Genomic DNA, 56,937 nt, shown 5'->3' with positions numbered 1-56,937 from the left:
AACGCCGGGCTCAACCGCTGGGAGACCATCAAGAAGTGGGAGATCCTGGAGCACGACCTGACCGTCGAGAGCGGTGAGCTGACCCCGTCGCTGAAGGTGAAGCGGAAGGTCGTGGAGGAGAAGGAGCAGGCGCGCATCGACGCCTTCTACGCTTCCTGATCCCAGCCTCGACGCTCGATCAGCCAGTCCAGACACACCTCGCCCTGCCACCGCTGCATCCTGCGGAGGTGGGGCGAGGTCGTCTTCACCGGCTGCTCGGCAGCGGCCAGGAAGTAGCCGGCGAAGAGGGCCAGGACCGAGTCGATCGCCTCCGGCGCGGCCGTCGACAGCAACGGATGGTCGGACAGGAACGACTCGGCGTCGAGACCGTCGCCGCGCGGCCCGATGAGCAGCAGGAGCGAGTCGATCCAGTCCGCGCCGAGGACCGGCCAGGTCCACTCGACCAGCAGCACCCCACCGTCGGGGCGGATGAGGATGGTGTCGTCGCGTACGTCCAGGTGGACCAGCGTCTCACCGGCCGTGTGCTCCGCGAAGCCGGCTGCGAGCTCGGCCGCCCGGTCGGTGTGCGGGTAGCCGGCCACCCGACTCCACAACTCGGGATACGAGGCGTGCTCCTCGGCGAAGGTCGGCCAGCCGATGCCCGGAGCAGGGGTGAGCGCGGCAGCGGTCTCGACCAGCGCCTGCGAGACGACCTCGAGGTCCGCGGACGTCCAGGGCCGCGACGGCAGTCGACCCTCGACGTGCTCGAAGGCCAGGACCACCCACTCGCCGTCGTCGAACCACTTCAGCTTCGGGGCGGGGACCCAGCCGGCGAGCTTCTTCAGCTTCGCGGCCTCCTCACGATGGAGCGCCGCGGAGTCGCGCTGAGCCTTGGCCGAGGCCGCCTTCACGAAGTGCTTGGAGCCGTCCTCGCAGGTCAGCACAGAGGCGAACCCGGGGGTGTAGCCGGCGCCGTGCGACTCCGCAGACACCACCGGCCCGCCGAGCCGCTTCTCGATCGCGGACCTCAGAAAGGGGGGAAGGTGGGGCCACTCCAGGCGACGGGCAGTCTGTCCGTGCGGGATGTTCGTCGGGATCGCCGGTATCACGGGTACATCTTGGCCGGGAGTCTCCGGATCCGCTAGATGATCGATGCAAGGGCTGGGCGAGCCGATTCGCGCTCGGCGCTGCGCTCGCAAGGCGCCGCCTCGAAGGAATACCGGGTGCCTTTCGAGGGGCGGCAACGCCGCGAGCGTGGATGCCGAGTGTGAAGCGGCCGGTCAGACCGCGCATCGATCATCTAGATGCGGCAGGATCTCCCTACGACGTCGGAGGCAGGGTGAACCTGGTGCCGGGCTTGTCGCCCGAGAGGTCCCAGGCGGTGATCCCCGTGTCGCCTGTCGCCGCGTAGAGCTTCGCGCCGTCGGGGCTGAAGGCGGTCATCACCGGACCCTCGACGGTCCGCCCGGAGTCGACGAGCCCGGCCAGCGTACGTCGCTCGCCGTCGCCGCCGAGGGCCCTCGGGCTCCACACGACCGCGGTGTCGTCCGCGGCGAAGCCCACCGAGCTGTCGGCGAAGGAGAATCCGGCCGAACCGGTGCTGGGCAGGGTTTCCGCGACCTCGAGATCCTCCACGCTCCAGATGGTCGGTGCGCCGCCCGCGCCCGGACCCGCCAACCAACGGCCGTCCGGGCTCCACGCGGGGAGGCCCTCGGCGCCGGTCACCTGACCGGTCGACTCACCGTTGTCCGTGTCGAGGATCTCGACGCCCGCGTCGCTGGTGACGGCCAGCTGTGCACCGTCCGGGCTGAAGGCGAGGGCGCCAGCGCCCTCGACCTCGGCGTCGACGACCTCCTCGCCGTCGACGGTCCAGATCATGAGCGTGTCTTCGGTGCCGGTGCCTGCGACGAGCTTCCCATCGGGGCTGATCGCGGCGTCCTGGATCCAGCTCATGTCGGTGACGTCGTCCTCGTAGGGCAACCCGGTGAGGGTGCGTACGCGCTTGCCGCTGTCCAGGTCGACGAGCGCGATGTCGCCGCAGCCGCCGCCGGTGGCGACCAGCGACCAGTCACTGGCCAGAGTGATCGGGTTGCCTTCGAAGGCGACCTCGTACGTCCCGTCCGCGGTGTCCCACCGGCACAGCCCCGGCCAGCAGCCGGCCGCGACCGCGTCGCCGCTCGGGCTCACGCTCAAGCTGTCGGGGAACACCGCACCGGGGGCGACAGCAGCCGGGCGGAGCATCGCGGACGACGAGCAGGACGCGCCCTCGCTGGCGGAACAACCGGTGAGCAGCGCGGCAAGCAGGATTCCGGATAAGGGCAGTACGGGTCTCATTCAGGGGCCTTCCGCGACCGGTTCAGTGGGCGACGAGCTGGGTGGCGTCGAAATGGTAGACGCCGCCGTCGGTCGTTTCGTGGCGCTGATCAGATCGGTACGTGGTCACTTCGACTCCTCCAGGAGGCGGTTGAACTCCTCCTCGGAGAGGTCGTTCAGGTAGTCACGGCCCGATCTGCGGGCGTCGACCTCGACCGGCTGGTTGTAGTACTCGTCGAACGAGTCACCCTTGCCGGTGCTCTTGTAGTCGTCGAAGTTCTCCTCCCACTCCTCGGCCTGGTCCTCGGTGATGCCGTCTTCCTTGTGCTCGTCGAAGGGGTCGTCCTCCCACCAGAACTGCCAGTCGTTCTCGTCGCGGATCGCCTCGTGCTGGCGACCGTGCCGGACCTCGTGGGCGACGGTGTTGATCAGCAGGCCGGGGTCGTCGAGCATGTTGGGGTTGAGCGCCATCTTGGGGCCACCGTCGCTCCAGTAGCCGTAGGTGATGCTGCCGTCGTCCCAAGTGTCGTTGGCCAGGTCGTCCCAGTCGATGTCAGGCATCTCGACGCCGCTCTCCTCGGCGATCTTCCTGGTCATCTCCTCCAGCACGGCTTTGCGCTCCTCGGTGCTGAGCGTCGCCCACTTCTCCGCGATCGCCGGGTCGATGTTGCCGTACTCGTCGCCGTCCTTGTTGACACCAGTCGGCAGCGCACGGGCGAGGAGGGCGTCGACGCCGGCGGCTTTGGCGAGGGCGTTGGTGATGTCTTCGGCGATCTCTTGGGCGGTGGTGTTGCGGCTGGCGCCCCATTCCTCGGCCTCGTAGCGGCTACGGAAGGTGGGCGGGGTGGCGGTGCTGGTGACGGTGCCGTCGTCGCTGACGTTGAATTCGCTGGTCTTGGCGCGGTCGAGGATGCCTTGGACGAGGCGTTCGATGGCTTCGACCTCGGTCTCGGCGTTGTAGAGCGCTTTCTGCATCTGTTGTTTGCCGGTGATGTGGCTGGAGAGGTCGGCGACCAGGGTGTTGCGGTGGCTGCGGGCGGAGTCGGCGGCGATGCCTGTCCAGGACTTGGCTACGCCGCCTGCTTCGAGTTCGTCGTGGCTGGTCTCGAGGTTGCGGAGGTCGGCTTTGAGTCCGTCGCCGGCGTCACCGAGGGGTGCTGCTTTCCAGGTCTTGACCTGGCCGAACGTGATCGCCATCAGACCAGCGCGGTGGCGTCGAAGTGGACGAGGGTCCCGTCGGCGCAGGTGTGGCGGTCGATGCGCCGTCCGTCGGACTCGAGAAGCTCCTGCTGGCCCGGCTCCTTCTCGAGGGCTCGGAGCAGGTCGTACTCGTCGTTGATCCGCAGCACCGTCCACGGGTGCTCCTCGGAGCCGTCACCGGTCGCCCGGATGCTCCGCAGGGCAGCGCTGGCGACCTGACGCTCGCGGGCCGCGGAGCGTTCCTCGCCGGAGCGCTCCAGGGCCGTCGCCAGGCGCAGGTGGGCCGACGGGCTGAAGATCGCCCCGGGCATGAGCGCCCGCAGCGCGGTCGCGGCCTCGGCGTAGGCGCCCTCGGCGAGCAGCTTGTCGACCCCGCCCAGGTCGAGATCGATGGTGAAGTTGGCGGAGTTGCGGACCGCGCGGCGAAGCGGCGCGAGCGTCTCGGCGCCAGGGTCGTCCAGGTAGGCGGTGACCAGGTCGGCGTACGTCGTCATTTCGACTCCTCCAGGAGACGGTCGAGCTCTTCGGGCGTCACATTGTCGAGATATTCGCGGCCGGTCTTGCGGGCGTCGGCCTCGACGGGCTGGTTGTAGTAGGCGTCATAGTCGGGGGAGGGGCTCTTGTAGTCGTCGAAGTTCTCCTCCCACTCCTCGGCCTGGTCCTCGGTGATGCCGTCTTCCCGGTGCTCGTCGAAGGGGTCGTCCTCCCACCAGAACTGCCAGTCGTTGTTGTCGTCGATCGCCTCGTGCTGGCGGGCGTGGCGCATCTCGTGGGCCACGGTGTGCAGCAGGTCGGGGTCGTCGAGCCGGTCGGGATTGAGGCGTACGGCTTTCTCGCTCTCGCTCCACGATCCGTTGCCGCTCATCGAGTCGTCCCAGATGATGTCCTCGACCTCGACGCCGTACTCCTCGGCGAGCTCCTCGATCTTCTGGTCGATGATCGCCTTGCGCTCGGCGTCGGTGAGCTGTGCCCACCGTTCGGCGACCTCGGGAGACGCCATCCCGCGCTCCTTGCGGGTGTTGTCGAGGTCACTGTCGGTGCCGGTCGGGATGCCGTCGGTGAGGATGGCGTCGACGCCGGCGGCTTTGGCGAGGGCGTTGGTGATGTCTTCGGCGATCTCTTGGGCGGTGGTGTTGCGGCTGGCGCCCCATTCCTCGGCCTCGTAGCGGCTACGGAAGGTGGGCGGGGTGGCGGTGCTGGTGACGGTGCCGTCGTCGCTGACGTTGAATTCGCTGGTCTTGGCGCGGTCGAGGATGCCTTGGACGAGGCGTTCGATGGCTTCGACCTCGGTCTCGGCGTTGTAGAGCGCTTTCTGCATCTGTTGTTTGCCGGTGATGTGGCTGGAGAGGTCGGCGACCAGGGTGTTGCGGTGGCTGCGGGCGGAGTCGGCGGCGATGCCTGTCCAGGACTTGGCTACGCCGCCTGCTTCGAGTTCGTCGTGGCTGGTCTCGAGGTTGCGGAGGTCGGCTTTGAGTCCGTCGCCGGCGTCACCGAGGGGTGCTGCTTTCCAGGTCTTGACCTGGCCGAACGTGATCGCCATCAGTTGCCGCCCATGACGCCGCCGGCGTTCGCTCCTGCGGTGGCGTCGGCGGCCTCGACCTCGTCGAGAGCCTTCTGCATCTGGGTGGCGAGCCGCTGCGAGCTGTCCGCAGCGGCTTTGGTCTCGTCGGTCCAGCGGTTGCCGAGATCGGACATGTAGCCGACTGCCTCAGCGCCGGGGATCGCGGCGCCCGCCTTGCTCAGATGGCCCGCCGAGTCGGACTTGCGGACGTTGCTCTCGGCTTCTGTGGCGACCGTGATGGCTGCCTTCATGTCCTTGGGGACGACATGGATCTCGCTCATGGTCTGGCTGGTCCTCCTGGGCCCGAACTGGAGACGGCTAGGCCGGACAGTAACGCAAGTCCGGGCCGCAGGAAGACGCTATTTAGCGGCCGGGTCGAGCGTCTTCGTGAACAGCGCTCCGCCGTCGATGTCGCGCAGCGTGACGGTGAGCTGCTGCGTACGTCCGTCGATCTCGACCTCGCCGAAGAACTGGAATCCGTCGGCGGGTGAGGTGTTCGCGGCCGGAGGAGCGGCCACGAACTCGGCGGCCGGGCCGAAGGTGGCGTCCAGCGTGTTGGGGCCGAAGGCGCCGGCGTTGAGCGGGCCGGAGACGAACTCCCAGAACGGGTCGAAGTCCTGGTAGCTGGCGCGGGCGGGGTCGTAGGAGTGCGCCGCCGTGTAGTGGACGTCGGCGGTCAGCCAGACGTGGTTGCGGATCCCGAGCCGCTTGAGCCCGGTGAGCACCTTCGCGATGTCGATCTCGCGGCCGAGCGGTGCGCCGCCGTCGCCCTGGGAGATGCCTTCCTGCAGGGTGCCGTCGGGGACGACCAGGCCGATCGGCAGGTCCGCGGCGATCACCTTCCAGGTGGCGTGGGAGGCGGCCAGCTCGCGCAGCAGCCACCTCGTCTGACGCTCGCCGAGCACGCCACCGTCGGCGCTGGTCTCCGCGTTGGTCGTGTTGGTGTTCTTGTGGGTGCGCATGTCGAGGACGAACAGGTCCATCAGCGGGCCGTAGGAGAGCTTGCGGTAGATCCGGCCGTCGGGGTCGGGGGAGGCGTTGCCGACCGGGATGTACTCGTGGAAGGCCTGCTTGGCGCGGGCCGCGAGGACGTCGACGCGGCGCTCGGTGTAGCGGCCGTCGTCGGGCAGGATCTCGCCCGGGTACCAGTTGTTGGTGACCTCGTGGTCGTCCCACTGCGCCACGATCGGCGTCTGGGCGAGGAAGGCGCGCCAGTTGTCGGCGAGCATGTTGTAGGCGTACTGCCCACGGAACTCGGACAGCGTCTCGGCGACCTTGTGCTTCTCCTCGGTGACGATGTTGTTCCAGACCCGCCCGTCGGGGAGGGTCACGGTGGAGGTGAGCGGGCCGTCGGCGTAGACGTTGTCGCCTGAGCTCAGGAAGAAGTCGGCCTCGCGCGCCGCCATCGCGGGCGCGATCCGGAAGCCACCGAAGTCCGGGTTGGCGCCCCAGCCCTGGCCGGCGATGTCGCCGGACCACAGGAACCGGATGTCCTGACGGCGTGCCGGGGCGGTACGCAGCCGGCCCAGCTCCCAGGCGCTGCCACGTCGCGGGTCGTCGGGGTCGACGGCACGGATCCGGTAGAAGTACTCGCGGCCGGGCTCGAGGCCGTGGACCCGCAGCTCGCCGGTGAAGTCGCTGCGCGTGGTCACCACCGGTCCGTTGACCGGGCGGGCCCGGCGGAACGACTCGTCGGCCGAGATCTCCGCGACCAGTCGGGAGGTCTTGTCGGCGCGGCTCCACAGGACGCCGCCCCGGGCGCCGACATCGCCGGACTGGACGCCATGGGTGAGGTTCGGGCGGTTGCCCCTTACGAAATTGGCAGGGCCGAAGTTGGCAGGGCCGAATGCGGTCGAGGCGGCGGTGGCGGGGGCAACGGTGGCGGGGATGACGAGTCCGGCACCGGCGGCGGCACCGAGGCCGAGGACGGAGCGGCGGTTGAGTGGGGTCATGTGCACAACCTGCCGATGCCGGCGGAACTACCGGTTAGTTCCGCGGGTCGTGTCGGTGAACACGTACGCGGTGGGGTGTCTGCCGCGGGTGAAAGAAATATTTCTTTCACCGGGATGTCGAGATCGTCGAGCGGGCTCCGAGAGAAGGGGTGAAGGCCGGAGACGCCGGCCGCAGCAGAGGAGCGACACGATGAACGACGACTACGCCATGCCCGCAGCGCCCGCACCGAGCCCGGGCATCCGTGCCCTGGACCGGCTCATCGGCACCTGGAAGGTGACCGGTGGCGCGGAGGGCGAGGTGACCTACCGCTGGATGGAGGGCGGCTACTTCCTGCTCCAAGACGTCCGTCTCGAGCAGTTCGGGCAGGTCACGACGGGGATCGAGGTGATCGGCAACTTGCGCCCATTCGGTGAGGAGCCGAGCGCCGACGTGCACTCGCGCTACTACGACAACACCGGCGCCACCCTCGACTACGTCTATGAGCTCGACGGCGACACCCTGACGATCTGGGGTGGGGAGAAGGGCTCGCCGGTGAAGTTCGTCGGCGCCTTCGACGCGACCGGCGACGTCATGACCGGGGAGTGGGACTACGCCGGCCAGGGCGGCTACGAGTCGACGATGACCCGCGTCTGACCCGCGCGCCGCAGCAGGTAGTCACGTTCGGCCTCGTTGGCGGTCATCTCCGCAGCCGCCCGGAACTGGGCGGCTGCGGAGGGGTCGTGCCGCTGGTCCAGCAGGTGCGCCCGCACCGCCAGGACCCGCTGCGCGGTCAGGGGGTCGCCGGCGAGGCCGTGCTCGGCGTCGAGCCCGTCCAGCAGCTGCAGGCCGACCACCGGGCCGAACGCGTGGGCCGCGGCGACCACCCGTCCCAGGCGGACGGGAGCGGTGGGCAGCGTACGTTCCAGCAGCAGGTAGAGGCCGAGGATCTCGCGCCAGTCGGTCTCCGCCGCGGACTCCGCGCGGGCGTGGACGGCCGCGATCGCGGCCTGGAGCCGGAACGGGCCGGGATCCCCGGACCGCCACACCTCCGCCAGCACTGCCAGCCCGTCGTCGACCAGAGCGCGATCCCACTGCGTACGGTCCTGCTTGGCCAGCGGCACCAGCCCGAGGTCCGGGGAGGTGCGCGCGGGCCGGCGCGCCTCGGTGAGCAGCATCAGCGCCAACAGGCCGGCGACCTCCGGCTCGCCGGGAGCGATCCGGGTGAGCATCCGGGTCAGCCGGATGGACTCGTGCGCCAGGTCGACCCGTCCCAGGTCGGCTCCGGCGGTGGCGGTGTACCCCTCGTTGAAGGCCAGATAGAGCACGTCGAGAACGGCGCCGACCCGCTCGGCGAGCTCGACCCCCTCGGGTGGCGTGAAGCGGGCGCCGGCCTTGCGCAGCGTCTGCTTCGCGCGGCTGATCCGGGTGCCCATCGTGGTCTCCGGAACCCCGTACGCATGGGCGATCTCGGCCGTCGTCAGCCCGCCCACCGCGCGCAGGGTCAGTGCCACCTGCCCGGTCCGCGACAGGGCCGGATGGCAGCACAGCAGCAACAGGGTCAGGCTGTCGTCGGTCTCCGCCGCCGGGCCGGCCGGAGTGACCACCTCGGCGATCCCGACCTGGAGCTCGCGGCGGTGGGCGGCCTGCTCTGAGCGGAGCAGGTCGACCATCCGCCGGTAGCCGATCCGGGTCAGCCAGGAGCGCGGGTTCTCCGGGACGCCGTCGCGCGTCCACTGCTCGCTGGCGTCCAGCAGCGCCTCCTGGACCGCGTCCTCAGCGGCTTCGAACCGTCCGAAGCGGCGGACCAGGGCGCTCAGGACGTACGGTGCCTCGGTTCGGAGGATCTCCTCGAGCGGTGCACGTCCGGTCATGTCGATAGAGACTAGTTTCGGGGGCTAGTTTCGGGACATGAAATACCTGCTGCTGGGATACACCCCCGCCGATGCGTGGGACGCCTCCGACACGGCCTCCGAGGAGGCCCTCGCCGCGTTCGCGGAGTACCAGAGGTTCGAGGAGGAGCTGGTCGCCAACGGCGAGCTGATCAGCACCGAAGGACTGGGGCATCCGGCGGTCTCGGTCACGGTGAGGCCCGGAACGAAAGGTCCGGTCGCCACCGACGGGCCGTTCGCCGAGCTGAAGGAGGTGCTGGCGAGCTTCGCGGTCATCGACGTGGCCAGCCAGGAGCGCGCGATCGACATCGTGTCGCGGATGGTCGCTGTCCTCGGGGAGCCGATCGAGATCCGGCCGGTGATGGGAGACGACTTCGCTCAGGCGTGACCCGCTGGGGTCGGGTGGCAGTATCTGCGGTGATGTGGCCGAGAAAGAACGCCTACCCCGCTGTGCTGCTGCTCCTGCTGGCACCCGTGCTCTTCGGGTGTGCCGGCGAGCCGGAGACGGGGGCGGAGACGGGGACGGGGACGGAGACCGCCTCGCCGTCGGCGCCTGCCGAGCTGGTGCCCGAGACGGTGCCCGAGGATGAGGCCCCGACGAGCGCCGCGCCGCGAGCACAGGAGTCGATCGAGGTGCCGACGCTGCCGCCGGCGAACGATCGCGGGATCGTCGAGGGCGGCGACGTGAGCTGGCCGCAGTGCCCCAAGGGGATGGGCATCAAGGAGCGCCGGACGCTGGGGCTGCCGATGCCGCTCGAGACGGCGGAGTACGTGGTCATCGGGCTCACCAACGGCCCCGCGTTCCATCCCAACCCGTGCCTGGCCTCGCAGGTCGAGTGGGCCAAGAAGAACAAGGTGATGACCTCGGCGTACGCGGTCACCTCGTTCCCCGACGAGGCCACGACCCGCAGGTACGGCGACGAGGGGCCTGGCGACCCGGAGACGAGGATCGGCCGGCTGACCAACGTCGGCTACCAGCAGGCGCTGTGGAACCTCGAGACGATGAAGCGCGCCGGGCTCGAGTCGCCCGCGGTATGGGTCGATGTCGAGCCGGTCGCGGTGTGGGAGTGGTCCGACGACATCGCCGCGAACCAGGCGGTGGTCACCGGTGTCGTGGCGGGCTATCGGGATGCCGGGAAACGGGTCGGGGTCTACTCGATCGAGGGGCTGTGGACGCCGATCGTCGGTGACCTGCAGCTGCAGCTGCCCGAATGGCGCCCGGCGGGCGAGAGCTCGCGGTCCGCGGCTCTGGAGCGCTGCGGCGGTGACTGGATGTTCCAAGGCGGTGCCGCGGTGATGGTGCAGTGGCTCGAGGACAACCGCGACCGCAATGTGACCTGTCCCGGCGAGTCGGTTCAGCTGCCGCTTTGGTTCCATCAGTACTGAGCGTGGGACAATCGAAAGAAGACGTACGTTCCCCCCAAGAGACCCCAAGAGACACAGAGCGAAAGCAGCCCGTGCCCACGAACTCCGCGCCGAAGCCTGGGTCCACCGACCCGGCGATCATCCGCAACTTCTGCATCATCGCCCACATCGACCACGGCAAGTCGACACTGGCTGACCGGATGCTGCAGCTGACGGGTGTCGTCGGCGAGCGTGAGGCCAAGGCGCAGTACCTCGACCGCATGGACATCGAGCGCGAGCGCGGGATCACGATCAAGTCTCAGGCCGTGCGGATGCCGTGGACGGTGGCGGAGGGCAACGAGGCCGGCGCCGAGCCGGGCACGTACATCCTCAACATGATCGACACCCCCGGCCACGTCGACTTCACCTACGAGGTCTCCCGGTCGCTCGAAGCGTGTGAGGCCGCGATCCTGCTGGTCGACGCCGCGCAGGGCATCGAGGCGCAGACGCTGGCGAATCTCTACCTCGCCATGGGTGCGGACCTGCAGATCATCCCGGTGCTCAACAAGATCGACCTGCCGTCGGCCAACGTCGAGAAGTACGCCGAGGAGCTGGCCAACCTCGTCGGCTGCGACGTCTCGGACGTCCTGCTCACCTCCGCCAAGACCGGTCTCGGCGTCGAGAATCTCCTCAACGAGATCGTGAAGCAGGTCCCGGCGCCCGTCGGTGACCCGGATGCGCCGGCGCGGGCACTGATCTTCGACTCCGTCTACGACACCTACCGCGGCGTGGTCACCTACGTCCGGGTCTTCGACGGCAAGCTGACCCACCGCGACAAGATCAAGATGATGTCGACCAGTGCGGTCCACGAGATGCTCGAGCTGGGGGTGATCAGCCCGGAGCCGATCAAGGCCGACCACATCGGCGTCGGGGAGACCGGCTACCTGATCACCGGCGTGAAGGACGTCCGCCAGTCGCGCGTGGGTGACACCGTCACCGGCAACAACCGTCCTGCCCAGGAGATGCTCGGGGGGTACTCGCACCCCAACCCGATGGTCTTCGCGGGGCTCTACCCGATCGACGGTGATCAGTACCCGGTCCTGCGCGAGGCGCTCGACAAGCTGCAGCTCAACGACGCGGCGCTGACCTACGAGCCGGAGACCTCGGGCGCGCTCGGCTTCGGCTTCCGGGTCGGGTTCCTCGGCCTGCTGCACATGGAGATCACCCGCGACCGTCTCGAGCGCGAGTTCAACCTCGACCTCATCTCGACGGCCCCCAACGTGGTCTACGACGTGATCATGGAGGACGGCTCCGAGCACGTCGTCACCAACCCGTCGGAGTTCCCCGAGGGCAAGATCCGCGAGGTGCGCGAGCCGGTCGTCAAGGCCACGATCCTCTCGCCGTCCGACTACATCGGCACGATCATGGAGCTGTGCCAGAAGAAGCGCGGCACCCTCGGCGGCATGGACTACCTCTCCGCGGACCGCGTCGAGATGCGCTACGTCCTGCCCATGGGCGAGATCGCCTTCGACTTCTTCGACCAGCTCAAGTCCTCGACCAAGGGGTACGCCTCGCTGAACTACGAGTTCACCGGCGACCAGGCCTCCGACCTGGTCAAGGTCGACATCCTGCTCCAGGGTGAGCCGGTCGACGCGTTCTCGGCGATCGTGCATCGCGAGGCCGCGTACGCCTATGGGGTCATGATGGTCGGCAAGCTGCGCGAGCTGATCCCCAGGCAGCAGTTCGAGGTGCCGATCCAGGCTGCGATCGGCGCCCGGGTGATCGCCCGCGAGACCATCCGAGCCATCCGCAAGGACGTCCTCGCCAAGTGCTACGGCGGTGACATCTCGCGTAAGCGCAAGCTGCTCGAGAAGCAGAAGGAGGGCAAGAAGCGGATGAAGATGGTCGGCCGCGTCGAGGTCCCGCAGGAAGCCTTCGTCGCCGCGCTCTCCACCACCCAGCCCTCCACCGACAAGTCCGCCGGGAAGAAGTGACCCGGCCGGTGCTCGAGATCCGGCCGGTCTCCGGAGAGGCCGAATGGGAGACCGTCGCCTGGTTGTGGCAGGACTTCCGCCATGACCTCGCGCCGATCGTCAACGGCTTCCCGCTCGCGGACGGCCGCTACCGACACGAATGGCTCGACGAGTATCCGGCCGACGACCGCTGCGGCTACCTCGCCTGGGCGCCCCACCCGAACACCGGAGAGCCTGCGCCGGTCGGGTTCGCGCTGGTTCGCGGCCTGGGCTTCGTCGAGCGCGTCATGCAGGCCTTCTTCGTCGTCCCTGCTGCGCGTCGTGGTGGCCTGGGGCAGACTCTCGCGCTCGACGTCATCGCCCGGCACGCTGGGCCTTGGGCTGTTCCGTTCCAGAACGACAACGTCCGGGCTATGGCTTTCTGGCGTCGGGTTGCTGAGCGGGCTTGGGGTGAACAATGGGCTGAGACTGTTGAGCCTGTTGCTGGGCGGGCTGATGTTCCTCCGGATCATTGGATTCGGAGTCTCTGACCTTCGCTGGTCTCGTTCGCTGGTCGAGCCGCCGCCGCTGGTCGAGCCGCCGGAGCCGCTAGGCGGAGGCGTGTCGAGACCAACACGGTTCGTCGGGGAAACCTCGCTTGGCGACCGTTTCTTCGTTTCAGGGTTCGCCGCCGACCCTTCCTTGAGTGTTTCTCGATCATGCGCCGCGTCAAGGACGGGCTTCGCCCGCCGGCTTCGCCGGCCGCTTCGCGGTCCTTGACTCGGCACCTGATCGAGAAAGATTTCGCCTATATCGGGGCGGCGGCGAGGGTGTGGCGCGGGGTTCAGGTTGCTTGTTCGCGGACTGCGTAAATTGGGCCTGACCAGCAGAAACAGGTAGCGCCTTCGTGCTCTTTGACATATAATGAGGCGTATGAACGAGACCGTTGACCAGCTCCTTGCCGGGCCGCCCTTGGGCGCGTCCGAGGCAGAGCTGGTCGACTGGATCAGTCGTCTCGAAGAGGTCAAATGTGTCGCTGAGGCCGTGCAGGCAGAAGCGGCGGTACGCCTCGAGGAAGCCACCCGGGCACGGCAGGCCGAGGCTGGGGTTCCGGCCCGGAAGCTGGGTGAAGGCGTCGCGTCCCAGGTGGCGTTGGCGCGACGGGTCTCACCCGCCAAGGGTGCCAAGCTGCTCGGTCTGGCGAAGATCCTTGTTGCGGAGATGCCGCACACGTTCGGGTTGATGAAGGCCGGCCTGTTCTCGCAGTGGCAGGCCACCATCCTTGCCCGCGAGACCGCGTGTCTCTCATTGGAGGATCGGCGCGTCATCGACTACCAGCTCTGCGCCCTCGGCCCCGATGGTGAACAGCCGGCTGTGGTGGCGATGGGGCTGCGGCAGCTCGAGAACGCAGCCAAGAAGCTCGCGGTCACCCTGGATCAGGAATCTGTCGTCGCGCGGGCAGCGAACGCGGAGAAAGACCGTCGGGTCAGCGTCCGTCCGGCACCGGACACGATGACCTGGCTCGGTGCCTTGCTGCCGGTCAAGGATGGTGTCGCGGTGTTCGCGGCACTGGACCAGGCAGCCAAGGCTGCGCAGGCGGCTGGAGACGAGCGAACCCGTGGCCAGGTCATGGCCGACACCCTCGTCGACCGCGTCACCGGACGCACCGCAGACGGCACGACGCCTCGGGTCGAGGTGAAGATCGTGATGACCGCCGACGCTTTCGCCAACGACGCCGATCAGCCCGCGATGGTCGAGGGCTACGGACCCGTCCCCGCTATCTGGGCGCGCGAGGCACTCGCCGACGCCGAGGTCTTCGTCCGCAGGCTGTACACCGACCCCGCCGGGCAGCTCGTCGCGATGGAGTCCCGCTCCCGCAAAGCCCCCGACGGACTCGCCGAGTTCATCAACACGCGCGATGGCGGCATCTGCCGCACCAACGGCTGCGATGCGCCGATCAGGAACGTCGACCACGCCGAGCGTTACGCCGACGGCGGCAAGACCAGCGCCGCGAACCTCCAAGGGCTCTGCGAAAGATGCAACCAAGCAAAAGAGGCCCTCGGCTGGCAGGCCAGACCAGGACCCGACGGCAGCATCATCACCATCACACCCACCGGCCACACCTACCTCAGCCCACCACCCGACACCTGGCGACCAGACCCACCGCCACTGTCCCAAGCCGAGTTCGTGCTGCGCGATCTGCTCCTCGACCACGACCTCGCGGCCTGAGAGTCGCTCTCCCAGAACGTTCTTCGGATCGGTGCTTGACCTTGACCCTGCGTCAGGGCTGCACGCTTCTTTCACGGCCCCGAACCGGAAGCCGAACGAGAACACCGATCAAAGGAGCGCACGACATGAACAACCTGCTGACCCGCATCATCGGCGACAAGAAGGACTGGAAGCGCATGGAGGCCCGCGCCGCCCAGCTCCCCGCGGACTACCGGACTGTCTACGGCGAGATGAAGAGCTACATGTGGCGCTTCACCGCCGGCGACGGGATGGACATCGTCGACATCCTCCGCGACGTCCTCGACCTCTTCGAGACCGAAGCCGCTGCCGGACGGCCGGTCGTCGAGGTCACCGGGACCGACCTGGCGGCCTTCTGCGACGCCCGGCTGCCCGAGCAGCCTGACACCTACCGCAACAAGCTTCGCGCCAACCTCAACGAGGTCGCACGGAAGCTGTCGTGACTCAGGAGAGGTCGAAGAAGGCGTACTGGGCGACCTTGTGCGGGAGCTGGACGACTGGTCCGAGGGTGAAGCCGTAGCCGACGAGCCGGACGATGGATGCTTCGTTCGAGGCGTCTGGCTCGACGACTACCCGGCGAGCACCGTGCTTGGCGACGACGGTCTCGAAGAAGAAGTCGATGACGGTCTTCGTCTGGCCCTTCCGGGCCGGGGAGTCGGCCAGGAAGAGGTGCATACCCAGGTCGCCGGGGCGGCGGTCGTAGAAGGTGCCGAGCTCGTCTACCTCGGGGTCCCAGGTCTGGAACAGGGCGACCGGATCGCCGTCGATCTCGACGATGTACGCGGCGAGGTGCGGCTGCTCCTGCAGCCAGGTGTAGATCTCCTCGATCTCCTCACGCGGCTTCTCGGCCATGCCCCAGAACCGGGCCCGATCGTCTTGCAGCCAGCCGCACAGCAGGTCGATGTCGGCCGACGGCGCCAGGTCGCGGATGGTCAAAGCTGGGGTTGTCAGAGCCATGTCTTCTCCTCGGTGAGCAGGGACCAGTCGGTGACGACGCGGACAGCGCCTCCGTGGGCCCAGGCATCGTGCTGGTCGGTGTGGTGGGGGCTGTCGGGGGATCCGCTGGCACCGAGAGGTACGACCCATCGGCTGTTGTCGCGGTCGGCCAGGTCCCAGGCGTAGCGGGCCACCGAGCCCCGGACGGTCACGGCGGCGCCTGGGATCCAGGCGTTGCAACGGACGGTGTCGGTGTCTCCGGGAAGTGGCGTTGCGGGCGCAGTCCGGGTGTGCGGGAGCTCGAACTGCTCCAGCGCGTGCAGCGGCCAGAACCGGTGGCTCTCGGGCCAGGATGCCGCCTCGCGACCGGCCCCGAGCACGGCCTTCGCCGCCTCCGCGACCAGCTCGCGCGGATCGAGCCCGAACGGGTTCTCAGCGGCCAGGATGACGTGCAGCGCGCCGGCCACCCGCGCCGGCAGGCTGAACCAGGGCTCGTAGAGAGGTCCGTGCTCCGACGGCTCCCGCAGCGGCGCGAGGACCGGCGCCGCACAGATCCGGTCGACGACCTCGGCACGCAGTGCGGCGTACCAGGCGGCGCCCGCCGAGCCGTCCATCGCACCGTCCCACTCGGCCAGCGCCGGCGGCCGGAGGTCGGCCGGGACCAGCGCCAGCAGCTGCTCCCCTGCGGTCTGGGTGGTGTCGGCGAGCACCGCCACCGCCTGCTCCGCGTCGAGCGGGCCGGCGTCGTCGAGCAGCTGTCCGATCCGGTGTGCCCGGAAGGGCGGCGCGAAGCCGGTCGCGAGCACGTCGAACTCCGGCATGCACCGGTCGTTGGCCGTCACCACGGCACCGGCGGCCGACGCCGTACGACGCGGCAGCGGGTCGACCCAGCCGGCCCACTCCCCTGCCGCGTCACGCCGCGGCACCCGGCCGCCGACCGTGTGGACGACGGCGCCGGTCACGTCCGCGATCACCCAGTTGTTGACCGGCTCGACCCAGTGGGCGACCGCGGCCTCCACGTCGGCGACCGAGCGGGACCGCAGCAGCGGCAGCAGCGCCCCGAAGCCGAGGTCGCCGAGCTCGTGGCCCGGCGAACGCAGCACCTGGCCCCAGCCCTCGTCAGGTCCGCCGAGGACGACCGGCCCGCGGTCGGTCTCCAGCACCTCGACCTCGACGGGCTCCTGGGCGCGGACGAGCACCGTCTCGACGGTACGCCGCACCACGCCACGGTCCGAGGGCAGATCGACATGGACGAGATCCTGGTAGTCGGCCATCGCGTTGGTGATCCCCCACGCGACCTGGCCGGCGTGCGCGAAGTGCTGGACACCGGGCACACCGGGGAAGGTCATCCCGACCACGTCGAAGGTGTCGTCGGGATCGGTGCACGCCAACCGAACCTGGAGGTAGACGTTGGGGGCCTCGAAGACCCGGTGCGGATCACCGGCGACGAGCGGAAGCCCGGACCGCGTGCGGCCGCCACCCACTGCGTACGCGTTGGATCCTCCGGACAGACCCTCGGTGCGGAACAGCTCGGCGTCGGCTCCCAGCACCCGGGCCGCCCGGGCACCGAAGAGCTTCGAGGGGTACGACCCGAACAGGATCTGCTGCACCCAGAAGACCGCCAGCGGCGTCCACGGCTGCCAGGTCCCCGGCGCCGGGCCGAGCCCATCGGGCCCGTCGAGCTCCGCACACGTCGCCCCGTACAACCCCGCGTGCACCCCGTCGACATACGCCGTCAGGAACCCCTGCGTCTCCTCGTCGAGCCGCTCGAACGCCTCCCGAGCCACCGCCGCCAGCCGGGCACGGCGGGAGAAGGTGTCCCACTCCAGCCCGGCCGGACCGAGCAGCTCGGCGGTGCGGCCCTCCGCGCGCAGCCGCTCGATCTCCAGCTGCCAGGCCCGGTCCCGCGCGGTGGCCCAGCCCTGCAGCCGGGCCACCTCGGTCAGCGAGGCACCGCGTACGTGCGGGATGCCCCACTCGTCCCTCGAGAGACTCATGCGATCGGGTTGGCCAGCGTGCCGGCGAACATGAGCGACTCGGCCTGGTCGGTGATGTCGACCATCTGCAGCGTGTTGCGCAGCTGGAGCCGGTTGAGGCACGAGTGACGGAACCGCGGGCGGAGGAAGTCGTAGCGTGCGGCCGCGTCGGCCAGCTCCGGATGGTCGGCGGCATGGTCGACGATGCAGGCTCGCGCCTCGGCCCAGAACTCGGTCTCCGGCAGCACGCCCTCATCATCGAGGATGGCGGCGACGTAGCGCAGCACTCCGTCGAAGATGTCGGTGTGGACCGCCAGCGCCTTGACGTCGTCGGGGAAATCGCCGCGGATCCGGGAGACCTCCTCGGGCAGCGGCAGGTCGCCCATCACCGCCACCTCCTCGCCGATGTCCTTCATGAACATCCGCACCGGGACGTGGTCGCGCAGCACCATCACCAGGTTCTCGCCGTGCGGCATGAAGGCCAGGTCGTACGCCAGCAGGCAGTGCACCAGCGGGCGCAGGTACGCGTCGAGGTAGCTGCGGACCCACTCGCGGGCCGGCAGCCCGGAGGCATGAACCAGCTCGGCCGCGTACGAAGCGCCGGCGGCGTCGCGATGGAGCAGCGCCGCCATCGTCGCGCACCGCTCGCCCTCGGCCAGCCGCGGCACGGGCGACTCCCGCCACAGCGCCGCGATCATCTTCCGGTAGGGCGAGGGGCTCGGCAGGGCATGGAAGACGTCGCCGGTCCAGCCGATCGAGGCGAGCTCACGCAGCACCCCGAAGCCGCGCTCCTTCAGCTCCGCGTCGCCCTCGACCAGGTCGGCGACCCAGTCGTTGATGACCGGGGTCGCGGCCATGTAGGCCGGCGAGAGCCCCCGCATGAACCCCATGTTCTGGATCGACAGCGCGGTCTTGACGTAGTGCCGCTCCGGCCGGCTGGTGTTGAAGTACGTCCGGATCGACTGCTGCGGGCGGTGGACGTCCTCCCCCTCGCCGACCAGCACCAGCCGACGGGCGGCGACGTCGGCCGCAAAGGTGACCGCCAGCTTGTGGCGCCACTGCCACGGGTGGACGGGCAGGTAGCGGAAATCGTTCGGGTCGAGCCCGAGCCCACGCAGCCTCGCCGCGAACCGGGCCAGCGTCGCCTCGCCGAGCTCGGCCTCGTAGAGCTCCTGCTCGCCCTGTCCACGGCCCAGGGCCAGGTGGGACTGGTCGCGCGACACGGCCACCCACAGCAGGCTCAGGTCGTTGCTCGTCTCCGGCGCCCAGCGGGCGTGGTCGTCGATATCGAAGCCGATCCGGCCGTTGTTGGCGACGAAGGCGGGGTGGCCCTCGCTCATCGCGCCCTCGACGCTCTGGTGGTCGGCGTCGACCAGGTCGGCGGCGGTCAGCGTCTGGTGCTCGAGCTTCCAGCAGGACGAGGCGATGGTGGCCGCCAGCTCCTCCAGGTAGGTCGGCAGCAGCTTCTCGGGGATGCCCAGCTCGGGGGCGAACTCGGCGACGAACACCTGGGCATCGACGTCGGCCTCGGCATCAGCCGTCCGCCGCACGATCGAGGCGGGGTCCACCACCCAGTGGTCCAGCAGGAAGCGGCGCGCAGAGAAGGAGTAGGTCGAGGACGGCCCGCTCAGCTCCCAGCCCTCATCGGTGGCGACCGGGGCGATCAGCCGCTCGTGGCTGAACTCCGCGATCGCCTTCGCGACCAGATGCCGGTGGGCGATGCGCAGGTTCTCAGGACGCAGGTGGGCGGCGGCGTACATCTCTCGGGTGCAGACCGAGAACATCGCGGTCTTCTCGCCGATCCTGATCTGGCGCAGCTCGACGAAGCCGGCCTCGGTGTTCTTGCGGCGGATCGCCTCGTTGCGTACGTCCGGCTCGACCACCACGCGACGGACCCCCGGATCGGCGAAGCAGTGCCGCATGACCGCTCGGAAGACGCGGGTCGTGAAGCCTGAGACCGGCTCGCCGGAGGCCGGCGCGACGAGGACGTGCATGCCCAGGTCTCCGGAAGCCAGATCGGGCAGGCCGACGATGCCGCCGAGCTCGCTGCGGGCGGGGTCGTAGGTCTCGACCAGGAACGCGGGCACGCCGTCGACCCGGCCGAGCCAGGCGTCGTGGTGCGGGTGCCGGTCGATGCGTGCGTACTCGCCGGCGACGTCCTCCAGCGAGGCGTCCAGCATCATCCAGTACGCCGAGCGCGGGTGGGTCACCCACGAGTGGACGGTCGCGAGGTGGGTCTCGATCTCGAGCGGTTCGATCGTGATCCTCATCGGGTCTCCTCCGTAGGCTGAATCTTGAACCGGTCTGGCACGCCGAACTCCTGGAACGCGACGCGCTTCTCGACCGGGTACGGCTCGCGGCCGAGGATGGCGGCGAGGATCACCGAGCTGCGGTAGGCACCCATGCCGAGGTCGGGAGCGACGAAGCCGTGGGTGTGCTCCTCGCCGTTCTGCACCCAGACCTCGCGGTCGGCGTGGTCGACGGAGAAGGTCGAGCTGGCGGCGTAGCGGCCCTGCTCGTCCAGGCGGAGCCGGTCGCGGACGGGCTCGAGGAAGGCCGGGATACCGGCGCGATAGCCGGTGGCGAGGACGAGCGCCTCGGTGTCCATCTCGTAGTCCTCCTCCTGCTCCACATGGCGCAGCGCGAGGTGATAGCCCTCGTCCGTGCGGGTCACGCCGCGCACCTCGGTGTTGGTCAGCAGCGTGGTCCCGGCGACGCCGCCACCTCCCTGGCCGACCGAGCGGGTGTAGAGCGCCTCGTGGATCGCGTCGACGGTGTCGCCCGAGATGCCCTTGTAGAGGCTCTGCTGCGACCTCAGCAACCGGTCGCGCTTGTCGGCGGGCAGCGCCTGGAAGTAGGCGGAGTACTCCGGGGAGGTCAGCTCGAGGGTGAGCTTGGTGTACTCCATCGAGAAGAACCGCGGGCTGCGGGTCAGCCAGGCCAGCTGGTAGTCGTGGTCGGGCTGGTCGGTCAGCAGGTCGAGGTAGACCTCGGCGGCCGACTGGCCGCTGCCGACCACGGTGATGCTGCGCCGGGTGACGAGCTCGTGCTTGCGGGCCAGGTACTCGGCGCTGTGCAGCGCCGGCCCGTCCTCCGCCACCGCCGACGCGGCGCACTCGGGCACACGCGGGCTCGTGCCTGTCCCGAGCACCAGCCGCCTGGTCAGATGCCTCTCGCCGGTGGCGGTCGTGACGACGTACGTCTCCCCGTCGTGCTCGACGGAGGTGACCTGCTGCCCGAACCTGACGGAGTCGAGACGCTCGGCGACCCACTGGCAGTACTGGTTGTACTCACGCCGGTGGGGCAGGAAGCTCTCCCGGATGTAGAACGGGTAGATCCGGCCGCTCTGCTTGAGGAAGTTGAGGAAGCTGAAGCGCGAGGTCGGGTCGGCCATCGTCACCAGGTCGGCCATGAACGGCACCTGCAAGGTGGCGTCGTCGAGCATCATGCCGGGGTGCCAGTCGAACCGGTCGCGGCCCTCGAGGAAGAGGCAGTCGAGCTCGCTGATCGGGTCGGCGAGGGCGGCCAGGCCGAGGTTGAACGGGCCGAGCCCGATGCCGATCAGGTCGTGGACGCGGGCTGTTTCAGAGAACACGGTGGTGGGTGCGGTCATCGGGCGACCTCCGGAATGACGGGGCCGAGAGAGAGACCCAGCGCACGGACCTGCTCGATGAGCTCGAGCACGTCCTGCACGGAGGCCTTCGGATTGAGCAGAGTGAGCTTGAGGAACTGGCGGCCGTCGACCTTGGTCGCGGCGACGACACCGCGGCCACCGCTCCACATCTCGGCGCGGATCCGGCGGTTGAGGTCGCCGAGTGCCTCCTCGTCCAGGTGAGGATCGCGGTAGCGGAAGACGACGGTGGAGAGCTGGGAGGGCGCGACGACCTCGATGTCGGGCTGCGCATCCAGGATGTCGTAGACCTCGCGCGCCAGGTCGATCACGGACTCGAGGTAGCCGCCGATCTGGTCGGCGCCCATGGTGCGCAGCGTCAGCCACAGCTTGAGCGCGTCGAAGCGGCGGGTGGTCTGCAGCGACTTGTCGACCTGGTTGGGGCTCGTAGACTCCCGCGGGTTGAGGTAGTCGGCGTACCAGGAGGCGTGCTGCATCGTCGCCAGGTCGCGCACCAGGAGGGCACTGGAGGAGACCGGCTGGAACCAGGTCTTGTGGTAGTCGATCGTGATCGAGCTCGACCTCTCGATGCCGTCGAGCAGGTGCCGGTACCTCGGCGAGGCGAGCAGCCCACCGCCGTACGCCGCGTCGACGTGGAACCAGACGTTGAAGTCCTGACAGGCGTCGGCGATCGCGTGCAGCGGGTCGATGACACCGAAGTCGGTGGTGCCCGCGGTGGCCACGACGGCCGCGGGGACGAGACCGTCGACGACGCAGTCGTCGAGCGCGGCCCGGAGGGCGACGACGTCCATCCGGCGGTCGGCGTCGGTCGGGATGGCGATCGCGGCCGCGTCGCCCATGCCGAGCAGGCGCGCCGACTTCGCGATGGAGAAATGGCTGTCCTCGGAGGTCAGGAAGCGCAGCCGGTCCAGAGGTACGCCGCGGCGCTCCGCCTCACCGCGGGCCAGGAGCAGCGCCTGCAGGTTGGACTGGCTGCCGCCGCTGGTGAAGATGCCGTCGCGGGTCGCCTCGGGGTAGCCCGCACGGGCCGCGGTCCAGTCGATGAGACGGCGTTCCATGAACGTCCCGCCCACCGACTGGTCGAAGGTGTCCATCGACGTGTTGACCGCCGCGATCAGCAGCTCACCGACGAGGGAGGGGATGACGACCGGGCAGTTGAGGTGAGCCGCATACGACGGGTCGTGGAACCAGACGGCGTCCTCGAGCCAGAGCCGGCTGACCTCGGCCAACGCGGCGCCGCTGTCCAGAAGGGGATCGTCGAGATCGACCTCGGCGACCGGCTTGGCGGCCAGCTCGGCCGAGATTCCGGTGGTGGGGCCCTCGAGCGTGGCGAGCTGGTCCACGAGCAGCCTGATCGCTTCGGTGATGCCGCTGGTGTACTCACGAGCATTGTCGGGGTGGAACAGATGCTCCAAGTGCAGTGCGCTCACTGGTCTCCTTCATCGCGGGGTGATTAGGTTAGGCAAGCCTAAGTGAGGTTACCCTAAACGCACCGCCGCCAGATGAGCGGGTCAAAGAGAGGACGATCACACCCGTGCACCACTCCCCCACGCAGGCCCGTCGAGTGCTCGCCGGCTTCGCCTTCGCCTCCCTCGGCAACGGCCTCACCCTGCCCTTCCTCTACGTCTACCTGGCTCAGGTGCAGGACCTCGGGTCATCGACCGCAGGCTGGATGTTCGCCTGGATGGGACTGGTCGGGCTTGCCGCCGCCCCCGGGGTCGGAGCGCTCCTCGACCGCTTCGGACCGCGTACGGTGCTGCTCGGCGCGCTAATCATCGAGGCCGCCGCCATCGGCTCCCTCGGATTCGTCGACGGCACCGTGCCGACCATGGCGGTGCTCGCCGGCGTGGTGGTGGGCGCCTCTCCCCTCTGGCCCGGCACCACGACCCTGCTGGCCGGGATGGTCTCCGCCGAGGGCCGCGAGCGTGCGTACGGCTTCGCCTTCCTGGGGCTGAACGTGGGCATCGGCGTGGGTGGCCTGGTCAGTGCGTTCCTCGTCGACGTCGACCGCCCCGAGACCTTCCAGGTGCTCTACCTGTGCGACGCGCTCGCCTACCTGGCCTATGCCGCGGTCCTGGCACTCCTCGTCCGCTCCCCCGCCGGGGCCGGGGACGGCGCGGCTCAGGAAGAGACCGGCGGGACCTGGGGCGAGGTGCTGCGAGACCGTCGCGCGGTGGCGCTGGTCGGCTGCGGCGTGCTCGCGGTGACCTTCGGCTACGGACAGCTCGAGGCCGGCGCGACCGCCTACGCCGTGGAGGTGGCCGGGGTGCCGGCGACCGCTCTCGGCTGGGCCTTCGCCGCGAACGCCGCCGTGATCGTCTGCGGGCAGGTGATCCTGCTGCGGCTCACCTCCGGCTGGCGGCGTACGTCCGCGCTGGCCTGCGCTGTCCTGACCTGGTCGCTGGCCTGGACCGTGCTGGCCGCCGCGGACCTGATGCCGACAGCCGGCGCGATCGCCGCGGTCGTGGTCGGCCTCGCGATCTTCGGCCTCGGCGAGACGCTGTGGGCGCCGATCGTGACCGGTCTGGCGAACACCATCGCCCCCGACCACCTGCGCGGCCGCTACAACGCCTCCCTCGGCCTCACCCTGACCCTCGGCCAGATCCTCGGCCCCGCGCTGGCCGGCACCCTCATCGGCAGCGGACTCGGCCACCTGTGGGCGTTCGTCGTGATCGGCGGCACCCTCACCGCGGGCCTGGTGCTGACCCGGCTCCGGTTCCTGCTCACCGCGGCGGAGGACCGCGCCGCCCCGCAGGCCGAGACTATCCGCGAACCGGTCGACGTGGCCGCCGAGTAGGCGACCACGTCGATCAGGCGGCTCAGATCAGGCGGCTCAGATCAACTGGAGAACGGAACCGCCTTCGCGGCGTCGGTGTGCCAGTTGGTGCCGATCGGCTGGTCGACCTCCGCCGTGCTCGGCAGCTTCAGGGACACGGGATCCATGTCGCCCTCGTGCGCGGAGACGACGATCTCCTCGAACTGCACGCCACCCTCCTGCGGTCCGCTGTGCGGGTTCACCCCGGCGTACGCCTTGGTCGAGCCCGTCATCGTGATCGGCTCGCCCTCCGCCTGCTCGCTGGGCTTCACGTCGCCGGAGAGGCCCGAGCCGAAGCCGGCCTCGACCGTCCTGCCCTCCAGGGTGCAGGTCACGCCGGGCTTGGCGCTCGCCGTGATCAGGTAGTAGCCACCCGCCTGGGACTCCTCGGAGACGGTGAAGGACAGGTCGCCGGTGGCGCACGCACCGCCGGACCCAGCGGCCTCCTCGGTCTGTTCGCTGGTCGGCTCGCTGGTCGGCTCCGCCGACGGGCTCGGACTGCTCTGCTCACCCCCGTCGCCGGCGGTCTCGGAGGAGCACGCCGACGCGGCGAGCGAGATGGTGGCGGTGGCGAGGACGAGCGGCGCGAGACGGCACCGGATACGGAAGGGCACCTGCTGAATCTATACGGACCGAGCCGCGTCCTTTACGTAGCCGAGCCGCCCGCGCGTGGCGAGGATGACGACCGCCGCTCCGATCCCCGCGGCGAGCAGCAGCGCGAGTTGGAACTCGTCGGCGTCGACGCCGGGGAAGAGCTCGGTCGAGGCCACCGACGCGTAGTTGTTGACGCTGGTGTGCAGGAGCATCGCCAGCGGCAGGCTCGCCCCGGTGCGGTTGAAGACCCAGGTCATCACGATGCCGAAGGTGACGCAGAAGGCCGTGAAGACGAGCGGGGCGTACCAGCTCACCTCCGGCCCGGCCCAGTCGGTCAGGAAGAGCGGCATGTGCCACAGCGCCCAGATCGGCCCGAGCACGAAGGCGGAGCCGAGCGGTCCGACCTTGCGCTGCAGCCGGGGCAGGGCGAAGTCGCGCCAGCCCGGCTCCTCGGCGAGTCCCGTGGTGATCATCTGCAGGATGAGACCGGGGACGTACGCCACCAGCACGAGCAGCCACGCCTGCGACGGCGCCGCCATCTGCCCGCCGGTGACCTGGGTCGCGACGATGATCGCGGCCGGGACACCGAGCAGGATGCCGGCGTACCAGTGCCAGCTCGCCCGCCAGCGCCACATCCCGGCGACCCAGGCACGCAGGCCGGCCCGGCCGCCGACGATCCCGGTGACCAGGGCGGCGCTGCCGATCGGGCCGAGGTAGGCACCCGGGAGCATCCCCAGGAGCTGGCCGCCGATCATGCCGCCGGGGAAGGTGAGGTCCCAGACGCCCAGGCCGCTGTTGGAGAGGATGTACGGAGTCCAGGCCAGCCAGCTCGCCGCGAGGGCGAGCACGAAGAAGGTGGAGAGCTGGTGGCGGCGTATGAATGCTCGTAGGCCCTGATCCGGTTCGGTCATCGGCTGGGTCGCTGGTTGGGTCGCTGGTTGGGTCGTGCTCATGGTCGTTCCTTTCGGCGGGGTCGCTTTCCTGGTGGACCTGAACCTATGAACGGGAGCGAACCCGTCGCGCCTGGCAAAAGAGCGAACCTGCGCACTTGCATCTAAAGATGCTGGTGGACGGGACCGGTTGCGGAAAGGATGATGACGTGAGCGACGACGAGACGACCCCGATGGTGCCGCGACTGATGCCTCCTGTCGTGGTCTGGCTCCTCACCACGGCGCTGCTGGTGGCCTCGCCCGGTCTCGACTCCGCCGACGCCGAGATCGGCGGGAGTCCCGCGCTCGGCAGCGGCGGCTGGTGGGTCGCGCTGGTGGTGCTCACCGCTCAGGCGGTGGTGCTCCTCGCGCGGCGCTCGCGGCCGTTGGCGGTGCTGCTGGTCGTGGCCGTCGCCTCGGTCGTGCTCGCGGTCAACGGCGCGGGCGACGCCACCAGCCTCGCCTCGGCGGCCGTGCTGGTCGCGGTGTGGTCGGCGGTGACCTCGATGTCGCTCCCCCGCCGGGCCAAGGCACTCGCCGGGGCGCTGACCGGTGCCGGCCTGCTGGTCGCGCTCGGCACCTGCCTGAGCCAGACGAGCATCGGGCTGCCGGTCGGCACCGCGGTCCTCGCCGGTCTCGCCCAGGGTGCGGGCGTGATCGTCGCTCCCGCGCTGCTCGCCGCCACCGTGCATGCCCGTCGTGACGCGAGGTCTGCCCGGACCGACCTCGCGGACGCCGTCGAGCGCGAGCAGTCGGCCCAGATCGCCGCGGCGATCGCGCAGGAACGTACGGCGATGGCCCGCGAGCTCCACGACATCGCGGCCCACCATCTGACCGGCATCGCGGTGATGACCGGCGCGGTCGAGCGGCAGATCGACACCGACCCGGCGGGCGCGAAGGAGTCGGTGCGCCAGGTCCGCACCCAGAGCACCGCGATGCTGCGCGAGCTGCGTGGCCTGGTCACTCTGCTGCGGAGTCCGGGGCAGACCGAGGAGGCGAGCGGGCAGGAGCGCCTGTCCCAGCTGGCCTCGCTCGTCGACGAGGCCCGTCGGGCCGGGCTCGAGGTGACTCTCTCCACCCTGGGTGCCGCCGCCGTCACCGACAGCGTCGGGCCGCTCGCCCAGCTCTCCGCCTATCGCACCGTGCAGGAGTGCCTCGCCAACGCCGTGCGGCACGCGCCGGGTGCCCGGTGCGAGGTGGTCCTGGACGCCCGGGATCCGGCTGCGGTGGTGGTGACGGTGCGCAACGGGCCGCCGCCCGTGGCCCCCGTCGCGATGCCGCGTCGGCGCGGCCTGGGCCTGGTCGGCATGCAGGAGCGTGCCGACCTCACCGACTCGACCCTCGAGGCCGGACCGACCGCCGAGGGCGGCTGGCAGACGCGGCTGCGGATCCCCGCCACCGCGGCCGCGGAGGTGGCCGGATGATCCGGGTCATGGTCGCCGACGACCAGCCGCTGGTGCGTGCCGGGCTGCGTACGCTGCTGGAGACCGAGCCCGACATCGAGGTCGTCGCGGTGGCCGAGGACGGCGCTGCCGCGGTCGAGCAGGCGCTCGCGCTGCGTCCCGACATGGTCTGCATGGACATCCGCATGCCCGGCCGCGACGGCATCAGCGCCACCCGCGAGCTCTGCGGTCCCGAGGTCACCGACCCGATCCCGGTGCTCGTCCTGACCACCTTCGACATCGACGACTACGTCTTCGGCGCCCTCGAGGCCGGCGCCTCCGGCTTCCTCCTCAAGGACGCCGAACCCGACGCCATCGTCGCCGCGGTCCGCTCCGTCGCCGCCGGCCACGGCACCCTCGACACCTCGCTCACCCGACGGGTTCTTCGCGAGGTCGTCACCCGCAGACGTACGCAGCCGGTGACCGCGGCGCGCGCCAACGAGGTCCTCACCACCCGCGAGCTCGACATCCTGCTCCACCTCGCCGAGGGCATGTCCAACGAGGAGATCGCCCAGTCGCTCTTCCTCGAGGTCTCCACGGTCAAGTCCCACCTCGCCCGGATGATGCCCAAGCTCGGCGTCAAGTCCCGCCTCCAGGCCGCCGTGTGGGCCTATCAGTCGGGACTCGTCGAGCACTGAAGCGCTGGACCTGTGACCGTGGCCGATCAGATCAGGCCGGTCTCCTGCGCGACGTGGATGGCCCGGGAGCGGCTGTCGACGTCGAGCTTGGTGAAGATGTGCGCGAGGTGGCTCTTCACGGTGGCCTCGGTGACGAAGAGCGTGCGCGCGATCTCCTTGTTGGTCGCACCCCTGGCGAGGTGCCGCAGCACCTCGATCTCGCGATCGGTGAGCTTCGGCAGCGGGCTGCGCATGCCCTTGAGCACCCGGGTGGCCAGGTCCGGGGCGAGGACCATGTCGCCGGCGGCGGCACGGCGGATGCCCTCGACGATGACCTCGGGGTCGACGTCCTTGAGCAGATAGCCGGCGGCACCCGCCTCGATCGCACCGAGCACCTCGGCGTCGCGGTCGAAGGTGGTCAGGATCAGCACGACCGGCGCCGGATCGAGGGCGCGCAGCTCGATCGTGGTCCGGATGCCGTCGATCCCGCTTCCGAGGCGCAGGTCGCACAGCACGACGTCGGGGTGAAGATGACCGGCGAGGGTGATCGCCTGTTCGCCGGTGGCGGCCTCCCCGACGACCACCAGGGCGTCGCCTGCCTCGATCACTGCACGCAGGCCGCTGCGTACGACCGGGTGGTCGTCGACGAGGAGCACGGTGGTCGTCATGGCTTCTCCCCATGGATCGGCAGGTGGGCCGAGACCGCGGTGCCTTCCCCGGGCGTGCTCTCGACGTCGAGGCCACCACCGAGCTCCCGGAGGCGCGCCCGCATGAAGCGTAGGCCGTAGCTGGATGATCCGGCGCCGGCGTCCCGTTCCCAGGCGGCGACGTCGAAGCCGGCACCGTCGTCGCTGATGTCCAGGCGCACGGAGTCGTGGTCGTCGGTCAGCGTGACGACGGCCTGGGTCGCACCAGCGTGGAGACGTACGTTGGCGAGCGCTGACTGCGCGGTGCGGAGCAGCGCCACCTCGACCTCGGTCCGCAGCAGCGGGAGCGTGTCGTCGACATGGAGCTCGACGTGCAGCCCGGCCTCCTCGTGCGTGCGGTCGAGCATGCGTCGAAGCGCCGAGGCGAGGGCGGCGTCCTCGAGCTCGGCCGGCGCCAGGGCCTCGACGATCCGGCGTACGTCCGCGAGACTGTCGCCCGCCAGCGCCTCGACCTGCGCGAACGTGCGCGACGACTCCGGATCCGTGGTGCGGTTGCCACCGGCGTGGGTGAGCAGCCGGATCGAGGAGAGCGCCTGCGCGATGGTGTCGTGGATGTCTCGCGAGATCCGGGTGCGCTCGGCGATCGCTCCGGAGTGCCGCTGGGCGAGCAGGAGCTCGTCCTGCAGCTCGGCCATCTCCTGCTGGGCCTCCCGCAGCGAGGCGACCAGCCGTTCGCGCTCGGCGGCGTCGCTGAGGAGCTGCAGGTATCCGCGCGAGATGCCGAACGCGAAGACGCCGCCGATGAGCGGTCCGAAGACATCCGCGTAGCTGGTCGTGCCCCGGTGCAGGATCGGAGCGAGGACCACCGCCATGAGGATCGCCGCCGAGAAGACCAGGCCCCAGCGCAGTGGCAGAAGGTGGCCGGCGAGCAGCCACAGCAGGAACGCGAGCCAGACGAACTCGTCCGAGACCGCGACCGCGGCGACCCAGATCAGCGCGAAGCCGAGCAGCCACCACACCGGGAGACGCCGCGAGTCTGTCTTGACCGGCAGGACCGTGCCGGCGGTGTGCCAGCCGAGGATCGCCAGCCCCGAGACGATCGCGACCGGAAACGCCACCCCGTCGCCGATCGCTCTGCTGACACCGATCGCCGTCAGCACGACCGCGATGACGTGCTGCCCGACCTCCATCGCCCACACCGTCGAGGCGGCGGGGGCCTGCTGCGAGGCGCCGGGCCGCCGCCTCAGCGGCACGCGTACGACATTCATGTGCTCGATTCTCCCCCGGTCCGCAGTCGTCCCGGCCACCAGATGCGGTCGCCCACCAGGGCGAAGATCGCCGGCACGATCACCGTACGCACCACCAGCGTGTCGACGACGACGCCCACACCGACGATCAGGCCCAGCTGCCCCAGGGTGACGAGCGGGAGCACACCGAGCGCGGCGAACACAGCAGCCAGCACGATCCCTGCGCTGGTGATCACGCTGCCGGTGTGGGCGACCGCCTCGACCATGCCTGCCCGGGTGCCCAGCCTCGTCGCGTCCGCGCGGGCCCGGTGGACGAGGAAGATCGTGTAGTCGATCCCCAGCGCGACCAGGAACAGGAATGCCAGGATCGGCACCTGCAGGTCGAGCGCCTGCCGGTCGAAGACGAGCCGGCTCAGCCAGGCACCGGCTCCGATCGCGGCGACCGCGCTGGCGAGGTTCACCAGGAGCAGCACAGCCGGAGCGACCAGCGAACGCAGCAGCACGAGGAGCACCAGGAAGCTCACCGCGAGCACCAGCGGGGCGACCACCAGCAGGTCACGCTCGCCTCCTTCGCGCGCGTCCAGCTCGGTCGCGACCGCACCGCCGACCATGGCGTCCGCGCCCGCAATCGGATGGACGGCGTCGCGGAGCTCGGTGATCTGGTCGAGGCTCTGCTCGGTCCCGGGCGAGTAGGCGCTGGTCACCGCGACCTTCGTGAGGGAGCCGTCGTCCGTCGTCCCGGCCGGGCGGGCACGCACCACGCCCTCGATCTCTCCCACGGCGGCGATCACCTCATCGGTCGCCGGGGTGTCGGCGATGACGTATACCGGCTGGGCCTCCCCCGGCGGGAAGTGAGCCGACACCTTCTCCAGACCGGCAGCCGACTCGGACTGCACCCGGAACTTCTCGACCTGGTCGAGCCCGACCGAGGTGCCGAACAGCCCCGTGGCCATCACCGCGAGCAGCGCGAGCCCGCCGAGCAGGCTGATCGCCGGACGCTTCGCGACCCGGGATGCGGCCCCACGCCACGTACGTCCCTGGCCCCGGGCCTCACCAGGACGAGGGATGAACGGCCAGAACAGCCTGCGACCGCACACCGCGAGGAACGGCGGCAGCACGAACAGCACCGCCGTGACAGCGATCAGGAGACCGATCGCAGCCGGGATCCCCAGCCCACGGGTCATCGGGATCGTGGCGAAGACGAGGGCCAGCAGAGCGAGCACCACGGTCACGTTCGAGGCGACCACCGCCGGCGCCGTCTTCCGCCAGGCCCGGCTCAGCGCCGCTCGGTCGTCGTCGGTCTCTCCCAGCTCCTCCCGGTAGCGGGAGATCAGCAGGAGCGCGTAGTTCGTGCCCGCGCCGAACACGAGAACGCTGATGATGCCCGCGTCGAACTCGAGGTTCCACAGCGCCCCGGCGGCAGCGGTGACTCGAGCGGCCAGTCCGTCGGCGAGCGCGACCACGATCAGCGGGACCAGCCACAGCACCGGCGAGCGGTAGGTGATGATCAGCAGCACCGCCACGATCAGGACCGTCACCAGCAGCAGGGTGACGTCGGCGCCCTCGAACGCGGCGGCCAGGTCGGCTCCGAACGCCGGCCCGCCCGTCACTTGCAGGGTGAGCCCGTCCGGGGCCGACGCCGCGATGTCGGTACGCAGCGCCTTGATCACCCCTGCCGTCTCGGTGGCGTCGACGCCGACCGTGATCGGAGCAGCCAGGACCGCCGCTCTCCCGTCCTCGCTGACCATCGGCGCGGTGGCACCGGTCCCGCCGATCACCGGGACGAGCCCGGCAAGGTCCTCGAGGTCTGCCTCGGAGAGCTCGCCGCCGTCTTCTCGCGAAGCCACGACGAGCGCCGACTGACGATCCTCGTCCGGGAACTCCTCCAGGAGGCCGCTCACCTGCGTCGACTCCGAGCCCACCGGCGCCTGCCCGGACTGGTTCTGCGCCTCGACGCCACCGAGGAGCCCGAAGAGCGAGCCCATCACCATCACCGCGAGTCCGAGCGCAAGCCACGCTCCACGCCGCGAGGTCAACCTGTCTGCGAGATGCGGGCGAGCAGTCGAGCGCGCCCGGACCAGAGAATCTGCCATGCCTGAAACTCCACCAGTCGCGGCGTCTCAGATCATCGCGAGCAAGAATGAATCAGGTATCAGCCAAATGGCTGATGCCGCTGGGTCACCCCTTCGGCGCGATCACGACGCGGCTGACGACCGGCAGGTGGTCGGAGGCGACGGGATCGGTCAGGACGACCTCAGCGGTGACCGGGCGCACGCCATCGGTGACATAGAGGTTGTCGATGCGGCCGCGCGGGGCCTCGGCGGGGTAGGTGAACCCGTCCCCGCGGCCGGCGACCTCCCACGCGTCGTCGAACGCCGCGGTCAGCGTAGCGATCTCAGGAGCGTCCGGGTAGGCGTTGAAGTCGCCGACCACGACCGCCGGGTCCTCGTCGACGAGGTCGACGATCTCGGCGGCCTGACGGCTCCGGATGGCCTGCGAGCTGTGCTCCAGGTGGGTCGAGTAGAAGTCGAGCCGCTGGCCGCGTACGTCGATGGTCGCGTGGAGCAGCCCGCGCTGCTCCTTGCCGTCCGCGTTGTGGAGACGGGTGTTCTCGCTCGCCACGATCGGGTAGCGGGAGAGCACGGCGGTGCCGTACTGGCTGCGTTCGGTCTGCCCGGCGGGCGGCGGGGAGTCGATGTTCGCGCCGTACGCCGAGTGCCAGCCCAGCAGCTCCGCCAGCGCCGCCGGCTGGTCGACCCAGCCGCTGCGTGCGGAGTAGTGCCGGTCGACCTCCTGCAGCCCGACCACGTCGGCCCCGCTGGCCTCGATGACGTCCGCGATCCGCTGGAGGTCGAGCACGCCGTCGGTGCCCTGGGCGTGATGGATGTTGAACGTCATCACGTCGACGACCCGAGCCCCCTTCGCGTCATCGGCGGCGGCCGGTGCGGGCACCGCCCACAACAGGGAACCCAGGAGTAGAAACGCTGACAGCAGACGGTGTGACATGGGGGAACTCACTCTCCGATAGAGGCCGAAGCCCGTACGCTACGGCCGCGACCGGTCACCTCGACGGCACGGAGACGAACGCCCCGAGAACTTCAGGTCACCCGTCCCGCTGGCGGGCGCAGGCCGATCTCGGTGAGTCGTCGGCCCCGCCGCCGGAGCAGGTCCTGGAACGCGGCCGCGAGCGTCGACGGCCGACGGTCGAGCCAGCAGGCGCCGATGTGCCGCACCGCCTCCGGGTTCGTCAGCGACACCTCGACGCAGCCGGTGGCGCCGTGCGGGTCGCGGGGCGCCAGGCTCACGCCGAGGCCGGCCGAGACGAGCCCGCGGAGGGTGGCGAGGTCGTCGCCCTCGAAGCCGATGGTCGGCGTGACCCCGCTGGCCTGGGCGAGATCCTCGAGCAGCGTACGCATCCCATAACCGCGCTTCATGCAGATGAACGTCTCCTCGGCGGCCTCCTCGAAGCTCACCCGGGCTCGTGTCGACAGGCGGTGGCCGGTCGGCACGACCAGGACGAGGGGCTCGGTGTGCAGCCGCCACTGGCGCATGCCGGATGCCTCTTCGAGCGGCGAGATCAGTGCGATCTCGGCCGTGCCGTCGGCGACAGCCGCCAGGCACCGCGGACGCGAGGTCTGGATCAGGTCGACGGAAGCACCTGGGTGCTCCTGGAGGAACGCCCTGACCAGCGCCGGCACGACCCGCTCGCCGAGCGTGCTCTGGAAAGCGAGGGCGATCCGCCCGCGAGCGCCCGACTCCTGGGCCTGCACCGCCTCGATGCCTGCCGTGGCCGCAGCGACCGCCGCCGCTGCGTGCGGGGCGAGAGCCTCGCCGGCCCGAGTGAGCCGCAGGCCCCGACCGTGGCGCTCGACCACGTCGACACCGAGCTCTCTGCCGAGTCGGCCGAGCATGCGGCTCACGGTGGGCTGGGGCATCTGCAGCAGATCGGCGGCAGCGAGCGTCTGCCCCGTCTCTGCCAGCGCAGCGAGAGCCGGGAGCATCGGCAGGACGTTTCGGGCGGTGGCATCCACATTCGACATGCTATGCGAATCTGCATGGTTTGACGGCTACCAATGCATTGGACGCACGGATTCCGAATTCATAGCGTGGCCGAGGTGAGCGGACAGGCAGGGGCCGAGACGGGGCATCGACGGGTGCTGGTCGCGCTCGTCGCGATCGGGATGACGACGTTCGTGCAGCTCTACTACCCGCAGGCGTTGATCCCCGCGATCAGCCGTGACTTCGCGGTCGACGCCTCGCAGGCCGCACTCACCGTCTCGGCGGCAACGATCGGGCTGGCCGTCGCCGCGCTCGGCTGGTCCTGGGTCGCCGACCGGATCGGCCGGGCCCCGGCGATGACGATCGCCGTCGTCACCGCGGCAGTCATCGGACTGGTGGTTCCGTTCGTGCCCTCGTTCCCCGCGCTCGTCCTGCTCCGTGTCGGGCAGGGCATCGCCCTGGGCGGCACCCCGGCTCTCGCCCTCGCCTACTTGAACCAGCAGGTCAGCCGACGCGCCGCCCTGTCAGCCGGGGCGACCTACATCTCCGGGACAGTCCTCGGCGGTGTGGCGGGACGGCTCATCGCCGCGCCGATCGCCGACGTGAGCGACTGGCGCCTCGCCGCACTGGTGGCCGGGGGCGTGAGCGCGCTCTGTGCCGTCGTCGCAGTCGTCGCCCTCCCGCGCGAGCGCCGCGGCCCGGCTACGACCCGGTCACGTCCGACGAGCGTGCGGTCGGGGATGCGCGCCAATCTCACCAACCCGGGCCAGCTGGCGCTCTACGCGCAGGCGTTCCTGCTGATGGGCGCGCAGGTTGCGGTCTTCAACTACCTCGGCTACCGACTCGAGCTGGAGCCGTTCGACCTGCCACCGTCGCTGACCGCCGTGATCTTCCTCGCCGGGCTCGCCGGCGTGGTCTCGGCCCGGCTGGCGGCCACGTTCGCCGGGCGCTTCGGCCGCAGACGCGTACTCCTGGCCTCATCGCTGACGATGGTCACGGGCGCCGCGCTGACGATCCCCGACCGGCTGACCCTGGTGCTGATCGGACTGCTCCTGTTCACCACGGCCTACTTCTGCGCACACTCGATCGCGTCGGGCTGGGTGGGACCGATGGCGACCAGCGGAATCGCGCAGGCCACCTCGCTCTACACGCTGTTCTACTACGCGGGTTCCAGCCTCTTCGGCTGGCTCGGCGGCCTCGCCTTCGCCGCCGGCTGGGCGGGAACCGCGAGCATGGTGATCGTCATCGTCCTGCTCGCGTTCACCGCCGCCCGCACGCTCCTCCCCCACCCCGCCGACGAGGTCGAGGGGCCCACCCCGACCACGACGTACGCCGCCCCTGGCCCTCCCGGGTGAGGCGGCCAAGCGTCAACCTGCGAATGCCGAGCGGCCTTGCATGGCAGAGGTACCGAGGTCGCTCTTGGGGAGCGCCGTCCCCGCGGCGACCGCCTCTGCCCAGGCCTCGGTGCTGGCGACCGCTGCCAAGTTGGACTGCAGGAGCACGAGCAGGGTCTGGTGCAGCTGGTCGGCGGAGACCTTGCCTGCCTCGTTGGCCAGGTGGATGGCACCGGTCGCGTCGGAGAGGATCTCGGCGGCCAGGCCGAGCTCCTCGGCACCGACCGCGGTGGCGATGTCGCAGTTGTTGGTCATGAAGCCGACGATCGTGACGGTGTCGACGCCCTGCTCGGCCAGCCATGCGGCGACGTCGGTGCCCGCGAAGACACTGCTCTTGTCCTTGGTCACGCGCTTCCAGGACGGCTTCAGGCGCCGCTCGATCTCCGGGTGCAGGGTCCAGCTGTGGCTTCCGGTGGCGAAGACCGGAGCGCCCTCGGGCAGCTCGTGCTGGACGACGACCACAGGCAGGTCCTGGCGCTCGGCGACATCCAGCGCGGTCAGGACGTTGGCGAGCGACTGCTCGCGGGACGGGGACTGGATCTGCAGGATCCCGTCGAAGTACTCCTGCTGGACGTCGACGACGATCAGGGCGCGGCGGGGCGTGGTCACGGAGGGTCTCCTCGGTTCGGTGGTGTTGTTGTTCCCCTCCACTCTGGCTCGCCACGAGCGGTTATCGTGAGTGGCACGAATGACACCTTTCGATGAGATTGGGCCAGAATGCGCATCGTCGTACACGCCTTCGACGGCATCACCATGTTCCATCTCGCCACACCACTGATGGTCTTCGGCGAGGTCGGCCGCCTGGGCCTGGCCGACGGCTGGGACCCGGTCGTGTGGACCGAGGACGGCCGCGGCGTACGAACCGCCGAAGGCCTCCGGGTCGATGACGTCTCGGGCCCCGAAGTCGTCGAGGAAGCGGATCTCGTGGTCCTGCCGTCGTGGCCGAGCGACCTCCCGCCGACCGATGCGGCACTCACCGACAGGATCCGCGCCGCGCAGGCGCGAGGCAGTCGCATCGCGGGCCTTTGTCTCGGTGCCTTCCCAGTCGTGGACAGCGGGATCCTCGACGGCAGAGACGTCGTCACCCACTGGGGCGCGGTCGAGGAGCTCGCCCACCGACGCCCGGACGTAACCGTCACCCCGGCAGCGCTCTACCGCGACCATGGCGACGTCCTCACCTCAGCGGGCACGGCATCGGCGATCGACGCCTGCCTGTCGATCGTGCGCTCTCACCTCGGCTCGGCCGCGGCAGCCACCGTCGCCCGCCACCTCGTCGTCGCACCCCATCGCGACGGCGACCAGGCCCAGTACGTCGACCGCCCCATCCCCGAAGCCGGCGGCGTCGGAGACCTCGGACCGACCATCGACTGGGCGCTGGCGCACCTCGACGCGCACCTCTCCGTCGAAGACCTGGCGGGCCACGCCGGGATGAGCCGCCGCAACTTCACCCGACGATTCACAGAGGTCACCGGCACCACTCCCGCGCGGTGGGTCCTGACCCGCCGCCTCGACGAAGCCCGCCGCCTGCTCGAGACGACGACCTCCTCGATCAGCCACATCGCCGACGCGTGCGGCTTCAGCAGCGTCGTGACCTTCCGGCAGAACTTCGCCGCCGCCTTCTCGACGACACCGACTTCGTATCGCCGCAGGTTCGCACCATCCCGGCCATAGACCCGAGAAAACAGTGGTGGACGCAAAGGGACTCGAACCCCTGACATCCTCCTTGTAAGGGAGGCGCTCTACCAACTGAGCTATGCGTCCGAAGCGCCCCAAGAATACGCGATCAGGGGCGGGCCCGAGAAACCGGGCCGTAAATGGAAGTTGAGCCGCTGACGTCTCGGGTCATCAGCGGCTCAACAGTTATAAGACTAGATCCCACCCAGGGCATATGAAAAGCGATGTAACCACCCTGTTAACACAACTTGGATGCTTGGTAAACCATTCGGTCAAACCACAGCGTGGAGCTCCCGCAGGTGCTCGTCGAGGTCGCGGCCGTCGGCGTTGGCGTTGTGCACGGCCCAGCGCAGCACGCCCGACTTGTCGATGATGTAGGAGGAGCGCAGCGGGGCCCCGGTGCGGTCGTTGAAGACGTCGTAGGCCTTGGTCACCTCGCCGTGCGGCCAGAAGTCGGAGAGCACCGGGAAGTTGAGTCGATCGGTGTCGGCGAACTGCCGCATGGCGTACATCGGGTCGCACGAGATCGCCAGGACCTCGGTGTCAAAGGTGACGAACTCGTCGAGCCGGTCGCGCAGCCCGCTCATCTCGCCGGTGCACACGCCGGAGAAGGCGAACGGGAAGAAGAAGATCGCCACCGCCTTCTTGCCGTGGAAGTCCGACAGCGTGATGTCGGCACCGAACTGGTCACGGAGGGTGAAGTCCGGGGCCGGCCCACCGGTCTGAAGTCCACTCACTGCCCTGCCACCCTCTCGCCGTTCGGTCCTGCTGCCTCGTCGTCCCAGGTCGCAAGCTCGCGCCGGAGCACCTTGCCGGTCGCGTTGCGCGGAAGCGCGTCGATCAGGACGATCTCGCGCGGAACCTTGAAGCGAGCCAGATTCTCCTTGACCCAGTCCTTCAGAGTCACATCGACGTCGCCCGCCTCGGTCTCGGCGCCAGGAACCAGCACCACGAACCCGCGCAACCGCTTGCCGAAGTCGGCGTCGTCGACGCCGACACAGGCCGCGTCGGCGACGAGCGGATGCCGCATCAGGCAGTCCTCGACCTCCTGCGGGAAGACGTTCTCGCCACCGGAGACGATCATGTCGTCGTCGCGGCCCTCGACGTAGAGCCGGCCGTCGGGCCCGAACCGGCCGACGTCGCCGGTGGCCATCAGTCCGTCGACGACCTCCTTGCCGCCACCGCTGGTGTAACCCTCGAAGAGGAGCCCGTTGCCGACGAAGATCCGGCCGGCCTCACCGTCGGGCACCGGCGCACCGTCGCCGTCGAGGATCCGCATCTGGGTGCCCCACGGCACCTTGCCGGCCGAGGTCGGCGCCTCGCGCAGGTCGACAGGGTCGGCGATCGAGGCGTAGGAGACCTCGGTCGAGCCGTAGACGTTGTAGAGGCTGTCGCCGAAGCGGTCCATCCACTCCAGCGCCAGGTCGCCGGGCAGCGCCGAGCCGGAGGACGCGACGGCCTTCAGCCTGGAGGCGATCGCCTCCAGGTCGAACGCAGCCAGCTTCTCCTCCGGCAGCGAGAGGATCCGCTGCATCATGACCGGGATGACCACGAACGAGTCGGCCTGGCCCTCCGCGAGGGTCGCCAACGCGTCCTCCGGGTCGAACCGGCGGCGCAGGATCATGGTGGTGCCGAGCAGCTCGGCGAAGAGCAGGTGGGCGATCCCCCAGGTGTGGAAGAGCGGGGCCGCGATGAAGCATCGCCACCCGTCCTTCATGGGCATCCGCGACATCAGCGCGACGGCGGCGTCGATCCCCGCCTCCTGACGCGGCGCCGACTTGGGCGCCCCGGTCGTTCCGGAGGTCAGGATCACGATCCGTCCGTGCCGCTTCGGCGGCGGCACCGGCCGCGCGTCACCGGAGACCAGCGACTCCAACGTCTCCGCCGGGTCGTCGGAGTCCACCCACGCGACCAGCCGCGGAGCCGAGGTCGCCGCGGACAGCAGTCCGGTGAACTCCTCGTCGTGGATGATCAGCGCGGGCTGGTCCCGCTCCAGCACCCCGACGAGCTGCGGTCCGGCGAAGGCGGTGTTGAGGTAGAGCGCGTCGGCGCCCAGCTTCGCGACCGCCAGGGTGGCGTCGACGAACCCACGGTGGTTGCGACACATGATCGCGACCCCGTCGCCCTCCCCGACTCCCCGGGCAGCCAGGGCCCGGGCGATGGCGTTGGAGCGGCGGTCGAGGTCGGCGTAGGTCAGCGACCCGAGCTCGTCGATGACCGCGGTGCGGCGTGGATAACGGCGAGCGAGGCCGATGAACCCACCGGCCGGGCCGGTGCCCCAGCGCGCCAGCGCCAGACCGGTCCGGGCGAGCCCGATCGGGTTGACCGGCCGGACGATGCCGGAGCCGGCCAGGATCTTCGCCGCGGATCCGGCGGTGCGTGCCTTGGCAGCCGTAGTCGAGAACACCGTCGGAAGTCTAGCCACGTGGTGGCGTCGCCTCCGTAGCAAACGAACCACAATACGGACACGGCGTCGCAGTAACCCAGTGGATCGCCCGTCCGCACTCACTCACGCGAGGCCTCTGGCGAGTGTCCGGCGATCCCGAGAATCGCGGACATCACGCAGGGGTCTTCGGCGCCAGCAGACGCGTCGCTGCCCAGTCCTTGCTCACAGATGCGGTGGTGGTCTGGGACAGTCCGGCGATGGGTGCCGCCTCGGCGATGTCGGCCGCGTCGACCGCACCAGGGCGGCCCACCTTCGGCGTCAGCAGCCAGATGACACCGCCGCCGACTAGGTCGGTCAGCGCGTCGACGAGTCCGTCGACGAGGTCGCCGTCATCGACGCGCCACCACAGCAGCACGGCGTCGACCACGTTCCCGTAGTCGCCGTCGACCAGATCTGCGTCGACGGAGTCTTCGATGGCGACCCGAAGCTCGTCATCAGTGTCGTTGTCCCAGCCCAGTTCCTGGATGACCATGCCGGACTTGAGGCCCAGCCGGTCCGCAGGCCCTGTGGCTGCGGTCGAGCTCACGTGTCGTTTCCTCCAAAGCTTGTCGTCCACGCCGCTTGCATGGACTTGGTTGGTGGTAGTCCAGCGGAGAACGCGAGTCCATGCAACCCCAAGCGCCTGTCAGGCGCTAGTTAACGGCGTGTCGTAAGCCTTTCATGCCCTCGGATCGAGCAGGTGCAGCAGTACGTTGCGGTCCTGTGCCGTCCCGGCCGACGGGTGCTCGGCGAGGCGCACCCGCGGCCCCTGCCAGTCGTTCGCGGACAGCTCACGGGAGAGCGAGGCGAGGTGGCCGACCTCCTCGATCGAACCGCTCCACCGGGCGGGACCGGCGTGGTCGAGCATCGTGGTGGCGATGGTGAGGACGTCACCGTCGGAGATGAGCTCGACGACCCGACCCTGTTGCGGCCAGTCGATCAGCGAGGGCGCGGTGACCTCCCACCAGGATCCGTGAGGCTTCACCGACGCACGGTGGGTGTGCCCGTTGAGCCAGAGGACCGCGCTCTCATGCTTCGAGACGGTCTGAACGATCTCGTCGCCGAGCACCCGCCTCTTGCCGTCGGGAGCGCTCATGTCGTTGTGCAGCGAGACCACGTCGTGGTGGCTGGCGATCACCGTGAGCCGCTCGTCGTAGTCGGTGGACGCGAGCACGGCGTCGAGCCAGTCCAGCTGCTCGGCGTCGATCGACCCCTGGAAGCCGCCGGCCGGGTTGACCGTGTCGAGGACGACGAAGGTGACCTGGTCGTTGACGTCGTAGCGGTAGTAGGGCTCGCCTCCGGCCTTGAACCCGTGTCCGGGCGGCTGCGCCTCGTCGTGCACGTGGGAGTCGACGAACTCCTGCAGCGTGGTCTGCCGGCGGCGCCGGTCGGCGGTCACCTCGTAGGGCTCCAGCTCGGCCAGCATCCCGAACGCCACCGGGTCACCGGAGATCAGGCCGGAGATGAGCTTCGCCTTGGCCTCGTCGGTCCAGTGCTCCGGCATCGCGATCGCCTTCAGATCGCCGACCGCGACCTCGCCGATGGCGGCGGTGCCCGGCACGGTCCCCTGCAGCAGCCCGTCGTGGTTGCCGTTGACGGCCAGCCACGGCACCTCCAGCCCGGGCGAGTCGATCGCGCGGCGGACAGCCTTCAGCAGTCCGGGGACGAGCGGGAAGCCGTGGTCACCACGGCGCATGTCGTACGTCTCGCCCTGCGGATGCCAGAAGCGCTTGTCGGGCAGGGTGGCGACGCCCTCGTAGTGCAGCATGTCGCCGGAGTCGGGCGTCAGCCGGCCACCGTCCAGCAGCGTCAGATACCAGTCGAGCTCGTTGAACTGCCCGTTGTCGGTGTTGTCGCCGGTCGCGATCGCCAGGTCGAGCGGGCCACCGCCGACCGGTCCTTCGGTGATCTCGTTGACCGCCTCGACCATCGCGGCGCCGACGTGGGCGGTCAGCAGCTCCTGCGCCCGGTACGTCCCGACCTGGTCGATCAGGTCGCAGGTCGTGCTGTCGGGGTCCATGAGCCGGTCCAGGACCTCGACCCGGGCCGGCGACTGGTGATCGCAGATGTGCATGTCGGACAGGTGCGCGAGGGTGAGCACGGGATCACCGAGGTTCTCGGGGCGCCGGGTGAGGTCGGTGCGCGAGACGTGGCGCTCCTGCGGGCCCTCGGCCAGGCGTACGTAGGGACCCTTCCGGCCACCCGCGACGATCCGACCGCTCTCGCTCGTGACACCCATCTACGCCGCCTCTCCTCAGGACCAGCCCCTGCCGTCCGTGCGCGAACGATACCCCCGAACGCCAACGGCTGGGACCTCAGCCAGCGGCGTACGCGACCCGTCGGTCGACCGCCTGCCCACGCTTCCAGGTCCGGAAGCTGTCCTCGTTGTTCCCGCGGCGCCAGTAGCCGGAGATCGAGAGGTCGCCGCGCGGGACGCCGCGCTCGCGCAGCAGGTAGGGACGGATCCGCTGCATCGTGACCTCGGCCTCGCCGTGCACGAACGCGTGCACCCGGCCGAGCAGCCAGGGCAGTTCCCGCACGACGGTGTCGAGGGGCGGGTCGACCGTGGCGTCCAGCCAGCGCACCTCGACCCCGGCCGGCGCGTCGACCTGCTGGAGATGCTCCGCGGAGGGCACCTCGATCACGGCGTAGCCCACGGCATCGGCCGGCAGCACCGCCAGCGCCGCCCGGATCGCGGGCAGACCGGACTCGTCGCCGACCAGCAGGTGCCAGTCGGCGCTGGGGTCAGGAGCGTACGTCCCGCCGGGCCCGCGCACGGTGAGCACGTCTCCTGGGCCGGCCGTCGCCGCCCAGCGGCCGGCGACGCCCTCCTCGCCGTGGTGCACGAAGTCGATGGCGAAGGTCCCCTCGGCGACCGAGGGGTCCAGCGCGGTGTAGGTGCGGCAGACGGTCGAGCCGTCACCGACCGGGATCGCCAGACGCACGAACCGGTCGGTGCAGACGCTGCCGTCGAACGCGGAGAGGTCCTCGGCGCGGAAGCGGACGCGGGTCATCCCGGCACTGAGACGGCGGGTCGCGGTGACCACGACCCGGGTATCCGGCTTTGCCTCCGGCTTGACCGCGCGAAACATGAGGGGAGCCTAACCTAAATTTCGAGAAATGCAGGTCGCGGCCCGCGGACTGGCCTAGAGTGTCGTCGTGCTCTACTCCGCCGGGTTCGAGTTCGAGTATGCCCTGGTGAGCGAGACGGGCGCCTTCCATGACTTCGGGGACCTCGACTTCGCCGCCCTCCAACACGCCCTCGCCGACGGCTCCGGCACCACCGACGAAGGTCTGGTGCGCGGTGACCTCGGCATCAAGAACGGCTACTGGTACCTCGAGGGGGACGAGCGGTTCGACCCCAACGGGGTCTTCACGTCGATGCTGGTCAAGGGGGTGGAGATCCGCACCCCGATCTGCTCGAACACCACCGAGGCCGCCGACCGGCTGATCGATCTGCAGACCGACCTCTCCGCGCGTCTCGATCCCCTCGGCCTGACCCTGGGCATCGTCGGCTTCAACCCGGTCCGCGAGGCGTACGTCCTCGACCCGCCGCTCAACGAGTGGGAGCAGCAGATGCGGGCCGAGCATCGTGAGTACGACCACGCCGAGGTCTCCAACCTGAGCTACGGCCCCGACATCAACCTCTCCTTCCCCGGGCTCTCCGCGGCCGACGTCGTCGAGGTGACCCGGCGGCTGACCTACTACAGCCCGTTCATGGTGCCGTTCAGCTTCAGCTCTCCCTTCCACGCCGGCCGGCCGTGGCGCGGCCCCAGCAAGCGCACCTACGAGCGCACCTGGCGGCGCGTGGCGGCGCGCTGCTTCGTGGGCTCACCGCCGGCAGGGGCGGAACCCACGATGGTCCACCCACCGCGGATCCCCCACGAGGAGGGACGCATCGAGTTCAAGGCCTTCGACGCCTTCCTCTCCCACGACCTGCTGCTCGCCGGAGCTGCCCTGACGCTCGGGGTCTGCCTCGCCGACGACCTCCCGGGGCTCGCCGACACCCCCAGCCGTGACCTGCACCAGCGCGCCGCCACGGCCGCCTTCGCCGATCCGGAGATCGCCGCCGGCGCCCGCGAGGTGCTCACCGCAGCCCACCGAGCCCTCGCCGCGGGGTCGACCATGGGCGCGGAGGCCGGCCACCTCGACCGACTGGACCAGTTGCTGCGCGCGGGACGTACGCCTGCCGATAGCCTTCTAGACGCATATTCGCGCACAGGCCTGATGTACCTCTCGGAAGGACTTCGTTGACCGATCTGCCCACCGACCTGCCCGCCGACACGACCACTGACCCGCTCGTGACACTGCCCGCGGAGGCCGATGTGGTGATCTGCGGAGCCGGGCCCGTCGGCGCCGCGACGGCCTACTACCTGGCCAGGCCGGGCCTGCGTGTGGTGGTGCTCAACTACGATCCCCCGGGCGATCCGGCGAACCTCGCGACCTACCGCTACTCCGGGGGCAGCCTCCGATGGACCTGGCCGGATCCGGTCAAGCGCGAGATGACGACCGAGACCGAGAAGTTCATCCGCGGCGCCGCACCGCAGGTGGATCTGGCGATGCTCCAGAACACCTACCACCTGCTCCACACCGGTGAGCTCATCCCGGCGCTCAACGTCTCCGCCACGCGGCTGGTCGAGCTGCTGCGAGACCAGGCGGAGGAGCGGGGAGCGCAGTTCATCGACGCTGTCGCCGTCACGGGAGTCCGTCCGGACGGCTCCGGGCACATGGTCGAGACCACCCGTGGCACCGTCCGCGCCGGCCGGGTCCTCGGCGCGATGGGTGCCGCCAACGCCTCGGTGTTCCCGCAGAGCAGCGCGGCGCCCGAGAAGCGCCAGCTCTTCGTGCTCGACCTCCCGGTGCCGCCCGAACGCGAGCAGATGCCCCACACGATCGTGCCCGTCGGCGACGGCTTCGGCTACGTCTTCCTCAAGCTGATCGACGACCGGCTGCGGGTCCTGGTCGGCCAGGAGGACATCGTCGAGGACGACGACACCTCAGGACCTGTCGACCACTGGTCGACGATCCTCGACCGCGGGCTCGGCGCGACCCTTCCCTGGCTCCGTGAGGCCCGCGTCGACGAGATCCTCTGGGGCGTCGACACGGCGCAGAAGACCCTCGTGGTCGACGAACCCGCCACCGGCCTGCTCATCGCCAACTGCGGCAGCGCCATCCGCTCTGCCGCCTGGCTGGGACGTACGCTCGCCGAGCGCCTGGGCGCCTAGGCACCCAGCTCGGCGCGGGTCGGCGGGTTGGCACCGGCGCGCGAGACGGTGACGGCCGCGGCGCGGACACCGTGGGCGAGCACCTCACGCCGGTCGCGCTCGAAGTCGTCCCAGAGCGCGTCGACCAGGCCGGCAGAGAAGGTGTCGCCGGCACCGATGGTGTCCACGACCGTCACCTTCTCGGCGCCGACGTCGATCCGCTCGGACGCGGTGATCCAGCTGGCGCCGTCGCCACCGCGGGTCACCGCGACCGCGCCGGCGCCGAGCTCGAGCAGCCGAGCCGCCGCGTCGTCGAGCCTGAGCCCGGGGTAGAGCGTCTCCAGGTCCTCGTCGCTCGCCTTGACCACATCGGCGTACGCCGCGGCCCGCTCGATCCGCGAGACGACCTCCTGGCCGGTTCCGGTCAGCGTGGGCCGCATGTTGATGTCGTAGAGGACGCGCACGCCGTCCGGGAGCCCGTCGAGCAGCGCGAAGACCGTCTCGGCGCCGGGCGAGAGCACCGGAGCGAGCGAGCCGATGTGAACGAACCGCGGCGTGCCCACGGCGATCTCGCCGAGCTTCCACTCCAGGTCGAAGACGTACGCCGCCGACCCGTCGTCCCCGATGGTGGCCTGCGCGGTCGAGGTCCGGGGCAGCACGTGCGGGTCGCACGCCATCCGCACCCCGGAGTCGGCCAGGTGCGTGGCCAGGGACTGCCCACGCGCGTCATCGGCGTAGGAGGCGGCGTAGCGCACCGGCCGGCCGAGCCGGCCCAGCGCGACGGCGACGTTGGCGCCGCTCCCGCCGGGATGTTCCCGGGTCACGCCGTCAGCCGTGGTGACGACGTCGACCAGCGCCTCTCCTACCACCAAGACGTCAGCAGCGGCATTGTCACGATCCAGGCTGGTCACGGCGGCAGATTAGCAACTCGGCGTACGAACGAATTTTCCGGGGTTGACCAGCAGAAACCGCCTACTGTCCAGTAACCCACCGCGGATGGGCGACCGCTCCAGACCGCGTGCGACCATTGAGGATGTGACCGATGAATCCACCGAGACGACTGGTGGTCCGCAGGGCCCTACCCCCGCCCAGCCGACCGTAATCCACGAGGGTCTACCGACCCAGCTTCCGGACATTGATCCCGAAGAGACCAGTGAGTGGCTCGGCTCCTTCGACGCGATGCTCGAGACGAGCGGGCGCGATCGGGCCCGCTACGTCATGCTGCGTCTTCTGGAGCGTGCCCGCGAGCAGTCCGTCGGCGTCCCTGCCCTGCGAAGCACCGACTACATCAACACCATCCCCTCCGACCGCGAGCCGTGGTTCCCGGGCGATGAGGACATCGAGCGACGCATCCGCGCCTTCATCCGCTGGAACGCCGCTGTCATGGTCTCCTCCGCCAACCGCAAGGGCCTCGAGGTGGGCGGCCACATCGCCACCTACCAGTCCTCCGCGAGCCTCTACGAGGTCGGCTTCAACCACTTCTTCCGCGGCAAGGACCACCCCGGCGGCGGCGACCAGGTCTTCATCCAGGGCCACGCCTCCCCCGGCATCTACGCGCGTGCGTTCCTCGAGGGCCGGCTCAACGAAGAGCAGCTCTTCCGCTTCCGCCAGGAGGTGCAGCACGGCGTCGGCCAGGGCATCTCGTCCTACCCGCACCCGCGTCTGATGCCCGACTTCTGGGAGTTCCCGACGGTCTCCATGGGCCTGACCGGGATCAACTCGATCTACCAGGCGCGCTTCAACCGCTACCTGCAGAACCGCGGCATCAAGGACACCTCCGACCAGCGCGTGTGGGCCTTCCTCGGCGACGGCGAGATGGGTGAACCCGAGTCGCTCGGCGCCATCCGGGTCGCCGCCCGTGAGGAGCTCGACAACCTGGTCTGGGTGATCAACTGCAACCTGCAGCAGCTCGACGGCCCGGTGACCGGCAACGGCAAGGTCATCCAGGAGCTCGAGTCCAACTTCCGTGGCGCCGGCTGGAACGTCATCAAGGTCATCTGGGGCCGCGAGTGGGACCAGCTGCTCGCCAAGGACGTCGACGGCGTCCTGGTCAACAAGATGAACTCCACCCCTGACGGGCAGTTCCAGACCTACTCGGTCGAGACCGGTTCCTACGTCCGGGAGAACTTCTTCGGCTCCGACCCGCGCCTGCGCAAGATGGTCGAGCAGATGAGCGACGAGCAGATCCGCAAGCTCCCCCGCGGCGGCCACGACTACCGCAAGGTCTACGCCGCCTTCGACGCGGCCACCAAGACCGCCGGGCAGCCGACGGTGATCCTCGCCCACACCATCAAGGGCTGGACGATCGACGCTCTGGAGGGCAAGAACGCCACCCACCAGATGAAGAAGCTGACCATGGCGGACCTGAAGAAGTTCCGCGACCGGCTGATGTTGCCGATCTCCGACAAGGAGCTCGAGGCGACCTACGAGCAGACCGGTGCTGCGCCGTTCTTCAACCCGGGTCCGGAGTCGGCCGAGATCGAGTACATGATGGAGCGCCGCAAGCAGCTCGGCGGCCCGCTCCCCCAGCGCCGGGTCGAGTTCAAGCCGCTCACCCTGCCGGGCGACAAGATCTACTCCGAGCTCAAGCAGGGCTCCGGCAAGAACAAGGTCGCCTCCACGCAGGCGACCGTCCGGCTGCTCAAGGACTGGATGCGCGACCCGGAGATCGGCAAGCGCATCGTCCCGATCGCACCGGACGAGTACCGCACCTTCGGCATGGACGCGATGTTCCCCAGTGCGAAGGTCTACAACCCGGGCGGCCAGCAGTACGAGTCGGTCGACCGGAAGTTGTTGCTCTCCTACAAGGAGTCCGCACAGGGCCAGCTGCTCCACGAGGGCATCTCCGAGGCCGGCGCAGTGGCTTCCGCGACCGCTGCCGGAACGGCGTACGCGACCCACGGCGAGCCGATGATCCCGTTCTACATCTTCTACTCGATGTTCGGGTTCCAGCGCACCGGCGACTCGATCTGGGCGATGGCCGACATGATGGGCCGCGGCTTCCTGATCGGCGCCACCGCCGGCCGCACCACGCTGACCGGTGAGGGTCTCCAGCACGCAGACGGCCATTCGCCGCTGCTGGCCGCGACCAACCCGGCCGTCGTGCACTACGACCCGGCGTTCGCCTACGAGGTCTCGCACATCATGCAGAGCGGTCTCGAGCGGATGTACGGCACGTCCGAGGAGCACCCGCACGGCGAGGACGTCATCTTCTACCTGACCGTCTACAACGAGCCGGTCAGCCAGCCCAAGGAGCCCGAGGGCATCGACGCCGAGGGCATCCTGAAGGGCATCCACCAGGTCTCGACCGCCGAGGGCGAGGGCCCGCGGGTCCGCCTGCTGGCCTCCGGCGTCGGCTACCCGTGGATCGAAGAGGCTGCCCGTCTTCTCGATGAGGAGTGGGGCGTCAAGGCCGACACCTGGTCGGTCACCTCGTGGAACGAGCTGGCCCGCGACGCGATCGACGCCGAGCAGTGGAGCCTCAACCACCCGGGCGAGACCCCGCGTACGCCGTTCGTCACCGAGAAGCTCGCCGGGTCCAACGGCCCCGTCATCGCGGTCTCCGACTACATGCGGGCCGTCCCGCTGCAGATCGCCCGCTGGGTGCCTGACGACTACCGCGTTCTCGGCGCCGACGGGTTCGGCTTCGCCGACACCCGCCCGGCCGCGCGTCGCTTCTTCCAGATCGACGCCCAGTCCGTCGTCGTCCAGGCCCTCCAGGCCCTGGCCGAGGCCGGCGAGATCGACGGCACCCTGGTGAAGAAGGCCTTCGACGCCTACCGGATCGACGATCCCACCGCGGCGAAGGGCATCATGCAGGAGGGCGGGGACGCCTGAGCCGGCGACCCTGCAAGCCGCCGAGTCGGCGCAGATGTCCCAGATCCTTGAGACATCTGCGCCGGCTCGGCGCTTCTACCTGGGGCAAACATCCGCCCCCGGCAAGTTTCTGGACGTACGCCGCGCAAGAATGGACGACGTGACCGCAGTGATCCCTCCCACCCGCCAGCGCACCGCGCAGGCGCTGCGGCGCGCGACCGGACGGTTGGCGACCGCCGCCACGTCGCGCATGGACGACGCGATGCCGTGGTTCAAGGACCTCTCGGCCAAGAACCGCTCCCTGGTCGGTCTGATCGTCCAGGCGGGCATCAAGGAGTTCGTCGGCTGGTACGGCGGCGGCGCCTCCGCAGACACCGCCAAGCCCGACCTGGCCGCGTCGATGTTCGGCGTCGCGCCCCGGGCGCTGACCGGCATCATCACCCTCCAGCAGACCGTCGACCTGGTGCGACTCTCGATCGAGGTCGTCGAGGCCAACATCGACCACCTCCTCGGCCCCGAGGACGCCGCCGACGTGCACGAGGCGATCGGCCGCTACGCCCGTGAGGTCGCCTTCGCCACCGCCGAGGTCTACGCCCGCGCCGCCGAGCAGCGTGGGGCCTGGGACGCCCGGCTCGAGGCGCTCGTGGTCGACGCCGTCCTGCGCGCCGAGACCGACGAGGTCGTCCTCTCCCGCGCCAGCGCGCTCGGCTGGGACGCCGACCTGCCGCTGTGCGCAGTGCTGGGCCACGCCCCCGAGGGGATCGGCCTCGACGCCGCCATGGAGGAGGTACGCCGCCGCGCCCGCGCCCACGGCCTGCACACCCTGTGCGCCGTCCAGGGAGACCGGCTCGTGGCCCTGCTCGGCGGCATCGACGATCCGTTGAAGGCGGCCGGCCGCATCGCCGATCTCTTCGCCGACGGCCCCGTCGTCGTCGGACCGGTGGCCGCCGGACTGGCGACCGCCGCCAACTCCGCCCGGGCTGCGCTCTCGGCCTATCGGGCAGCGCCCGGCTGGCCCGACGCGCCTCGCCCCGCCCTGAGCCAGTCCTTCCTGCCCGAACGTGCGCTGGCCGGCGACGCGTGGGCCCATCGCTACCTGATCGAGCATCTCTACCAGCCGCTGGTGGAGGCTCGCAGCACCTTGATCGAGACGCTGGCTGCGTACTTCGCCGCCGGCGGCGGCCTCGAGGCGACCGGGCGCACCTTGTTCGTGCATCCCAACACCGTGCGCTACCGACTCAAGCAGGTCGCCGAGCTCACCGGGTTCGCCCCGACCGACTCCCGCGACGCGCTCACCCTGCAGGTCGCCCTGATCCTGGGCCGACAACAGGACCATTGAGGCTCACACTCTGCGGCTTTGTAGCACTCCTACAAGATTGCGTGACAGATATTCGTCGTCGCTGAAGGTGCTCCGACCCCCCTCCAGAAGGAAGTATCGTCTCGTGCTCGTCATTGTCGCCCCAGGACAAGGTGCTCAGACACCAGGATTCCTCACCCCGTGGTTGGAGGACCCCGCTTTCGCCGCTCGTATGGAGTGGCTCTCAACCGTCGCAGGCATCGACCTGATCCACTACGGCACGAATGCCGACGCAGAGACCATCCGCGCCACCGAGATCGCCCAGCCGCTGCTGGTCGCCACCGGTCTGGTCGCGGCTCTCCAGCTCTTCCCGCACCCCGCGGACGCCTTCTCGAAGATCGGCGCTGTCGCCGGCCACAGCGTCGGTGAGATCACCGCCGCCGCGGGCGCCCGCGCGATCAGCGCCGAGCAGGCGATGGTGCTCGTGCGCGAGCGCGGCAAGGCCATGGCCGAGGCCGCCGCGAAGACGCCGACCGGCATGACCGCGGTCCTCGGCGGCTCCCGCGACGAGGTGCTCGCCTCGATCGAGAAGCACGGCCTCACCCCCGCCAACGACAACGGCCCCGGCCAGATCGTCGCAGCGGGCACGCTCGAGCAGCTCGAGGCGTTCGCGGCCGAGCCGCCCGCCAAGGCCAGACTGATGCCGCTCAGCGTCGCCGGCGCCTTCCACACCGAGCACATGGAGCCCGCCGTCGGCCACCTGGCCCGGCTGGCCCAGAGCGTCACGACCCACGACCCGCGTACGCGCCTGATCAGCAACAAGGACGGCCAGATCGTCCACGACGGCGCCAAGGCCCTGGACCGGATCGTCGGCCAGATCGCCAGCCCCGTCCGCTGGGACCTCTGCCTCGACACCATGTCCGACATCGGTGTCACCGGCATCTTGGAGATGCCGCCTGCAGGCACCCTCACCGGGATCGCCAAGCGCGCTTTGAAGGGCGTCGAGACCTTCGCCCTGAAGACTCCCGACCAGCTCGAGGACGCCCGCGCGTTCGTCGAGAAGCACGGCGAGACCAACCTGATCGAGACCACGCCCACGTGGCGGCTGGTCGTCTCCCCGACCAAGGGCACCTTCCAGCTCTCCGAGGCCGTCTCCGGGGTCGACGTGATCCCCGCCGGCACCGACATCGGCGCCATCGCCAGCCTCCGCGACACCATCGTGATCACGTCCGCCCACGGCGGCGAGGTCATCGAGTGGCTGGTCGAGGACGGCGACCTCGTCTCCCCCGGTCAGCCGCTGCTGCGCCTGCACCCGACGGGGGCACAGCACTCGTGATCTCAGCCCCTAAAGGTTCCCCGCATGCCCGCATCCTCGGCGTCGGTGGCTACCGCCCCACCCGGGTGGTCCCCAACAGCGAGATCGTCGACCTGATCGACTCCTCCGACGAGTGGATCCGCACCCGTTCCGGCATCACCGAGCGTCGCTGGGCGAACGAGGACGAGACCGTCCAGATGATGTCGGTCGCCGCCTCGCGCAAGGCGCTCGAGCACGCCGGGATCGGCATCGACCAGATCGACTGCGTCCTGGTCGCGACGGTCAGCCACCTGCGTCAGACGCCTGCAGTCGCCGCGCTGATCGCCGACGAGCTCGGCGCCGACCACCCGGCCGCCTTCGACGTCTCGGCAGCCTGCGCGGGCTTCTGTCACGGCATCGCGATGGCCAGCGACCTCGTCCGCGGTGGCAGCGCCAAGCACGTGCTCGTGATCGGGGTCGAGCGACTCTCCGACATCACCAACCCACACGACCGCGGCACCGCCTTCATCTTCGCCGACGGCGCCGGTGCTGCCGTGGTCGGGCCCAGCGACGAGCCGGGCATCGGCCCGGTCGTGTGGGGCTCCTCCGGCGACAAGGCCGACATGATCCAGACGCCGGACTGGTTCGTGGCGAACGAGGCCAAGGAGATCCCCTGGCTGACGATGGACGGCAACCCGGTCTTCCGCTGGGCCGCCTTCGCGATGGCCAAGGTCGGCCAGGAGGCGCTCGAGAAGGCCGGGATCACCGCCGACGAGCTCGACTGCTTCGTGCCTCACCAGGCGAACATGCGCATCGTCGACGCGCTGGCCCGCTCCATGAAGCTGCCGGCGACGGTCGAGATCGCCCGCGACATCGCCACCATGGGCAACACCTCGGCCGCCTCGGTCCCGCTCGCTCTGGAGCGGATGATCGAGCAGGGCCAGGCGAAATCCGGCGACACCGCCCTGCTCATCGCCTTCGGCGCAGGGCTGGTCTACGCCGCCCAGGTCGTCGTCGTCCCCTAGCCTGCATTCAGACCCACAGTTTCAGCACACAAAAATCCGAGAGGAACCACCACACATGGCCACCACCGAAGAGATCCGCTCCGACCTCGCCGAGATCGTCAACGAGGTCGCCGGCATCGATGTCGCCGACGTTCAGCTCGACAAGTCCTTCGTCGATGACCTCGACGTCGACTCGCTGTCCATGGTCGAGGTCGTCGTCGCTGCCGAGGAGAAGTTCGGCGTTTCCATCCCCGACGAGGAGGTCAAGAACCTCAAGACCGTCGGCGACGCGGTGAGCTTCATCGAGAAGGCTTCCGCGAACGCCTGACGCGCCCCGGCGGCTCGGCCAACCCTCCCAGGCCGAGCCGCCGGACCTTCCTCACTTGAACCCGACGCGCCAACCACCCACGGAGAGCACATGAGCAGCCGCACCCGAGTAGTCATCACCGGATTGGGCACCACCAACCCGGTCGGCGGAGACGTAGCCACCACCTGGGATGCCTTGATCGCCGGCCGCTCCGGCATCCGCGAGCTCACCGAGGAGTGGGCCAACGACCTTCCCGTACGCATCGCCGGCCGCATCGCCGTCGAGCCGTCCGAGGTCCTGGAGAGGGTCAAGGCGAGGCGCCTAGACCGCTCCGCACAGTTCGCCGTGGTCGCCGCGGCCGAAGCCTGGAAGGACGCCGGCTTCGAGGGCACCGCCACCGAGGCAGGCCTCGACGGTGAGCGCCTCGGCGTCGCCGTCGCCACCGGTATCGGCGGCGTGACCACCCTGCTCGACAACTACGACATCCTGCTGGCCAAGGGACCGCGCCGGGTCAGCCCGCTGTCCGTCCCGATGCTGATGGCCAACGCCTCATCAGCCAACATCTCTCTGACCTACGGCGCCCGCGCCGCGGCTCAGACCCCGATCTCCGCCTGTGCCTCCGGCTCCGAGGCGGTCGCACTGGCCGCCGACCAGATCCGTCTGGGCCGCGCCGACGTCGTGCTCGCCGGAGGCACCGAGGCAGCCATCCACCCGCTGCCGATCGCGGCCTTCGCCAACATGATGGCCCTGTCCAAGACCGCGTCCGGCTCCGACGGTGGCGACCCGACCACGGTCAGCCGCCCCTGGGACACCGGTCGTGACGGCTTCGTCCTCGGTGAGGGCGCGGGCATCGTCGTCCTCGAGAAGCTCGAGCACGCTCAGGCGCGCGGCGCCCGGATCTACGCCGAGGTCCTCGGCGCCGGCGTGACCGCCGACGCCCACGACATCGCTCAGCCCGACCCCGAGGGCCGCGGCGGCAGCCGTGCCATCAAGGGCGCGCTCCAGGACGGCGACGTCGACCCGAGCACGATCGTCCACGTGAACGCCCACGCGACCTCGACCCCGCAGGGCGACATCGCCGAGGGCCTCATGCTCCATTCCACCCTCGGCAACCATGTCGAGAACGTCGTGGTCACCTCGACCAAGTCCATGACGGGTCACCTGCTCGGTGGAGCCGGCGCCCTCGAGACCGTCGCGACCGTCCTGGCGATCCACCACCGCCAGTCGCCGCCGACCATCAACCTGGACAACCTCGACCCCGCGGTCGAGCTCGACATCGCCACCAAGACCCGCGACCTGCCGGCCGGCGACATCGCGGCCCTCAACAACTCGTTCGGCTTCGGCGGCGCGAACGTCGCGGTGATCTACGGGAGCCTGTAGGGCATGTCCTGCCGGCCGGGCACCGGCTGCGCGATTCCCATCGCGCACCTAGATGATTGATGCGCGGTCTGATCAGCCGATTCACGCTCGGCATCCGCGCTGGCGGCGTTGCCGCCGCTCACAAGACCCCGGTATTGCATCGCGACGGCGCCTTGCCAGCGCGGCGCCGAGCGCGAATCGGCAAGACCAGCCCTTGCATCAACCATCTAGGCGGTGCTGCCGCCTCTCGGAAGAACCTCACTCTGCCGTCGAGGCGGCGCCCGGCCAGCCCACAGGCTGGACGGCGCCCGCTCGGCGCCGATCGACAGGACATCACCTGATGACCATCACCACCTCCGCGCCTGCTCCCGCGAAGAAGCAGAAGCTTCCGCGCGACCAGGACCCGCGCAACCCTGTGACCCGCCTCGGGGCGCTCTTCGACGCAGGCACCCTCGAGCTCATCTCTCCTGACGACGACTCCGGCATGCTGGCCGCCGTCGGCGAGGTGGACGGCACCCGGGCGGTCGCATTCTGCTCGGACGCCACCGTCATGGGCGGCGCGATGGGTGACCTCGGCTGCCGTGTGGTCGTCGACGCCTACCACCGCGCCATCACCGACGGCGTTCCGATCATCGGACTGTGGCACTCCGGCGGCGCCCGCCTGGCCGAGGGCGTGCTGTCCCTGCACGCGGTCGGCCGCATCTTCCACGTGATGACCCAGGCCAGCGGCAAGATCCCGCAGATCTCGGTCGTCCTCGGCCCGGCTGCCGGCGGTGCCGCCTACGGCCCTGCTCTCACCGATGTGGTCATCCTCGGCCCCGAGGGCCGCATCTTCGTGACCGGTCCCGACGTCGTACGCTCCGTCACCGGCGAGGACGTCGACATGCTGCGCCTCGGCGGCCCTGAGCCCCACGGCCGACGCTCCGGCGTCGTGCACATCCTGACCGAGTCCGAGCGCGAGGCGCTCGACAAGGCCCGCACGGTCGCCTCCCTCCTCGGCTCCCAGGGTGGCCTCGACGTCCACGCTGTGGAGGACAAGAACCTCGCCGAGCAGCTGCCCGAGTCGAAGAAGCGCGCCTACGACGTGCACCCGCTGGTCGAGAACATCCTCGACGAGGGCACCACGCAGGAGCTGCACGCTCGCTGGGCCCCCAACATCGTCACCGCGCTCGGTCGCTTCGGTGGCCGCACCGTAGGTGTCGTCGCCAACAACCCGCTGCGGCTCGGCGGTTGCCTCGACTCCCTCTCCGCGGAGAAGGCCTCCCGATTCGTACGCCTCTGCGACGCCCTCGGCGTCCCGCTGATCGTCCTCGTCGACGTCCCCGGATACCTGCCGGGCGTGGGCCAGGAGTGGGACGGGGTCGTACGCCGCGGAGCCAAGCTTCTGCACGCCTTCGGGGAGTGCGTGGTCCCCCGGGTCACCCTGGTGACCCGCAAGACCTACGGCGGCGCCTACATCGCCATGAACGCGCGCTCCCTCGGCGCGACCAAGGTCTTCGCCTGGCCGGGCGCTGAGGTCGCGGTCATGGGCCCGGTCGCCGCGATCCGCATCCTGCACCGCCGCAAGCTCGCCGAGGTCGCGCCCGACCTCCGCGCTCAGGTCGAGGCGGAGCTCGCCGCCGAGCACGAGCGTCTCGCCGGCGGCGTCGACAAGGCAGTCGAGATCGGTGTCGTGGACGAGGTCATCGAGCCTGCGGTGACTCGCAGCGCGATCGCCGCCGCCTTCGAGGAGGCCATCCAGACCGTCGGCGTACGCCGCGGCGCCCACGGCAACATCCCCCTCTGATCCAAATCACGCCGAGTCGGCGCGTCATGACGCGCCGACTCGGCGTTCTTGTCGACCGTGCTCTGCGGCCGACAGGGTCACTCAGACGACTTGGTGCAGCCAGCGTACGGGCGCGCCCTCACCGGCGTGGCGAAACGTCTCCAGCTCGTCGTCCCACGGCTTGCCGAGGAGCTTGTCCACCTCGAGCTCGAGGGTGGTGTCGCCGAGCGAGGCCTTCACCACCGCAGCCTTGAGCCGGTCCTCCGGGATCATGATGTCGCCGTGCATCCCGGTCATGGCGTGGAAGACGCCGAGGTCGGGGGTGAAGGAGTAGCGGGCGCCCTCAGAGCTCGAGGTGCCGTCCTCGGTGACTTCGAAGCGCAGGTGCGTCCAGCCCTTCAGCGCCGAGGCGATGGCCGCTGCGGAACCAATCGCACCGGACCAGAACAGCTCGGCTCGGTAGGTGCCTGCCTGGGCCGGCTGCGGCGTCCAGTCGAAGGTCACCGGCACGCCTAGAACCCCCGCGACGGCCCATTCGATATGAGGGCAGAGCGCGGAGGGAGCCGAATGCACGAACACAACGCCTCGGGCGATACCACGCGAGGCGCTCGGGTCCTTGATCTGAGTGGTCACCGAATATCTCCTTCGTTGCGGCGCGAGCTACGCCTTCCCCAGCGGGCTCGATCATGCGTGAAGGAAATTGCTTCGGTGGATCACACGGATGTAGATGACTTTGTAGTTGTAGTAGGACCCATTCTTACCTACGCGGCCAAGGATCTCCAGTACCAAAGCAAAACCGTCAGTGGCGGTCGGCACACGTGCCGACCGCCACTGATTGCATGCTCTGGAGGGAGCTCAGTCCCGCTCGACCGTCTTCTCGAGCGCCTCGGCCCGCTCCGCGGCATCGGTCATCTCGTCGGAGTCGATCGCGTACGTGCGGTGGAACCAGGTCAGCGCGTCCTTGTCGCGGCCGGCCTCCTGGAGCGTGTCGGCGTACGCGTAGCGCAGTCGCACCACCCAGGACTCGCGGCTCTTGTTGTTCAGCGGCGCCTGCTCGAGGATCCGCAGGGCCGCGTCGAGCTGGCCCATGTCGCGACGGGCACCGGCCTCGACGATCGTCATCTCGGCCTTGGCGGGCGCCTCGAAGTTCGCAACCGACGGGCTGTGCGCGAGCTTGATCGCCTGCTCGGGCTGACCGAGAGCGCGGTGGCAGTCCGCCATGATCGGCAGGTACGCCCCCGCGCCGTTCATCCGCTTCGCTGCACGCAGCTCCGCCAGCGCCTCGGAGTAGTGGCCCGCCGCGTACGCAGCCTCGCCGAGCGCCTCGCGGATCACGGCGATCCGCTGCGTCCGCGACTTGGCGGCCTTCGCGTGCTGGTAGGCCAGTTCCGGGTCGGAGTCGATGAACATGTCGGCCGCGACCAGGTGACGGGCGATACGCGCCGCCAGCTTCTCCGGCAGCCCACGCAGCTGAGCCGAGATCGCTCGATCCAGCTCGTCGCCGCTCACCTCTTCCGGAAGCTCCGGGCCGTCGTAGACCCGCTGATCCTCCGTACGCTCCTCGCGCGGCTCGTCGAAACGACGCCGTGCCCCGGCAGGGGGCTTACCGCCCGGCTTGCCGCCGCGGTCCTTGGAGTAGCCGCCCTTGCGGTCGCTGCTGGCACCGCCGCGCTTCGGACCGTCGGAACGGCCTCCTGCACGGGGCGCGCCGCTGCGGCCGCCCGTCGGCTTGCCGTCGCGACGCTCGTCGCCGCCACGGCCACCGTCCCGGCGCTGCTCGCCTCCGCGGCCAGAGCCGCCAGTGCCGCCATCGCGGCGGTCGCTGCTACGTCCGGCTCCGGGCCGGCCGCCACCTGCGCGGCCGCCACGGCCGTTCGATGAACCTGAGCTCTTCGGACCCCCCGGGCGTCCGGCGGGCTTTCCGCCTCTGTTGCTACGGCGCTCGTCAGCCATAGCCGCCATCCTCACTGCCGCGTCACCGCAGCCGACTTCGAACGATCATCGCGACCGTTCTGTTGACATACAAAGTGTCAGTAAATGCAGTAGAGGCCGCCCCAAAGGACGGCCTCTACCTGAAATTTTGTCCGGCGGCGTCCTACTCTCCCACAACCTCTCGGTTGCAGTACCATCGGCGCTGAAGGGCTTGAC

The 56,937-nt window shown here is 69.8% G+C and carries 51 protein-coding genes and 1 tRNA gene (1 of these 52 only partly in view); 22 read left to right on the top strand and 30 right to left on the bottom strand.

From position 1 onward, the window contains the following. Positions 1 to 159: the 3' end of an AMP-dependent synthetase/ligase gene (locus tag H5T77_RS09700; protein ID WP_292648250.1), read on the top strand. The gene continues 1,698 nt to the left of window position 1, outside the view; 159 of the gene's 1,857 nt are visible here — the last part of the coding sequence; its start codon lies off the left edge, out of view; it ends in the stop codon at positions 157 to 159. Here H5T77_RS09700 and H5T77_RS09695 read toward each other — a convergent pair. The 7 genes from H5T77_RS09695 to H5T77_RS09665 all read right to left on the bottom strand — a co-directional run bounded on the left by H5T77_RS09695 (position 147) and on the right by H5T77_RS09665 (position 7,005). Further along, positions 147 to 1,088, bottom strand: a complete 942-nt coding sequence (locus tag H5T77_RS09695; protein ID WP_292648247.1) for a phosphotransferase family protein — start codon at positions 1,086 to 1,088, stop codon at positions 147 to 149. The two genes, H5T77_RS09700 and H5T77_RS09695, sit on opposite strands and share 13 nt — an antisense overlap. A gap of 211 nt (positions 1,089 to 1,299) precedes the next feature. Further along, entirely contained in the window at positions 1,300 to 2,313 is a 1,014-nt protein-coding gene (locus H5T77_RS09690) for a WD40 repeat domain-containing protein (protein ID WP_292648245.1), read from the bottom strand. A 105-nt stretch (positions 2,314 to 2,418) separates the two neighbouring features. Next, positions 2,419 to 3,489 (bottom strand): hypothetical protein, encoded by a 1,071-nt coding sequence (locus H5T77_RS09685; RefSeq protein WP_292648242.1) that lies wholly within the window; start codon positions 3,487 to 3,489, stop codon positions 2,419 to 2,421. Then, complete coding sequence (locus H5T77_RS09680) at positions 3,489 to 3,986, bottom strand: DUF4919 domain-containing protein (RefSeq protein WP_292648239.1); 498 nt, start codon at positions 3,984 to 3,986, stop codon at positions 3,489 to 3,491. The genes H5T77_RS09685 and H5T77_RS09680 overlap by 1 nt, the downstream gene beginning before the upstream one ends. After that, a complete protein-coding gene (locus H5T77_RS09675; RefSeq protein WP_292648236.1) occupies positions 3,983 to 5,032 on the bottom strand; it encodes a DUF6782 family putative metallopeptidase in 1,050 nt (349 codons plus the stop codon). Before H5T77_RS09675 ends, H5T77_RS09680 begins: the two co-directional genes overlap by 4 nt. Beyond that, a complete protein-coding gene (locus H5T77_RS09670) occupies positions 5,032 to 5,334 on the bottom strand; it encodes a hypothetical protein (RefSeq protein WP_292648233.1) in 303 nt (100 codons plus the stop codon). Before H5T77_RS09670 ends, H5T77_RS09675 begins: the two co-directional genes overlap by 1 nt. A gap of 78 nt (positions 5,335 to 5,412) precedes the next feature. Beyond that, entirely contained in the window at positions 5,413 to 7,005 is a 1,593-nt protein-coding gene (locus tag H5T77_RS09665) for an alkaline phosphatase D family protein (RefSeq protein WP_292648231.1), read from the bottom strand. Positions 7,006 to 7,195: 190 nt separating this feature from the next. Between H5T77_RS09665 and H5T77_RS09660 the strand changes: the two genes are divergently transcribed. Continuing rightward, complete coding sequence (locus H5T77_RS09660; protein WP_292648228.1) at positions 7,196 to 7,639, top strand: hypothetical protein; 444 nt, start codon at positions 7,196 to 7,198, stop codon at positions 7,637 to 7,639. Here H5T77_RS09660 and H5T77_RS09655 read toward each other — a convergent pair. Beyond that, positions 7,612 to 8,856: an RNA polymerase sigma factor gene (locus H5T77_RS09655; RefSeq protein ID WP_292648226.1), complete on the bottom strand. Its 1,245-nt coding sequence runs from the start codon at positions 8,854 to 8,856 to the stop codon at positions 7,612 to 7,614. The two genes, H5T77_RS09660 and H5T77_RS09655, sit on opposite strands and share 28 nt — an antisense overlap. Positions 8,857 to 8,893: 37 nt before the next feature. Here H5T77_RS09655 and H5T77_RS09650 point away from each other — a divergent pair, with 37 nt between their 5' ends. The 6 genes from H5T77_RS09650 (at position 8,894) to H5T77_RS09625 (ending at position 14,860) form a co-directional block, all read left to right on the top strand. Further along, positions 8,894 to 9,262: a YciI family protein gene (locus H5T77_RS09650; protein ID WP_292648223.1), complete on the top strand. Its 369-nt coding sequence runs from the start codon at positions 8,894 to 8,896 to the stop codon at positions 9,260 to 9,262. A 32-nt stretch (positions 9,263 to 9,294) separates the two neighbouring features. Further along, the gene (locus H5T77_RS09645; RefSeq protein ID WP_292648220.1) at positions 9,295 to 10,260 is read left to right on the top strand and encodes a glycoside hydrolase family 25 domain-containing protein; all 966 of its coding nucleotides are present in this window, start codon (positions 9,295 to 9,297) and stop codon (positions 10,258 to 10,260) included. Between the two features lie 71 nt (positions 10,261 to 10,331). Beyond that, positions 10,332 to 12,212, top strand: a complete 1,881-nt coding sequence (lepA, locus tag H5T77_RS09640; RefSeq protein WP_292648217.1) for a translation elongation factor 4 — start codon at positions 10,332 to 10,334, stop codon at positions 12,210 to 12,212. A gap of 8 nt (positions 12,213 to 12,220) precedes the next feature. Beyond that, positions 12,221 to 12,721, top strand: coding sequence for a GNAT family N-acetyltransferase (locus H5T77_RS09635; protein WP_292648215.1), 501 nt, complete (start codon positions 12,221 to 12,223; stop codon positions 12,719 to 12,721). A gap of 382 nt (positions 12,722 to 13,103) precedes the next feature. Further along, positions 13,104 to 14,399 carry an HNH endonuclease gene (locus H5T77_RS09630; protein ID WP_292648212.1) on the top strand — a complete coding sequence of 432 codons (1,296 nt, stop codon included), beginning with the start codon at positions 13,104 to 13,106 and terminating at the stop codon, positions 14,397 to 14,399. A 125-nt stretch (positions 14,400 to 14,524) separates the two neighbouring features. After that, positions 14,525 to 14,860, top strand: coding sequence for a DUF1048 domain-containing protein (locus tag H5T77_RS09625; RefSeq protein WP_292648209.1), 336 nt, complete (start codon positions 14,525 to 14,527; stop codon positions 14,858 to 14,860). A gap of 1 nt (position 14,861) precedes the next feature. Here H5T77_RS09625 and H5T77_RS09620 read toward each other — a convergent pair whose 3' ends face one another. The 5 genes from H5T77_RS09620 to H5T77_RS09600 are packed head-to-tail and all read right to left on the bottom strand — an operon-like array spanning position 14,862 to position 22,390. Beyond that, entirely contained in the window at positions 14,862 to 15,374 is a 513-nt protein-coding gene (locus H5T77_RS09620; protein ID WP_292648206.1) for a GNAT family N-acetyltransferase, read from the bottom strand. Next, positions 15,365 to 17,350, bottom strand: a complete 1,986-nt coding sequence (locus H5T77_RS09615) for a penicillin acylase family protein (RefSeq protein WP_292648204.1) — start codon at positions 17,348 to 17,350, stop codon at positions 15,365 to 15,367. Before H5T77_RS09615 ends, H5T77_RS09620 begins: the two co-directional genes overlap by 10 nt. Beyond that, positions 17,347 to 19,599 (bottom strand): GNAT family N-acetyltransferase, encoded by a 2,253-nt coding sequence (locus H5T77_RS09610; RefSeq protein WP_292648201.1) that lies wholly within the window; start codon positions 19,597 to 19,599, stop codon positions 17,347 to 17,349. The genes H5T77_RS09615 and H5T77_RS09610 overlap by 4 nt, the downstream gene beginning before the upstream one ends. Next, positions 19,596 to 20,942: a lysine N(6)-hydroxylase/L-ornithine N(5)-oxygenase family protein gene (locus H5T77_RS09605; protein WP_292648198.1), complete on the bottom strand. Its 1,347-nt coding sequence runs from the start codon at positions 20,940 to 20,942 to the stop codon at positions 19,596 to 19,598. Before H5T77_RS09605 ends, H5T77_RS09610 begins: the two co-directional genes overlap by 4 nt. Next, positions 20,939 to 22,390, bottom strand: coding sequence for a pyridoxal phosphate-dependent decarboxylase family protein (locus tag H5T77_RS09600; protein WP_292648195.1), 1,452 nt, complete (start codon positions 22,388 to 22,390; stop codon positions 20,939 to 20,941). Before H5T77_RS09600 ends, H5T77_RS09605 begins: the two co-directional genes overlap by 4 nt. Before the next feature lie 104 nt (positions 22,391 to 22,494). Between H5T77_RS09600 and H5T77_RS09595 the strand changes: the two genes are divergently transcribed. After that, positions 22,495 to 23,757: an MFS transporter gene (locus H5T77_RS09595; protein WP_292648192.1), complete on the top strand. Its 1,263-nt coding sequence runs from the start codon at positions 22,495 to 22,497 to the stop codon at positions 23,755 to 23,757. 41 nt (positions 23,758 to 23,798) lie between these two features. Here H5T77_RS09595 and H5T77_RS09590 read toward each other — a convergent pair whose 3' ends face one another. Both H5T77_RS09590 and H5T77_RS09585 read right to left on the bottom strand, forming a co-directional pair. After that, positions 23,799 to 24,389 carry a DUF4232 domain-containing protein gene (locus tag H5T77_RS09590; RefSeq protein WP_292648191.1) on the bottom strand — a complete coding sequence of 197 codons (591 nt, stop codon included), beginning with the start codon at positions 24,387 to 24,389 and terminating at the stop codon, positions 23,799 to 23,801. A gap of 9 nt (positions 24,390 to 24,398) precedes the next feature. Continuing rightward, positions 24,399 to 25,322, bottom strand: a complete 924-nt coding sequence (locus tag H5T77_RS09585; RefSeq protein WP_292648188.1) for a CPBP family intramembrane glutamic endopeptidase — start codon at positions 25,320 to 25,322, stop codon at positions 24,399 to 24,401. 146 nt (positions 25,323 to 25,468) lie between these two features. Between H5T77_RS09585 and H5T77_RS09580 the strand changes: the two genes are divergently transcribed. Both H5T77_RS09580 and H5T77_RS09575 read left to right on the top strand, forming a co-directional pair. Beyond that, on the top strand, positions 25,469 to 26,722 hold the full coding sequence (locus tag H5T77_RS09580) for a sensor histidine kinase (RefSeq protein ID WP_292648184.1): 1,254 nt from the start codon (positions 25,469 to 25,471) through the stop codon (positions 26,720 to 26,722). Beyond that, complete coding sequence (locus H5T77_RS09575) at positions 26,719 to 27,378, top strand: response regulator (protein ID WP_292648181.1); 660 nt, start codon at positions 26,719 to 26,721, stop codon at positions 27,376 to 27,378. Before H5T77_RS09580 ends, H5T77_RS09575 begins: the two co-directional genes overlap by 4 nt. Positions 27,379 to 27,404: 26 nt before the next feature. On the opposite strand, the gene H5T77_RS09570 is transcribed toward H5T77_RS09575, so the two are convergent. The 5 genes from H5T77_RS09570 to H5T77_RS09550 form a co-directional block, all read right to left on the bottom strand. Then, positions 27,405 to 28,025: a response regulator gene (locus H5T77_RS09570; RefSeq protein ID WP_292648178.1), complete on the bottom strand. Its 621-nt coding sequence runs from the start codon at positions 28,023 to 28,025 to the stop codon at positions 27,405 to 27,407. Continuing rightward, complete coding sequence (locus H5T77_RS09565) at positions 28,022 to 29,272, bottom strand: sensor histidine kinase (protein ID WP_292648175.1); 1,251 nt, start codon at positions 29,270 to 29,272, stop codon at positions 28,022 to 28,024. The genes H5T77_RS09570 and H5T77_RS09565 overlap by 4 nt, the downstream gene beginning before the upstream one ends. After that, positions 29,269 to 31,344 (bottom strand): MMPL family transporter, encoded by a 2,076-nt coding sequence (locus H5T77_RS09560; RefSeq protein ID WP_292648172.1) that lies wholly within the window; start codon positions 31,342 to 31,344, stop codon positions 29,269 to 29,271. The genes H5T77_RS09565 and H5T77_RS09560 overlap by 4 nt, the downstream gene beginning before the upstream one ends. A gap of 85 nt (positions 31,345 to 31,429) precedes the next feature. Next, positions 31,430 to 32,257 (bottom strand): endonuclease/exonuclease/phosphatase family protein, encoded by an 828-nt coding sequence (locus H5T77_RS09555; protein ID WP_292648170.1) that lies wholly within the window; start codon positions 32,255 to 32,257, stop codon positions 31,430 to 31,432. A gap of 92 nt (positions 32,258 to 32,349) precedes the next feature. Continuing rightward, positions 32,350 to 33,291, bottom strand: a complete 942-nt coding sequence (locus H5T77_RS09550) for a LysR family transcriptional regulator (RefSeq protein ID WP_292648168.1) — start codon at positions 33,289 to 33,291, stop codon at positions 32,350 to 32,352. A gap of 75 nt (positions 33,292 to 33,366) precedes the next feature. Between H5T77_RS09550 and H5T77_RS09545 the strand changes: the two genes are divergently transcribed. After that, entirely contained in the window at positions 33,367 to 34,605 is a 1,239-nt protein-coding gene (locus H5T77_RS09545) for an MFS transporter (RefSeq protein WP_292648166.1), read from the top strand. Positions 34,606 to 34,617: 12 nt separating this feature from the next. Here H5T77_RS09545 and H5T77_RS09540 read toward each other — a convergent pair whose 3' ends face one another. Continuing rightward, positions 34,618 to 35,253: an isochorismatase family protein gene (locus H5T77_RS09540; protein WP_292648164.1), complete on the bottom strand. Its 636-nt coding sequence runs from the start codon at positions 35,251 to 35,253 to the stop codon at positions 34,618 to 34,620. Between the two features lie 108 nt (positions 35,254 to 35,361). Between H5T77_RS09540 and H5T77_RS09535 the strand changes: the two genes are divergently transcribed. After that, complete coding sequence (locus tag H5T77_RS09535) at positions 35,362 to 36,315, top strand: GlxA family transcriptional regulator (RefSeq protein ID WP_292648162.1); 954 nt, start codon at positions 35,362 to 35,364, stop codon at positions 36,313 to 36,315. Between the two features lie 14 nt (positions 36,316 to 36,329). Here H5T77_RS09535 and H5T77_RS09530 read toward each other — a convergent pair. The 6 genes from H5T77_RS09530 to H5T77_RS09505 all read right to left on the bottom strand — a co-directional run bounded on the left by H5T77_RS09530 (position 36,330) and on the right by H5T77_RS09505 (position 41,835). After that, a tRNA-Val gene (locus H5T77_RS09530) sits at positions 36,330 to 36,405 on the bottom strand. 185 nt (positions 36,406 to 36,590) lie between these two features. Continuing rightward, a complete protein-coding gene (locus tag H5T77_RS09525; protein WP_292648159.1) occupies positions 36,591 to 37,055 on the bottom strand; it encodes a peroxiredoxin in 465 nt (154 codons plus the stop codon). Next, the gene (locus tag H5T77_RS09520) at positions 37,052 to 38,725 is read right to left on the bottom strand and encodes an AMP-binding protein (RefSeq protein ID WP_292648157.1); all 1,674 of its coding nucleotides are present in this window, start codon (positions 38,723 to 38,725) and stop codon (positions 37,052 to 37,054) included. Before H5T77_RS09520 ends, H5T77_RS09525 begins: the two co-directional genes overlap by 4 nt. A 151-nt stretch (positions 38,726 to 38,876) precedes the next feature. Then, the gene (locus tag H5T77_RS09515; protein WP_179658858.1) at positions 38,877 to 39,290 is read right to left on the bottom strand and encodes a DUF3052 domain-containing protein; all 414 of its coding nucleotides are present in this window, start codon (positions 39,288 to 39,290) and stop codon (positions 38,877 to 38,879) included. A gap of 132 nt (positions 39,291 to 39,422) precedes the next feature. Further along, a complete protein-coding gene (locus H5T77_RS09510) occupies positions 39,423 to 40,982 on the bottom strand; it encodes a TIGR03767 family metallophosphoesterase (protein ID WP_292648152.1) in 1,560 nt (519 codons plus the stop codon). Between the two features lie 76 nt (positions 40,983 to 41,058). Continuing rightward, complete coding sequence (locus tag H5T77_RS09505) at positions 41,059 to 41,835, bottom strand: siderophore-interacting protein (protein ID WP_292648149.1); 777 nt, start codon at positions 41,833 to 41,835, stop codon at positions 41,059 to 41,061. A gap of 67 nt (positions 41,836 to 41,902) precedes the next feature. Between H5T77_RS09505 and H5T77_RS09500 the strand changes: the two genes are divergently transcribed. Next, positions 41,903 to 42,997, top strand: coding sequence for a glutamate-cysteine ligase family protein (locus H5T77_RS09500; RefSeq protein WP_292648146.1), 1,095 nt, complete (start codon positions 41,903 to 41,905; stop codon positions 42,995 to 42,997). Next, entirely contained in the window at positions 42,994 to 43,968 is a 975-nt protein-coding gene (locus H5T77_RS09495) for an NAD(P)/FAD-dependent oxidoreductase (RefSeq protein WP_292648144.1), read from the top strand. Before H5T77_RS09500 ends, H5T77_RS09495 begins: the two co-directional genes overlap by 4 nt. Here H5T77_RS09495 and H5T77_RS09490 read toward each other — a convergent pair. After that, positions 43,965 to 44,858: a carbohydrate kinase family protein gene (locus H5T77_RS09490; protein WP_292648142.1), complete on the bottom strand. Its 894-nt coding sequence runs from the start codon at positions 44,856 to 44,858 to the stop codon at positions 43,965 to 43,967. The genes H5T77_RS09495 and H5T77_RS09490 overlap by 4 nt on opposite strands. 85 nt (positions 44,859 to 44,943) lie before the next feature. Between H5T77_RS09490 and aceE the strand changes: the two genes are divergently transcribed. The 7 genes from aceE (at position 44,944) to H5T77_RS09455 (ending at position 54,810) form a co-directional block, all read left to right on the top strand. Next, a complete protein-coding gene (aceE, locus tag H5T77_RS09485; protein ID WP_472850344.1) occupies positions 44,944 to 47,784 on the top strand; it encodes a pyruvate dehydrogenase (acetyl-transferring), homodimeric type in 2,841 nt (946 codons plus the stop codon). Positions 47,785 to 47,818: 34 nt separating this feature from the next. Beyond that, positions 47,819 to 49,102, top strand: a complete 1,284-nt coding sequence (locus tag H5T77_RS09480) for a PucR family transcriptional regulator (RefSeq protein ID WP_292648140.1) — start codon at positions 47,819 to 47,821, stop codon at positions 49,100 to 49,102. 103 nt (positions 49,103 to 49,205) lie between these two features. Then, the gene (locus H5T77_RS09475) at positions 49,206 to 50,396 is read left to right on the top strand and encodes an acyltransferase domain-containing protein (RefSeq protein WP_292648138.1); all 1,191 of its coding nucleotides are present in this window, start codon (positions 49,206 to 49,208) and stop codon (positions 50,394 to 50,396) included. Then, on the top strand, positions 50,393 to 51,379 hold the full coding sequence (locus H5T77_RS09470) for a beta-ketoacyl-ACP synthase III (RefSeq protein WP_292648135.1): 987 nt from the start codon (positions 50,393 to 50,395) through the stop codon (positions 51,377 to 51,379). Before H5T77_RS09475 ends, H5T77_RS09470 begins: the two co-directional genes overlap by 4 nt. A 55-nt stretch (positions 51,380 to 51,434) precedes the next feature. Continuing rightward, positions 51,435 to 51,686: an acyl carrier protein gene (locus H5T77_RS09465; RefSeq protein ID WP_008364250.1), complete on the top strand. Its 252-nt coding sequence runs from the start codon at positions 51,435 to 51,437 to the stop codon at positions 51,684 to 51,686. Between the two features lie 90 nt (positions 51,687 to 51,776). Beyond that, positions 51,777 to 53,045, top strand: coding sequence for a beta-ketoacyl-[acyl-carrier-protein] synthase family protein (locus H5T77_RS09460; RefSeq protein ID WP_292648121.1), 1,269 nt, complete (start codon positions 51,777 to 51,779; stop codon positions 53,043 to 53,045). Between the two features lie 319 nt (positions 53,046 to 53,364). Next, entirely contained in the window at positions 53,365 to 54,810 is a 1,446-nt protein-coding gene (locus tag H5T77_RS09455) for an acyl-CoA carboxylase subunit beta (RefSeq protein WP_292648118.1), read from the top strand. Positions 54,811 to 54,891: 81 nt separating this feature from the next. Here H5T77_RS09455 and H5T77_RS09450 read toward each other — a convergent pair whose 3' ends face one another. Next, positions 54,892 to 55,422: a DUF3145 domain-containing protein gene (locus H5T77_RS09450; protein WP_292648116.1), complete on the bottom strand. Its 531-nt coding sequence runs from the start codon at positions 55,420 to 55,422 to the stop codon at positions 54,892 to 54,894. 222 nt (positions 55,423 to 55,644) lie between these two features. Continuing rightward, the gene (locus H5T77_RS09445) at positions 55,645 to 56,742 is read right to left on the bottom strand and encodes a tetratricopeptide repeat protein (protein WP_292648114.1); all 1,098 of its coding nucleotides are present in this window, start codon (positions 56,740 to 56,742) and stop codon (positions 55,645 to 55,647) included. Positions 56,743 to 56,937 lie beyond the last annotated feature (195 nt).

Source organism: Nocardioides sp. (genome assembly GCF_014360585.1).
Classification (GTDB): domain Bacteria; phylum Actinomycetota; class Actinomycetes; order Propionibacteriales; family Nocardioidaceae; genus Nocardioides.
The sequence above is the reverse complement of the archived record's forward strand: the minus strand, read 5'-3'. Positions and strand labels throughout refer to the sequence as shown.

What these genes read in the sequence shown, in the direction of transcription:
- H5T77_RS09445 (WP_292648114.1), bottom strand. Translation starts at nt 56,742, where the DNA reads ATGGCTGACGAGCGCCGTAGCAACAGAGGCGGAAAGCCCGCCGGACGC.
- H5T77_RS09510 (WP_292648152.1), bottom strand. Translation starts at nt 40,982, where the DNA reads ATGGGTGTCACGAGCGAGAGCGGTCGGATCGTCGCGGGTGGCCGGAAG.
- H5T77_RS09670 (WP_292648233.1), bottom strand. Translation starts at nt 5,334, where the DNA reads ATGAGCGAGATCCATGTCGTCCCCAAGGACATGAAGGCAGCCATCACG.
- H5T77_RS09645 (WP_292648220.1), top strand. Translation starts at nt 9,295, where the DNA reads ATGTGGCCGAGAAAGAACGCCTACCCCGCTGTGCTGCTGCTCCTGCTG.
- H5T77_RS09565 (WP_292648175.1), bottom strand. Translation starts at nt 29,272, where the DNA reads ATGAATGTCGTACGCGTGCCGCTGAGGCGGCGGCCCGGCGCCTCGCAG.
- H5T77_RS09585 (WP_292648188.1), bottom strand. Translation starts at nt 25,322, where the DNA reads ATGAGCACGACCCAACCAGCGACCCAACCAGCGACCCAGCCGATGACC.
- H5T77_RS09630 (WP_292648212.1), top strand. Translation starts at nt 13,104, where the DNA reads ATGAACGAGACCGTTGACCAGCTCCTTGCCGGGCCGCCCTTGGGCGCG.
- aceE (WP_472850344.1), top strand. Translation starts at nt 44,944, where the DNA reads ATGGGCGACCGCTCCAGACCGCGTGCGACCATTGAGGATGTGACCGAT.
- H5T77_RS09655 (WP_292648226.1), bottom strand. Translation starts at nt 8,856, where the DNA reads ATGACCGGACGTGCACCGCTCGAGGAGATCCTCCGAACCGAGGCACCG.
- H5T77_RS09550 (WP_292648168.1), bottom strand. Translation starts at nt 33,291, where the DNA reads ATGTCGAATGTGGATGCCACCGCCCGAAACGTCCTGCCGATGCTCCCG.
- H5T77_RS09685 (WP_292648242.1), bottom strand. Translation starts at nt 3,489, where the DNA reads ATGGCGATCACGTTCGGCCAGGTCAAGACCTGGAAAGCAGCACCCCTC.
- H5T77_RS09455 (WP_292648118.1), top strand. Translation starts at nt 53,365, where the DNA reads ATGACCATCACCACCTCCGCGCCTGCTCCCGCGAAGAAGCAGAAGCTT.
- H5T77_RS09610 (WP_292648201.1), bottom strand. Translation starts at nt 19,599, where the DNA reads ATGAGGATCACGATCGAACCGCTCGAGATCGAGACCCACCTCGCGACC.
- H5T77_RS09650 (WP_292648223.1), top strand. Translation starts at nt 8,894, where the DNA reads ATGAAATACCTGCTGCTGGGATACACCCCCGCCGATGCGTGGGACGCC.
- H5T77_RS09465 (WP_008364250.1), top strand. Translation starts at nt 51,435, where the DNA reads ATGGCCACCACCGAAGAGATCCGCTCCGACCTCGCCGAGATCGTCAAC.
- H5T77_RS09625 (WP_292648209.1), top strand. Translation starts at nt 14,525, where the DNA reads ATGAACAACCTGCTGACCCGCATCATCGGCGACAAGAAGGACTGGAAG.
- H5T77_RS09480 (WP_292648140.1), top strand. Translation starts at nt 47,819, where the DNA reads ATGTCCCAGATCCTTGAGACATCTGCGCCGGCTCGGCGCTTCTACCTG.
- H5T77_RS09460 (WP_292648121.1), top strand. Translation starts at nt 51,777, where the DNA reads ATGAGCAGCCGCACCCGAGTAGTCATCACCGGATTGGGCACCACCAAC.
- H5T77_RS09555 (WP_292648170.1), bottom strand. Translation starts at nt 32,257, where the DNA reads ATGTCACACCGTCTGCTGTCAGCGTTTCTACTCCTGGGTTCCCTGTTG.
- H5T77_RS09690 (WP_292648245.1), bottom strand. Translation starts at nt 2,313, where the DNA reads ATGAGACCCGTACTGCCCTTATCCGGAATCCTGCTTGCCGCGCTGCTC.
- H5T77_RS09505 (WP_292648149.1), bottom strand. Translation starts at nt 41,835, where the DNA reads ATGTTTCGCGCGGTCAAGCCGGAGGCAAAGCCGGATACCCGGGTCGTG.
- H5T77_RS09605 (WP_292648198.1), bottom strand. Translation starts at nt 20,942, where the DNA reads ATGACCGCACCCACCACCGTGTTCTCTGAAACAGCCCGCGTCCACGAC.
- H5T77_RS09660 (WP_292648228.1), top strand. Translation starts at nt 7,196, where the DNA reads ATGAACGACGACTACGCCATGCCCGCAGCGCCCGCACCGAGCCCGGGC.
- H5T77_RS09680 (WP_292648239.1), bottom strand. Translation starts at nt 3,986, where the DNA reads ATGACGACGTACGCCGACCTGGTCACCGCCTACCTGGACGACCCTGGC.
- H5T77_RS09560 (WP_292648172.1), bottom strand. Translation starts at nt 31,344, where the DNA reads ATGGCAGATTCTCTGGTCCGGGCGCGCTCGACTGCTCGCCCGCATCTC.
- H5T77_RS09570 (WP_292648178.1), bottom strand. Translation starts at nt 28,025, where the DNA reads ATGACGACCACCGTGCTCCTCGTCGACGACCACCCGGTCGTACGCAGC.
- H5T77_RS09575 (WP_292648181.1), top strand. Translation starts at nt 26,719, where the DNA reads ATGATCCGGGTCATGGTCGCCGACGACCAGCCGCTGGTGCGTGCCGGG.
- H5T77_RS09620 (WP_292648206.1), bottom strand. Translation starts at nt 15,374, where the DNA reads ATGGCTCTGACAACCCCAGCTTTGACCATCCGCGACCTGGCGCCGTCG.
- H5T77_RS09675 (WP_292648236.1), bottom strand. Translation starts at nt 5,032, where the DNA reads ATGGCGATCACGTTCGGCCAGGTCAAGACCTGGAAAGCAGCACCCCTC.
- H5T77_RS09615 (WP_292648204.1), bottom strand. Translation starts at nt 17,350, where the DNA reads ATGAGTCTCTCGAGGGACGAGTGGGGCATCCCGCACGTACGCGGTGCC.
- H5T77_RS09665 (WP_292648231.1), bottom strand. Translation starts at nt 7,005, where the DNA reads ATGACCCCACTCAACCGCCGCTCCGTCCTCGGCCTCGGTGCCGCCGCC.
- H5T77_RS09535 (WP_292648162.1), top strand. Translation starts at nt 35,362, where the DNA reads ATGCGCATCGTCGTACACGCCTTCGACGGCATCACCATGTTCCATCTC.